Source organism: Shewanella sp. SM101 (assembly GCF_025654465.1).
Lineage (GTDB): Bacteria > Pseudomonadota > Gammaproteobacteria > Enterobacterales > Shewanellaceae > Shewanella > Shewanella oncorhynchi.
Map to the genome: position 1 here is coordinate 115,343 of NZ_JAKKRH010000004.1, position 57,671 is coordinate 173,013.

Sequence of the window (57,671 nt, forward strand, 5' to 3'; positions counted from 1 at the left end):
TCAAGTCAAAACGGGCTATGTCGCCGATGCTGGCCAGATCAAGCGCATAGATGACAAAGGCATTACCCGTCACGAGTGGCACGACGGCCAGTTTATGGTCGGTGAGTATTTGCACAATGTCACTGAAGCAGCGAAACACCATATCAGTATCAATACCCACGAGCCGATTAAAGACACAGGCCTGCGCCGAACCTATCCGAACTGGATCTCCCGCGAAGGTGCCCGCGGCCAAGAGTATAATGCTTGGGGTAGCCCACCAAACAGCCCTGAACACACGGCCATGTTACCCTTTACCCGCATGCTTGCGGGTCCAATGGACTTTACCCCGGGAATTTTTGACTTAGCACCTAAGGGGTTGGATGCGCAAAACCGTGTGCAAACCACATTGACCAAACAGCTCGCCTTGTACGTTGTGCTCTATAGCCCAATCCAAATGGCAGCGGATCTGCCGCGCAATTATGAAAAGCACTTAGATGCCTTCCAATTTATCCGCGATGTGCCCACAGATTGGTATCAAAGTGTCGCGCTGGCCGGTGAAGTCGGTGACTATGTGGTCTTTGCTCGCCAAGCGAAGGATCAAGGTGATTGGTACTTAGGCGCACTCACGGATGAAACCGCACGCACGGTCACGGTCAAACTGGATTTCCTCTCCCCGAATAAACGTTATCAAGCACAAATTTACCGCGATGGCGCAAAAGCCGATTGGAAAACCAACCCCTATGATTATGTGATTGAGACTAAAGAAGTGAGCGCTAAAGATAGCCTCAACCTCGTACTTGCCAGCAGTGGCGGTACGGCAATAAGGTTCAAAGTGCTTTAGGTTTGGCTTTAAAATCAGTGCGTTAACAACGTGTTTAAACGAATGTGAAAATACAGAGTAAAAAACAGAAAGTCACCAAGGATATACCTTGTCTTTGGTGACTTTTTATCGCCAACTAACACCAGTTGATCCCAGTACAAACGTAAAAGTTGATCATGGTCGAGGCGTCTATTCAGCTAGTGCCAATTAGCTGTCAAATCGGTATAAACCGAATAAACAGGTTGTAAATGCTTCTGGCTAACCAGCAACAGCATAGACAGACCATGCCAGTCCAAGGCAAATGCGTACAACCAACACAGGTGCAAAAATGCCTCAGTTAGATTAATCTGACCTTCCTTTCTTCCTTATGGTGCTCAGCTTGCGATATCGGGCAAATTTATTAGAAATGCGCAGCTTTAAACGTTTCGAAACTGAACTCGCGCACTTAGGCTTTAGCCATTTCCAACCCTTAGCGCCACTTCGCCCTTGGGTGCAGCGCTACTTTCATTTGCGCGTTGCGACTGATTTACCGCAGAGCATTGAACAGACATTTTACCCAGACGGCGGCACTAGCCTGCATTTCTATTTCCCAACGCTAACTCAAACGCTCAGCGGCGATGAACCTCAAGTGTTATTTCATTGTGGTCAGAGCCGACATTCCCACGCCTTTTTACCAGGAATCGAGCTGATGACAGTTCGTTTTCACCCCGGCGGCGCGTTTCATTTACTCGGCATTGAACTGCAAGATATTATGTCTACTTCATCAGTGACGACTATTGATGCGACGCAATTGCAGCTAACAGGATTGGATCAACTGCTATCACAACTGGCGCAAACCAATCTGCCAGCCCAACGCGTCGCTCTACTTGAGCACTGGTTATTGCAGCTCAACCAGCGGCAATGTGATGTGGCCTTATCTCGACATAAAAGCGCTATGATTAGCTTAGTGCAGGCGAGTTTACCAAAGCTTACTCAAACTCAAGCCAGTTTAGAGGATTTCTATAGACAACTGCCCCTAAGTCGCCGCCAGTTTGAACGAAGATTTAAACAAGAAACCGGATAATCACCCGCGCAGTTACTGCAATTAAACAGAGTCAAAATCGCCCGAAACTTACTCAGCCAATCACCTAACCTCAGCCTAGTGCAGGTCGCATTCGATTGCGGATTTTACGATCAAGCCCATCTACATCAACACTTTGTACGGGTGACACAGCAAACTCCAGGACAATACAAAAAGCGTAAAATGTCGCAAATCTCCAATCCTACATAGCGCTAACAGCTTAGATTGAAGCCTCAGCTTATAGGAGGTTTTTATGTCAGAACGTATACCACGCCAGCAAATTTACCAGCTACAACCCACACTCGCTAACGCACTGCTCAGCTTAGACAAAGCAGCCGGTGACTCCCACTTTTCGCCATTACTGGTGCATTTAGTCAAGCTTAGAGCATCGCAACTCAATGGCTGCGCGTTTTGTCAGCGAATGCACGCCGAGGAAGCCAGAAGCGACGGTGAAGAACAGCTGCGTTTAGATTTACTTGCCGCTTGGCAGGAGGTCGATGGAATCTTTAATGAACGGGAACGTGCAGCGCTGCTCTGGACAGAAATCTTAACCCAAGTTGCTACTGCCCCCGTGCATGACAGTCAATATACGGCGCTTGCAGAGTATTATTCCGAGAAAGAAATTGTCGACCTCACCAGCTTAATCATTGCCATTAATGGCTGGAACCGCGTCGCGATTGCCTTCCACTTGCAACCCATCTAGCGGTAAATAAACAGGGCACCGAATCGGGTGCCCTGCTTGTTAATATCACTATGTGTAGTTCTTATCACTATACCATTTGTATAACTAACTTAATGTCAGTGCCACTATTTTAAGTGGATGATTGTCATCGAACGAAGGGAAATCCTCATGGGGATCGAGCCAAGTGTGCGTAGTGACTGTACGACCTTGTTTTTCAACGCAGCGCACTAAACTGTCAAACCATGCTTGACGCTCGACTTTCGCCACATTGTTACAGCAAACGATAGTGCCACCGACTTTGGTCGCCATTAATGCGGGCTTGAACAAACCTTGATAATCATTGACCAAATCGACAATACCAAAAGCACTCTTGGCATAACGCGGCGGATCGAGGAACACCAGATCAAACTGGGTTTGCGCCAATTTGGGATAACTCGGTAATTTTTGATTGCGGCGCCCTCCCACACTCAAGCCTGCCAATTGGCGCAATGCCGGAAACGCATCACTCTGCACAAACTCACATACATTCGACACCTGATTTAACGCCGCATTCGCTTTGCCCGTCGCTAAAGCAAAGGAAGAAAAATCAACATTCATCACCTGAGTCGCGCCGCCGATAGCTGCCGCAGTACCAATGCCGCAGGTGTAGGAAAACAAATTCAGCACAGTTTTATCTTGGCTGTGTGCCCGCACATATTCGCGGCCAATACGCATATCGAGGAATAACAGCGGATCTTGTCCTTCGTGGCGCAGTTTAGTGCTGAACTTGATGCCATTTTCCTGCATTACTCGCTCAGAACTCGCAATCTCTGTCAGTGCGGGTGATAAGGCATTCAATACACGGGAATGGCCTAAAGAACGATCGTTATACACAATAGGCAAATCGGCCTGTTGCAACAAAACAGTGCCGACATCAACCAACTCTTCGTCGGTTAAGGTTTGATGAAAACTCTGCACTAGCCAAACATCGCCGTAGCGATCGACATTCAAGCCACTGACGCCTTCGACTGTCCCATGGAACACCCGAAAACAATCGGTTTGATCCTGTTCAGCTTGTTGTAAAAAATCATGGCGTTTCGCCAGAGCCGTCGATAACAGCGTTTGAATAGACATAAAAAGCAGGACTCGCGCAGCGGAAACCTGCGTAAGGTTTCAAGAGGGAAAACGGCATAATACCAAACTAGGTCGCAGAATATCGGAAAAGTTCGCCCCGAAAACAGCATAAACACCGACTAACACCCAAATGGGCGGAACTCTATGTCCCCCAACCCGCCAAGCCTGTTATAACCAAGTACACGGAATAATTTTCAAACAAAGATGTAGGTTAAATCACTTCAAGCAACGGCTCTAACCCTGGCGCCGTTTTAGTCGGCACAAACTCTATCACCTCAAACTCAGCGACATCGGCAATGCAGAAAGGATCTTGCTGCAAAATAGCCTCTAGCGCCGCGCGACTTTTAGCCTTGGCGAGGATGACGCCACCGGTACGTGGCACTTTGCGACCCGAGGCGACAAAAGTCCCTGCGGCATAATACTGATCAAGATAAGCAATATGGGCGGCTAAATGTAACTCCACTTCTGCAATTGGCTTTTTATAGGTAAGCGAGACAACAAACATAGGGATCCTTTAATCAACTGAAAAAATTTAAGATAATCGAACGAAAAACGCTTAATCTGGCGATCATCATAAGCTAAGTACCTATCTGATCCCACCATATCTAGGCTGGCTATTATCATAGTGCAGAGTGCGCGACTTTCGAGTCAAGCTATCGGCATCCGTACTGGATATTGATTGCATGCTGACTCTGATTAAGCGCATTTAACTCGCCGTCAGTTATGCTGCGGTTGATTTTATCACTCAGTTAACATCCGCAATAACAATACCCTTTTTTCTAAAAAATAATGCAATGACTGATCATCAAGTATTCTAACAAGATTAGAGAGTTATTTGAGCATTCCAGCAAGCCTATAGCTATTGATAAACCGTCTAGATGCGTTACACCTATGTTTCCATCCAGTTACTGAGCCATGATGAATACGTATGTAAGCAGTTGTGCAAAAATCTACGCCGAGGCTACTATAAATCCGCTCGTTTCACCCTCTGCTTGTGGGGTTTGAAATCTGTGAGGTCGTTTCTGATAGGGTTATATACAAGGATTGCTATCAGGCTTAAGTTCTTTCTGCTGACTGGCTTTAGGCCACTCACTTGGGCTAACCCCTTTGAATTAAGGTGTTAGCCCAAATTTGAAATGAATTTATCGGCGAATATGCTTCTGAGGGAGGAGTATATTCGCCATTTTTTCACAGAGTACACTCTCATGGCATGCGCGAAACTACCATGAATAAGCCATAAATCTGACTCTTAGCTTTTATTGTATGCTCTTGACTGTGATGAAATAGCTCACCACATAAAAGCAAAGTACAGTGCCAATCCATTGCTAGGCAAAACAATTAAAACAATAAGCACTCAAGGCAGAACGACTGCCGGCAACAGAAAGGAAGTTCAATGTCTTCGAATCACCAGCAAGATCCCCATCAAGCCGCAGCGCCTCAGTTGCCGTATGCATTCAAGCAACAACCTGAGCTGAGTTTCTGGCAAATTTTTAATATGTGTTTCGGTTTTTTAGGCATTCAATTTGGGTTTGCCCTGCAAAATGCCAACGTCAGCCGCATTTTTCAAACCTTAGGCGCCTCTATCGATGAAATTCCCATACTGTGGATTGCCGCACCACTGACGGGTTTATTGGTTCAACCTATTATTGGTTATTTGAGTGATAACACCTGGGGACGCCTTGGCCGTCGCCGCCCCTATTTTTTGATTGGCGCGATTTTTACTACCCTTGCCATTTTTATCATGCCGCACTCGCCTACCCTGTGGATTGCCGCCGGCATGTTATGGCTCATGGATGCCTCGATCAACATCGCCATGGAGCCGTTTCGCGCCTTCGTCGGTGACAATTTACCGAAAAGCCAGCGTACCCAAGGCTATGCAATGCAAAGCTTTTTCATCGGCATTGGCGCTGTGGTCGCTTCGGCCTTACCCTATATTTTGACTCACTTTTTTGATGTTGCGAATACTGCACCAGCGGGTGAAATTGCCGATTCAGTGCGTTATGCCTTCTATTTCGGTGGCGCAGTGTTATTGCTCGCCGTCAGTTGGACTGTCGTATCGTCAAGAGAATATTCCCCTGAAGAACTAGCCGCCTTTAACGCAAAACAAGTCGATGCTGAAGATGAAACTTTAGCCCGCACTCGTACCCGCAAGGATTATCAATTTGCCTCCTTCGTATGGATGGGTCTCGGCGCCCTGCTCACCTTCGCTATTTGGGCGCAGGATTTAGACAAGCAGCTGTATATTTTGAGCTTAGGAATTTTCGCCTTTGGCCCATTACAACTGTATTGCGCGCTGCGTTTGAGCAATTCACAACCCACTGAACGCAATAAGCTCGGCATGGTATTTAGCGTGGTCGATGACTTGTTCCATATGCCCAAAGCCATGCATCAACTGGCGATCGTGCAGTTTTTCTCTTGGTTCGCACTGTTTGCCATGTGGATTTACACCACTGCCGCCGTGACGTCTTACCATTTTGGCAGCAGCGATGTGTTGTCCCAAGCTTATAACGACGGCGCAGATTGGGTCGGCGTACTATTCGCCTCCTACAATGGTTTTGCCGCCATTGCCGCGATTTTTATTCCTATGCTGGCTAAGCGTATTGGCATCAAGCTAACCCACACAGTCAATATGTTCTGTGGTGGTATAGGTTTGATTAGTTTCTTTTTTATTAAAGACCCAAGCCTGTTATGGCTGCCTATGATAGGTGTCGGTATCGCGTGGGCGTCAATTTTATCTGTGCCCTACGCCATGTTGTCGGGCATGTTACCCCCGCAAAAAATGGGCGTTTACATGGGGATTTTTAACTTCTTCATCGTCATCCCGCAGCTTCTTGCCGCCAGTGTGCTGGGTTTAGTGCTCAATGGTCTGTTCGATGGTCAACCTATTTATGCACTGATCACAGGTGGCGTCTTGATGATGTGTGCAGGCATTGCTGTATTATTTGTCGACCAAGACGTTGTCGAACAAAATAACCCAAATAATCAAAGTACAGCAATGAACCACAAGACCCACTTAATCACGAAAGCCACAGACAAATTAACGAATAAAAGTTAGCTCTTTATAGCTGCGATACACATTAGGCGATATGCAGAAATGCATGTTAAGCGCGGTGAATTCGGTCATTTGGCTAATCACAGCAGCATAAAATATCTTTATCAATTCAATCACTATAAAAACAAAACCATTATTTGGGGAGAACGAGATGGAATCGAGTCCTACGCCGCAACAGGATCTGCACACAAGCCAAAACCGTCACACACAAGCGTTAACAAGGCACAGCCGCCTAGCGCTTGCCGTCGCCGCAAGCCTATTGGGGATAATAGGGTTAGCGGCCTGTTCACCCACATCGAATTCAGCAACAACTGCCACAAGTGTGAATGCCGCGCCAAGTGTGCAGCGGGTTGCGCCCGGCGCACCGGGTAAAGCGCCCACTTGGGCATTTTCGGGTAAAACTGGTATTGGGACGTCTTACGAGCCTTACACCCAAGGTCAATACCAAGATGCTAAGCAAAATCCCATTAGCCGCGTTTGGTTCTCCCTCGCCCAAGGTATTTTGACCGAAACCATGTATGGTCTTATTCACAACGCGCAGCTCAAAGAACTGCAATTTGTGGTCACAGGTAATGGCTTTGTTGATACCGAAAAAGAGAACACCATCAGCAGCATAGAATATTTAGATACAGATGCTAATGGTCGCCCGCAATCCCTTGCCTATAGAATTATCAATAAAGATGTTGAAGGTAAGTATCAGATTGAAAAGCATATCTTTACCGATCCCGACCGCGACACTTTGATGATGCGTGTCACCTTTACCGCCTTTGAAGATGGCATTACACCGCATTTGTATGTCAATCCGCATATCGACAATGCGGGCGCCAATGATATCGGCCGCATCGACACTCATACTGACAGTCATGCCAACACTCATGCTAATAATCAGGCGCTGGTGGCCTATACCGCCGCCAAAGACAGTAGCGTAATGACGGTAAAATCCGATCTGAATTTTGTGCAGGCTACGACTGGCTTTGTCGGTGTTTCCGATGGCCTAGCCGATTTGGCCGATAACGGCAAACTCGATACGCCCTATCAAACGACCAGTGCGCAAGATAAATCGACCGTTGGCAATATCGCCTTTACCGCGAGTTACCCTACGCTCATCAAAGCCAAACCCGTCACTTTTAATCTCGCCATCGGTTTTGGTAAAGATGAAGCACAGAGTTTAGCCAATGCCGATGCCAGCTTGGCCGCAGGTTATGATGCTGTGCTCAGCCATTACAATGCAGGCTGGCACGATTACTTAAGCTCACTGCCCGCCATCGCTAACATGGCTAACAACACCACAGATAACGGCAAGCTGCTGTATACCAGCGCTATGGTCTTGAAAGCGCAGGAAGATAAAACCTATGCGGGCGCACTGATCGCTTCACTTTCTAACCCTTGGGGCGATACGGTTTCGGCAGCCGTGCCGAGCACTGGCTATAAAGCAGTATGGCCGCGCGACTTTTACCAATGCGCCATGGCATTCCTCGCCATGGGTGACACACAAACGCCCAAAGTGGCCTTCGAATACCTGAAAAAAGTGCAAGTGACCGAAAAGACGCCCGGCTTTACGGGTACGCCCGGTTGGTTCCTGCAAAAGACCCATGTGGATGGCCAAATTGAATGGGTCGGCGTGCAACTCGATCAAACTGCCATGCCTATCATGCTCGGCTGGAAACTCTGGCAAGCGGGCGTACTCACCCCTGATGAGATCAGTCACTGGTATCAAGAGATGCTCAAAGGTGCTGCGGACTTTTTGATCAGCGGCGGTGAGATCAATCTGGATTGGAATCACACCCAAATCACCCCGCCCAAAACCCAGCAAGAGCGTTGGGAAGAACAAGCGGGTTACTCCCCCTCAACAACGGCCGCAGTGATTGCCGGTCTTGTTGCCGCGAGTGACATCGCCAAAGAAGCCAAGGATATCGACTCCAGCAGCCGTTATCTTGCTGCCGCTAAAAGCTTAAGTGACAGCTTGGAAAAGCACTTAGTCACCACCCAAGGGCTATTGAAAAACAGCGCAGATGTCAGCGCGCCTTACTATTTACGTTTAAGCCCGAATGGCGAGCCAAACACTAGCGATACACTGGCGGCAAATAACGGTAAGCAAGGTTTAGATCAACGTCAGATCCTCGATGGCGGATTTTTAGAACTAGTGCGTTATGGCGTGCGCGGTGCAACTGACAAGCTCATCAATCAAAGCCTTCAACTGATTGATAATACAGAGCTTGAGCACAACCTACGCATAAAATACGTGTTTACCGCCAAAGATGGCAGCACTATCTCAGGCTTTAGACGTTATGGCAACGACGGCTACGGTGAGGATACGGTTTCTGGCAAAAACTACGCAGAATCCGGCAGCAACAGCGCCGATCAACGCGGCCGAATCTGGCCCTTCTTCACCGGCGAGCGCGGTCATTTTGAATTAGCACTCGCCCAAGCAAAAGGCGAGCTAACAGGCAATAACGCGCAGCAAACCAAGCAGCAGTTAATCAACACCTATGTGCAAGGCATGGAAACCTTTGCGAATGCGGGCATGATGTTACCCGAGCAAGCGTGGGACGGTGTCGGCGATGCCACCCGCTATCATTACCAACTCGGACAAGGCACCAACTCTGCCACACCGCTTGCTTGGACCCATGCCGAATACATCAAACTGGTGCGCTCAATGACCGATGGCCAAGTCTGGGATTATTACCCTATCGTCCCAGCGGCATTGAAATGACAAGTTGAAATAACCAATTAAAATAGCGCATTAGCTTAACGATACTTTGATAAATTGCAGGCTAGAACAGCATCCTAGATATTGTTCTAGCTTTTTATAGACGGTTTTATGATGCCTGATTTAGCTCCCGCTTTTCATAGGCTTATGCTGCGGGTAATCTTGCGGCGTGCAACCAAATTGCATTTTAAAGGCGGCACTGAAACTGCTGACGCTCAGATAACCTAGACTATGGGCCACCATAGTCGTGCTCTCCCCTTGGCTTAAGCTCTCAAGCGAATTTAACAAACGAAACCTTTGTCGCCATTGTCGATAAGTGAGCCCAGTTTCAGCTTTGAATAATCGCTCAATCGTTCTCACACTCGCGCCGCCCATTTCGGCTAACTCGGTCAGTGAGTAACTCACTTTTGGACGTCGGATCAGCGTTTGGATCAAGCGGCTGAGTCTTGGATCTGAGCCTGCGGGTAAATGGGCATCCACACTGTCCAGCGTTTGGAGCTCATCGATGGCAACCAAACCCAGCCGATGCAGTTGTCCACTGTCCATAAGATGTGAACTTTCACAAAGTTTAAGCACTAATTCACGCATCAGCGCTGTCATCGTCACCATCACCACTTGCGTATCCTGTGGCCTAACGCCATAGCTAGGGTCAATATAGATATTGCGAGTATGGGTCAGCACGGGCCGATTGGCATCTATGATAAACGCCACATCACTGGGGGTTAACAATGTCGCTTTAAGAACATGTTTTGACATATTACCCTCTTAAAACGTCAAACTAAGTCAGCTATCTTAGTAGGCATCTTTTACGTATTCAACCCAATAGGTCGGTAAGCATGAAACGTTTTATTGGCGTTAAACAGCTAGCGTTTTTCAGTGCACTGTTGATCGCTACTTTACTTGCGCTTTTTCCGCTGAGTCAGCATCCTGCGGTGTTTTCCTACAGCGCTGGCGTAGTATTAGTGACCTTGATGTTTTGGAGCACAGGTTTCTTCCCGCCCTTTATGGCGGGGTTAATCTTTTTTGCCCTTGCCACCATTTTTAAACTCATTGAGCCGAGTATACTTTTCTCCGGATTCGGCTCAACTGCGGTGTGGTTAATCATTTCGGGGTTTGTGATCGGCAGTGCCATCACTCAGTCTGGCTTAAGTCGCAGAATGGCCAGTTTGATTGCCCCCATACTGACCTCAAGTTATCCACGCTTGATTGCGGGTTTGGTCTTTAGTGCCGTGCTGCTTGGCTTTGTGATGCCCTCATCCGTTGGCCGTGCAGTGGTCATGGTGCCAATTGGTATGGCGTTAGCTGAGCAAGTCGGTTTTGCTCGTGGTAGCCATGGGCGGATAGGCATTGCGACCGCCTTGGCACTGGCGTGTAACATGCCCAGTTTTGCCGTGTTGCCCGCGAATATTCCCAACATGATATTAGCGGGTTCCAGTGAGAATCTATTCAATATCCACTTTGGTTATACTGAGTATCTCTTATTGCATTTTCCAATCCTTGGTTTACTCAAATCGATATTGATTGTGGCGCTAGTTATCTTCCTATTTCCTGCAAAAATTGATAAAAATCAGCCTGAACGCGTTATTGAAAAAGAAGCTTATAACCTTGGTATTCAAAAGAAAGTTGCACTGTTACTGGCGATTACTTTGCTCTTTTGGGTGACTGACTCGCTGCACGGCATCAACCCCGCTTGGGTAGGATTAACAACGGCTATCTTGTTATTGCTCCCAAAATGGGGAGTGCTTGAGCCTAAGAGTTTTAATAGTTCAGTGGATTTGTCGACCGTCATTTTTGTCGCGGCGGCCTTAGGTCTGGGAGCATTGGTCAATCATTCCGGGCTCGGCACTGCGCTAGGTCAACTGTTCAGTGAATGGTTACCCTTGCAGCAAGGGGCATCGTTCCTGAATTTTATGTCGTTATCGTTAATCGCGACGCTAACAGGATTAGTGGCAACGGTTCCAGGCGTGCCGACTGTGTTATCCCCCATGGCGGCAGACTTTGCCAATGCAACTGGCTTCTCCACCCCTGCGGTATTAATGACGCAGGTGATCGGGTTTTCAACCGTGATTTTTCCTTATCAGGTGGCTCCTTTGATTTTGGCGATGCAATTATCCCAAGAGCCATTAACTAAACTACTTCGCATCACCTTACCTCTAGCGGCAATAACTCTAGTTGCACTCATGCCACTGGATTATTTATGGTGGCTATGGCTCGGTTGGATTAACTAAATTGCGTTAACTAAAGCGGGTTAACTAAAGTGCGTTAACTGAATTAAATGGACGAAACGCTCACCCTTGGCGATATTCAAGCCGTCAAGGGTGCTTTAGAGCAGCCATCATCAATTGCTCAGCACTCGACAGCACTTGGGTCGATAACATAACTCTCCCCACATAAATTCTTTCGATAAGCTTCGTAGTTAGACTATACTGTTTATATGTACAGTGTATTGTGATTTATTATGATGCTTCTAGGCCGCTTCGCCAAACATACCCAATATCAGCTCTCGTTATTTAGCTCCTTGATTGCCGCAGGATTTCCGTCACCGGCCCAAGACTATGTAGAACAAACATTAGATCTCAATGAGTTATGCATCAAACACCCTGCCGCCACGTTTTTTGTCAAAGTCCAAGGGGATTCGATGATCGAAGCGGGGATTTTCTCCGGTGATATTTTGGTGGTAGATCGCTCACTACAGCCAGCCCACGGTGATACCGTTGTCGCAGCGGTGAACGGTGAGTTTACCGTAAAGCAATTACAGCTACGCCCTGTGGTGCAATTGCTACCACGTAATGCCTTATTCTCCCCGATTGCCATCAATGATGAGTCTGAGTTAAACATCTTTGGGGTGGTGACCAACGTGGTAAAAAAGCTCAAATGACGCCCTCATTATTTGCCCTCGTCGATTGCAATAATTTTTATGCCTCCTGTGAGCGGATGTTTAGGCCAGATTTGATTGGTAGGCCGATTGTGGTGTTATCCAACAACGATGGCTGCGTCGTCGCCCGCTCGGCAGAGGCAAAACACCTTGGCATCAAGATGGCGGTGCCTGTGTATCAAATCGCAAACCAACTCCGCCAGCATCAGGTTGCGGTATTCTCCTCTAACTATGCCCTCTACGCCGACATATCAAATAGAGTCATGACCACCTTAGAGCAAATGGTACCGAAAGTAGAAGTGTATAGTATTGATGAAGCGTTTTTAGACCTTTCTCGTCTCGATAAATGCACTGATATTCATCAGCTTGCACTTGATATTTATCACCGAATACCGCAGTGGATTGGGATCAGCGTTTGCGTCGGCATTGGACCGACAAAAACCCTGGCTAAACTGGCAAACCATGCCGCGAAACGCTATCCCGCGACGCGGGGCGTGGTTGACTTGCGCGACCGTGAACGCCAACGACGACTGATGGCGCTTATCCCTGTCGACGAAGTCTGGGGAATAGGCCGTAGGCTTACAAAACGCTTGAACATCATGGGCATAAATACCGCGTTGCAATTGGCGGATGCGCATCCAAAGCTTATCCGCGACACCTTTTCGGTCACCGTTGAGCGCACGGTACGCGAACTTAACGGCATTGCCTGTGATGACATACAAGAGGTCGCCGCCACTAAGCAACAAATTATCAGCTCCCGATCCTTTGGCAGTCGTATTGATAATTTAGAAGCGATGCAACAGGCGATCAATGAGTACACTTTTAGGGCCTGTGAAAAACTACGTTCCGAGCGCCAATACGCTAAAGCGATGTCAGTATTTGTGCGTACTAGCCCTTTTAGCGATGCAACTCCCCAGTACAGCAAATCGCTGTCGGGCAGTTTAGTTCGCCCCAGCAATGATACACGGGATTTTGTCACCCTTGGCCAAAGCCTACTGCAACGCATTTGGCGTGAAGGTCATGCCTATGCAAAAGCAGGGGTTATGTTAGGGGATTTTTTTGGTGCAGGCGTGTTTCAGCTCGGATTATTCGATGACGTCACACCTAGGCCTAAAAGCAAGGAGTTGATGCAATTACTCGATAAAGTGAACCACAGCGGTCATGGAAAAATTTGGTTTGCAGGACAAGGTATTGACCCGACTTGGGGAATGAAGCGTGAGCAGCTTTCCCCACGTTACACCACCCAATGGGCACAATTGCCCATAGTGAAATAATCAGCAAATCCAGTGGCTAAATGACCGCCTGCGAATTACAGACCCCACCTAACTCTAAACTAACTCTAAACTCCATATAGCACTAAAACCCATCTAGATCTAAAAAACATATAGCGCTAAGCCCGTCGGGCGTTAACGCTAAAACGGTATTAACATATACCAAGCTTTGTCTCATTCCGCCTTAACACTCTTCATCGCTGAGATCTTCAAAGTACCAGTAGCCTAGATTCACCCACTCGGTAAGCTGCGTGAGTAAGTCAGCATGGGCTAACCAAGGCGCTAAGGCAGCTTTATCCAACTGATTGCTATCACATAGTAGTGGGATCACTGCAGCCAATTCGGCTGAAAGTTGATACTTATCACCATTAATATAGACAACGCCCTGTGCCACATTAATATCAAAATACAAACAGCGCAGTCCGCCGAGGCGAATAAGCGGCTGCTCATCAAACCAAGCCAGCACTTCGTCTTGAGTGATGTCCAATGGCTCATCGGGTAAATCTAAGGCGCATTTTGACTGAGTTAAATAGCGACCCGAAAACTCGCTCACCAGTTCATCGGTCAACATATTGGTCAGTTGGGTACGTAACCGCCCTAAATCGCCATTATCGACACAACCACTGCGGGTGGTCAGCTCGCGGTCTGGATCTTTAATCTGCTGTGCGCCTAAATCCTGTTCAGACAAATGATCGGCCAAAGCACTTATCATATCTTTGGCGGAAGCTGTGCGATAACCCACTGAAAAACTTAACGACTGTTCTAAGGTTATGCCATCATGGGGAAATCCGGGGGGAATATAAAGGATGTCGCCGGGCAACAACTCAGTATCGATAATCGGCTCAAAGGCTTCGGTGTGCAGCAAAGCGGGATGGGCGGCAAACTCTTTGTGCGGCCCCAGATCGCCCACGCGCCAACGGCGACGTCCCGAACCTTGGCAAATAAACACATCATACAGATCGATATGCGGCCCCACGCCACCACCTGGCGTCGCAAAACTCACCATCACATCATCTAAACGCCAGCGCGGAATAAAATCAAAACATTGGATCAAGGCTTCCGCATCGGGCACCCAGTTATTCAAGGCTTGCACGATCAGAGTCCAATCCCGTTCACCGAGATGATCGTATGAATCGAAGGGGCCAAATTCCGCCTGCCATTGGCCAGCTTGTTGGTACACCCTTCGAGATTCCACCAGCTCATCCATGGCTAAGCCCGCTAATTCTTCGGGCGAGACGAAATCTTGAAAATGTTTGAATCCTTGGCGGATAACCAAAGGTTTTTTCTGCCAATATTCTGCTAAAAATTGCGCGGGCGTTAAGCCGTTTATATCGAGTTGCATGGGTTACTCACAAAGCAAACTGTTATTCATAGCAGCAAATGCTAACAGGAAGCGAAACCAAGAAAGCTCGACCGGATCAACAAAGCATTAAGTCTTTCGTCAGCGCCAATGGGATAGTGAATTTACTAACGTATTGAATTACAATCGGCTTATCTAAAAGCGTTGCGCTGTCAAAGAAGGCAATGCTGACACATCATTTATAGAGTCCATGTAAGATCTATGCCTACATCAGCTGCTAACACTTTAGTCGTGCTCGACTTTGAAACCACGGGGCTATCGCCCAATCAAGGGGACCGCGCGATTGAAATCGGGGCAGTGCTGATTGAGGACGGCGTGATCACTCAAAGATTTTCTGAGTTAATGAACCCTGGATTTAGAATAAGTCGCTTTATTGAGGACTACACAGGGATCAGCAATCAAATGCTCAGGGACGCGGCGCCCTGCAATGAAGTGATGGCGCGTTTTGCCGACTTTATTGCCGATCACAACTTAGTCGCCCACAATGCGGCATTTGATCAGCGCTTTTTAGACGCGGAGTTTGCCCAAATTCGCCATCGTTATCTTGGGCAATTTGGCTGTTCCTTGCTGGTGGCGAGACGTTTGTATCAAGCGGCACCCAATCATCAGTTAGGGACTTTAGTGCGCTATAAACAGTTGCCAACCGATGGCACTTTTCACCGCGCCTTAGCCGATGCCGAAATGACTGGCCATTTGTGGCTGGCAATGCTGGCAGACCTTCAGCAAGAGTTCGGCGTCAATGCCCCCACCTTCGAGTTACTGCAAAAAATCGCTAAGAAAACCAAAGCAGACGTACCAAAATTTTTGCGTCAATACGCAGGCAAGTGATCTAAAAACAACGCCGCTAAATGATAGTAAAAAGCCGATATATCCTAGGATTATCGGCTTTGTTCCATCAGCTTAGTTTCAACAGCTTAGTTTCAACAGGTAAAATTAACGATTAAATCGGTTGCCGACAAAAACATTATGCTAGCGATAACGGCTTAAGCGGCGCGCTATCAATGCCGCAGGAGCTGCGAACAACTAAGGTCGTCGGAATAAGCTGCGCACTCACCTCTTGTCCGCGGATAAGTTTGAGTACACTGTCGACTAAAATTTCACCGGCTAATTGAGTGTTCTGCTTAATGGTCGTTAATGGCGGATTGGCAAAACTCGCCACAGGAATATCATCATATCCCACCACTGCAACTTGTTCTGGGACTGAAATCCCCTTCTCTTTCAACGCACGAATAGCACCAATGGCAATCAGATCGCTAGCAGCAAAAATAGCATCAAACTGTGCGCCTTTGGCCATCAATGCCATAGCTGCATCGTAACCAGCACTTTCAGTGCTAATTGCCGACACTTGCTTAGTGCGATCAACGGGAATATTCGCCGTTTGCAGCGCTTTCACATGGCCTAAATATCTGTCCCTAAACTCGGGGCTGTGGCTCGAGGCATCGCCTAAAAAGGCAAAAGCTTTACGACCAAGGGAAATCAAGTGCTCTGTGGCAATCAAGCCACCTTGATGATTATCACAACCAATGGAAAGTACTGACTTATTGTTATGCTCAGCACCCCAGATCACAAAGTGAGTATTCTGCGCGAGCAATCGCTCCAGCTTTTGCTCGTAGTCCATGTAGTCACCGTAACCAAGCAGAATAATGCCGTCAGCTTTATTACTGTCTTCATAATCGGCGTGCCAGTCGCTGGACAATTGCTGAAAAGAAACCAATAAATCATAACCTTGCTGCGCCGTTGCTCGGGTAATGGAGCCAAGCATAGACAGGAAAAAAGGATTGATTAACGAGTCATCGTTGGTGGGGTCTTCACACAATAACAGCGCTAAGGTATGGCTATTTTGGGTGCGAAGATTACTGGCATTTTTATCGACCTTATAATTCAGCTCTTTGGCAATAGTTTGAATACGTTGGCGAGTTTCTAAATTGACTAACGGGCTGTTTCTAAGGGCACGGGAAACCGTTGACTGGGATACGCCAGCACGATAAGCAATATCAATCGAGGTCGCTTTCGATGCCATAAAGAGGATTTAACCTTAGTTATTATTTTGCGTCGATACTAAAACAGTTCCACCCACTTGTATAGACGAATGCGTTAACATCCGTCTTACATTAGAGACTCTGCTTAAATGCCGAGCTGATCGAGCAAATCATCGGCTTCATTATCAATGGCACGAGTCGCAATGGCGGGTTTATCGGCCATCTTAACCCAAGGCGAAACATTCGAATTTGAGTCGTTATTTCCCCCAATTGAACTGTGCTGCTCTAACAGACTATCGGGATCGAATTCTTCATCGTAGACAAATTCATCTAAGCGAATGAATTCGGTTTTGTCCATGGCAAACTCGAGGTAAAAAATATGGTTATTTTCAGTCCTAAACGACACTCTACGGGCAACCGCATCGTCTAAGTTAGCGTCGATTGATATGGTTAACTCTTTATTAATCGTCAACATTTTTGGTTGGCTTTGGCTGATGGATGTTTGTAATTCTTTAGAAATTTTATTAATAAAATCCCCTAGAATTTGGTTCATCAGTTCGCCCATCACATTACTCACTTCATCTGACGTATGTGAAAACGCGAGCTCAGACTCAGGCATGCCCATGTTCAGCATGTAGCGACGGTAGATTTCAATCGCCGCCGAAGCTGAAAAGTTGATCACCACTAGGCCTGAAAAACCACCGTCGAAAATCGAGAAACAACCGAGATCAGGTTTAAGACGAGTACGCGCAATACTTTGTACCATACCCGCATGGGTAACATTGCTGGCACTGGTGCTAGAAAGGACGTGAGCGACTGAGTGGCATAACTTCAGTAAAATATCATCCGACGTTACGATAGTATTTGTGGTCATAATCGATTCTCAAACTGAATAATGAATTAATCTTGCGCGTAAAAGCGTAAAAAATCAAAATTAAAACAATTGATTAGCCTAATATAGCAAGATGGCAAATTTAACATAACGCTAACTTATTGATATTTAATAGATCAGATAAAACCTTCAACATGAAACGACTTATAAAACGGCATAACTTAATAAGAACATGCCCCATAATGCAACAGATTAAAGTTCCCTATCACTATTCCCTGCTTTAGATCAAAGAAACTCATATTTTATAACGGCTTTTGCTTAATTTATGTCACAGACGATTCAATTGAGATTGATTCGCAGGTATATTGATGCACAATAATAAGCCCTTAAGGAATCCAAATGATCACGTTTTTGCGCCGGTTTACCATTTTGCAACGCTTAATGATGATGCTCCTTATGGCCGCGATAGGGACTGTGTGTTTTGCCAGTTTTTCAATTAAAGAGCAGTACAGCAATTTAATTGAGCAGAAATGGTTGCAGATAGATGGTCAGCTCGCCAGCATGTTAAGCGTGATAGATGTGCACCGTCAGGATGCGCTCAAAGGTAAATTTAGCGAAGCAGAAGCTAAACAAATCGCCGCGGATTTAATCAATCAAACTCGCTATTCCGGTTCCGGCTACTTCATTGTTATTGATGATAATAATCAAATCCTCGCTCACGGGGATAGCGCAAATCTTATTGGCACCTCAGCATTAACCTTCAAGTTACCTAATGGCACAAATCCCTTAGCCACTATGCTGCCATTAGCGCGTGCTAAATCGAAAACGACCCTCGAATACCCTATCGCCGATCCTATGACACGTGCCATCGAAGATAAGCTCGCAGAAGCCCGTTACTACCCACAATGGGGTTGGACAGTCATAACAGGCGCTTATCTTAGCGATGTCAAAGCGAGCTTAAAGTCAGTCATTATCGACTATCTAATTATCATGTTTTTGATTTCAGTGCCGATTTTTGCCTTCTTCCTTGTGCTTAACCATTCCATCACCTCACCATTAAATGATGCTATTGATGCCCTTGAAGATATTGCCCAAGGCGAAGGCGACTTAAGTCAGCGCATTAATGCTCAAGGTAAAGATGAGATTGCCCATCTCGCCCGCGCCTTCAACATGTTCGCCCAAAAAATTGGCGACATGGTCGGCCATTTACAACCTTTAGGCCAAGCATTAGATAAAGATGCAAAACAGCTTTTGATTGCAGTTGAAGAGTCCAATCAGAGTGCTGAACATATCCACAGAGAAACTGGCAGCGTCGCCACAGCCGTCAATCAAATGCTGTCGACCACCCATGAAATGGCGAGCAACACCCAGCAAGCGGCCGATGCGGCGAACAGCGTAAAAGAACAAGCGCAGCAAAGCCAAGTCGTGATCGACAACACCGTCAGCAATACAGAAAAACTGGTGGCAGAATTAAAAGCCTCTGAAGTCATCACCCAAAAGCTGGGCGTCGCCTCACAGCAAATCGGTAGCATTCTCGATGTGATCCGCAGCATTGCCGAGCAGACCAACTTGCTCGCACTCAATGCCGCCATTGAAGCTGCTCGAGCTGGGACCCACGGCCGTGGTTTTGCCGTAGTTGCCGATGAAGTCCGCGCCCTTGCTACTCGCACCCAAGACTCGACCAATGAGATCCAAAAAATCATTAGCGAGATCCAATCCGGTGTTGGCTCAGTGATGAAGAGCAACAATCAAACTCAACTGCAATCCGATGAGCTACAGGCCCAAGCCCACGAAGCGGGTAAAGCCATGGCGGCGATTCTGCAATTGATTGCCCATATCAGTGACATGAACACACAATTAGCCAGCGCCACTGAAGAGCAATCACTGGTGACCGAAGAAATTAATCGAAATATTTGTAATATTTCGGAATTAACCGAAGTCTCAGTAAAAGCTAACGAAAGTAATAGCCATGCAGCTCAGTCACTGCAAGACATTAGCCAAGACATGTCCCGCACCTTAGGCCAGTTTAAAATCTAACTAAAGTGTATGAGAACGGCATGACTTGTCGATTGGGGCGCCATAGGGCGCCCTTTTCTTTGGGTAAACCGTCTGGTAACACTTGTGAACCGCTATCTCACCAACAATGAATTTCAACGAAAAAATCCCATTAACCACAAATTCTCTGTCACGCTAACGTTTGATATGCGGTATGCTTTAGCCTTAAAAATCCAACCGAGACACTGCCATGCGAATGACCTTAGCCGTTCACCCTGAACAGTACACAATTCATAGCTTTAGCCCGAATGCCGTATTGCCCAGTGAGGTTTTTGCACAGGACATGTATTTCATTGGTAAGACCCAAGAAGGTTTATCTTTAGTCGTTTCCAGTGAAATGGAACTCGACAGCCTAGGGCAAGAACCGGGCTGGTGTTGCTTTGAAGTACTCGGGCCACTGGGATTTTCGATGACAGGCATTTTATCTAAAGTGTCTGGCACCTTAGCGGACGAACAAATCAGTATTTTTGCGATTTCGACCTTTGATACCGATTACATTTTAGTAAAAAATAATCGCCTCAAAAGTGCCATCGCCGCCTTGAAAAAACAGGGCTATCACATCATAGAATCGAAAGACGAAATGTAATACCCCTTTAAATATGAGTTCATCTACTATGTACGAAAAAACAGTCACCATTACCGCCAAACATGGCATTCACACCCGTCCAGCAGCCTTACTGGTTAAAGAAGCCAAAACCTTTGACTGTGATGTCATGGTCGAGTGTAATGGTAAGCAAGCCAGTGCTAAGAGTCTGTTTAAGCTACAAACCTTAGGCTTATATTCTGGCGTCACGGTAAGAGTGTTTGCCGAAGGTGAACAGGCTCAGGCCGCGGTTGAGAAAGTCTCTGAGCTGCTCATTACCCTAAGCTAGGCCTTTTCTTACGCTAAAATGCGTTTATCTGCAGGTTTAACCGACACGCAAAAAACTCGTCTCGACCGTCTTGACATGCTAATGCTTTACATACAAACGCTTTACAAGCTTAGCGTCACTCAACTAGACTCGCTATCGCTAACGGACACTCAGTTCAGTGGTTAATTTAGGAAGGGATATGTCAATAACGGGGATTATAGTGTCATCGGGAATTGCCTTTGGACAGGCACTTCACCTGCTCCACACCGAACATCACCTCGATTATCGCCCTATTCCCCTGTCTAAAATCCCTCAACAACAGGGTAAATTTGCCAAAGCCTTGCAAGAACTACAGGCACAACTGACCCACAGCCAAGCTGCACTCGATAGTGACTCCGAAAATTATCAGTTGATCGAAGCCGACTTATTGTTATTAGAAGACGATGAATTAATCGAGCAAGTGAACGATGCTATTCGCACCTTACAATTGTCGGCAAGTGTGGCGGTTGAACGTATTTTTGCCCATCAGGCCAATGAATTACAATCCTTAGATGACCCCTATTTAGCCAATAGAGCCCAAGATGTGCGCTGTTTAGGCCAAAGAGTCGTCGCGGCGATAAACGGCCATTTAGCTCAAGGACTCGAAAAACTCGATAGACCCACTATCTTATTAGCGCAGGATTTGACCCCCGCCGAATTTGCCTTACTGCCACGGGAAAACCTCTGCGGTATTGTACTGAAAACGGGCGGTTTAACGAGCCATACGGCCATTTTAGCCAGAGCAGCCGGTATTCCTGCCATCTTAAGTTGTCAGTTCGACGCAGACTCTATTCCCAACGGTACGCCCTTAGTGCTCGATGCGCTCGCGGGTGAACTTTGTGTCAATCCCAATCCAGACCAACAGGCAAGACTCACAGTCACCTTTCACCATGAACAAGCAAGGCGCGCAGCACTTCAAACTTACAAGGATGTCCCAGCGCAAACCCAAGACGGTCATACCGTGGGACTCATGGCAAACGTGGGTAATCTCAACGACATCACCCATGTCAGCGATGTCGGCGCCGATGGAATAGGTTTGTTTCGCACCGAATTTATGTTGATGAACGTCGCCACCCTGCCCGATGAAAAAGCCCAATACAGCTTATATTGCGATGCATTGCACGCCCTAGGCGGTAAAACCTTTACCATCCGTACCTTAGATATAGGTGCAGACAAAGAACTACCCTGTTTATGCCAAGAAATTAAAGATAATCCCGCCTTGGGTCTTCGCGGCATTCGCTACACCTTGGCGCACCCAGAATTATTTAAAACCCAATTGAGGGCCATTTTGCGTGCCGCTAACCATGGCCCGATCCGTTTGATGTTCCCTATGGTCAATCAAGTCGAAGAATTGGACGAGGTGTTTGCACTTATTGCCCAGTGCCAAGATGCCTTGGAAGAAGAAGAGAAAGGCTATGGCGAACTTAGCTACGGTATCGTTGTCGAAACCCCTGCTGCGGTATTCAACCTCAACGCTATGCTGCCAAGACTCGATTTTGTCAGCATTGGTACCAACGATTTAACCCAATATGCGATGGCTGCCGATAGAACCAATCCGCAGCTTACCCGTGACTATCCGTCCCTTTCGCCTGCCATTTTAGCCTTAATTAACATGACAATAACCCAAGCTAAGGCCGCTAATGTTAAAGTTTCTCTGTGCGGTGAACTCGCCAGTTCACCGCAAATTGCGCCACTGTTAATCGGCATGGGGTTGGACGAACTCAGTGTTAACTTAAGCTCACTCTTAGAAGTGAAAGCAGCTATTTGCCAAGGCAGCATCACACAATTTTCGGCATTAGCTCACACAGCATTACAACAAGATAGAATTGCAAGCTTACAGCAGTGTATAACAAGCTATAAATAGATACATTTATTCGTTATGCTGCGTTACAGAACAAAAACAATGACAAAAACAAGCAAAAGAGGCTCTAGATTATGGGATTTTTAAGCCGAATAAGGCGCTTGGTATCGGGCCAGACTCAATTAGCTGGCGGTATCATGGTATATGCACCCGTTTCCGGGGATATTGTCGCCATTGAAAAAGTCCCCGACGTGGTTTTTGCTGAAAAGATTGTCGGTGATGGCATCGCTATCGCTCCCAAAGGCGAATTAATTCTGGCGCCTATCGACGGCACCATAGGTAAAATTTTTGAGACAAATCATGCATTCAGTATTGAGTCTCCCCAAGGTTTAGAGCTATTTGTTCACTTTGGTGTAGGTACAGTCGAGCTGAGAGGCAAAGGGTTTAAACGTTTGGCCCAGGAAGGTCAAGAAGTGAAAGTCGGCGATCCGATCCTGTCATTCGATATTGATTATCTAAAAGATCAAGTCGACAGCCTACTCACTCCTGTCGTGCTGGCGAACATGGAAGATGTCAAATACCTCGACAAAGCCCAAGGCAGTGTCACCGCAGGCAAAGACGTGATCTTTACGGTACAGCTCTAATTTAACCATTTCGAATAAATCGTTTATCGATTGTTTTCTGAATAATAAAAGGCTGACTCACCATCATGAGCCAGCCTTTTAAGTTTTGAAAACCAAGCCTATACACGGTATTTGAATTCGCCAAGCTGCACCGATACACAGGCTTGAGAGAATCTATTTCGACCATTCTCACGCTAAGCATCACGTTCCCTGCGAATAACGGCTACAGGACTCTAGTAAACTAATCTACTTTGAACATGGCAAAATCGGGGCGCGGCAATTTATCTAAAATACTGTACAGATAAATCACCAATACCGAGAGTAAAGCGCCTGTCAAAAACAGCCACTGACCGCCAAAATGATCCAATATGATGCCACCTCCAAGGGGCGCGAGCGCAAATCCTAAGTCATAGAATGAAGCGGCCCCAAAGTAAGCGCCACGAAGATGATCAGGGGCTAAGCGGTCGATATGCACATTCATAGTGGGGAACAAAATAGTCTCGGCGACACTCATCACCACAATCGCACCAATCCAGCCCCAAAATAGATCCAGTGGATTAAACGCCAGCCAGATTTGTGAGCCGATCAGTAATAGCAATCCGATTTGAATCCGTTTGACGAGCGGAAAACGGGCCATGAGTTTCAATAGCAAAAATTGGGTGGAGATAATCACCATAGCATTGGTGAAAATCATGCCAGAAATTAACGTCAGCAAATCAGGCGCACCTGCGCGAGTAAGATATTGGATCAACGAACTGTCCATTTGGGCATAAATGAACATACACAAAATATTGGCAAAAATTAAACATTGCAGCAATTTATCTTGCAATAGAATGGCGATAATTTGCTTACGGCTCACGACTGCCGCTTTTTTCGTGCTTGCCTCTGCATCAGTCGATAAGCTATTCACACCACGATTAACACCATCACTTGTCATGTCATTTACAAAGTCACTTTCACTGCCACTCGTATCGCCACTTAAATTGTCACTCGATAAGGCGCCAGCCGCCATAGCAGGTTCCTGACGGGTTTGATGGTTAAATCCCCAATATAACAAGGCCAACAATACGGCAAAGGCCACTGCAGTAAGGTAGAAACTGGATTGCTTGCCCGTAAGACCAAGCCATACCCCCAACATAGGGCCAACGGCGCAGCCAACGTTGACGATAAAATACAGCGACTGCATCGCCAATTCGCGTGTCTTAGGATCGGCAATAATGTCGCCAATAGCGGCGGATGTCAGCGGTCGCCACAGTGAAGTGGCCATAGAGCACAGGGTCATCACGACCACATACCCCTCGACAGAATTTGCTTCAGCCAATAACGAAAACGAGATGATATAGAGGATGCCCGTCAGGTACATCAGCTTATGACGACCGATTCTGTCGGACAATGAGCTACCAACAAAGCTCGTAAATACCGAAATAATCGCGGCGCTGGACAAGACCATGCCGACCTCTGTGGCACTTAGCGCAAATTTCTCATATAAAATAACGGCTAAGAATGGCCACACCATGTAATAACTGCCACGGGTGATAAAAGACCCAAACAAAAATATCCACATCAAGCGCGGAAATTGCTTAAATCGCTGCAATGAAACATCGCTGTGCATCTTAATCCTTTAAAAGCGCATTGACCTCAATGCTTAAATCAAACTGATTTTAATGGAAAAACAATATATACAAGGCACTTAAGTTAAACAAGTGTTAAAAAGTTAAACCAAAGCAAGTCACCAGCGATTATTATCTCTAGAAAATTAACGTTTTATTAATCACCAGATATCGGCAACACATCCCACTTGTGACATGCGACGCACAATGCCACAATGCCAGCAAAATCAATGCTTGCAAGCCAAGCGTCCATCCACACTGGAGCATCATTTTGACCCTCTACGGTATTAAGAATTGCGATACAGTGCGTAAAGCACGTAAATGGATTGAAAATCATCAACTTCCAGTTCATTTCCATGATTTTAGAGATGACGGCCTACGTCAAGAAGACCTCGAATTCTGGTGTAAAACCTCAGGCTGGGAAACCGTATTCAATAAGCGCAGCACAAGCTTTCGTGCCCTCAGTGACGCAGATAAAACCAATATCGATCAAGCCAAAGCCATTCAACTTATGCTGGCGCAACCGACACTGATCAAACGCCCCGTCTTGGTCGTCGGTGAACAAGTGCTGATTGGCTTTGATGAAGCCGCCTATAAAAGAGTATTCTCAGTATGATGCCAGCAGACAATTATCCCGTTACAGAACTAACAAAAGCGCTGATCGCCCGCCCTTCGGTAACACCGCTTGATGAAGGCTGCCAAACCTTAATGGCTGAAAGACTCAGCGCCATCGGCTTTAATATCGAACCTATGGTATTTGAAGACACCACCAATATGTGGGCTCGCCGTGGTAATGAAGGCCCCGTTTTTTGTTTTGCGGGTCACACAGACGTTGTGCCGACAGGCGATGTGAGCCGCTGGCACACGCCGCCTTTTGTGCCCACCATCATTGATGGCTACTTATATGGCCGAGGCGCAGCGGACATGAAAGGCTCACTGGCGGCTATGATCATTGCCACCGAGCGGTTTGTGGCTAAACATCCCGATCATCATGGCTCTATCGCCTTTTTGATCACCAGCGATGAAGAAGGTCCATTCATCAACGGCACGACGCGAGTCATTGATACCTTAGAAGCGCGCAACGAGAAGATCACTTGGGCATTAGTCGGCGAACCCTCATCAACCCTAAAGCTGGGCGATGTGGTCAAAAATGGTCGCCGCGGCAGTTTAACCGGCAACTTAACCGTGAAAGGCATTCAAGGTCACGTGGCCTATCCACACCTTGCCGATAATCCAATCCACAAAGCCGCGCCTTTCTTAGCCGAGCTAAGTCAAATGCACTGGGATATTGGCAATGAGTTCTTTCCGCCCACCAGCTTCCAAATCGCCAATATTAATGGCGGCACAGGTGCATCAAATGTGATCCCTGGCGCACTGGAAGTGATGTTTAACTTCCGTTACTCCACCGAAGTGACCGCCGAAATCTTGATTGAGCGAGTTGAAACTCTACTGAAAGCCTATGAGCTAGATTACGATATCAGCTGGATTTTCAATGGCCTACCATTTTTAACCGGTGATGGCCCGTTATTAGATGCAACCCGTATCGCGATCCGCCAAGTCACAGGTTATGAAACCGATCCACAAACCACAGGCGGCACGTCAGACGGTCGCTTTATCGCGCCAACGGGCGCCAAAGTGTTAGAGCTTGGCCCTGTCAACGCCACCATTCATAAAGTGAATGAATGCGTTAAAGTGGATGACCTTGAGCAGTTAGCTCTGTGTTATGAAGTCATTTTGGAACAATTACTGTGTTAGCACATCTGAAGATCCGTCCCGAAACCGCAAAGCTTTACGGCTTAAGCTCCCCTGAATTGGTGGATTATTTAAGCCCGTATCACCTTGGTTATCATAGCTTTGGGTTAGAGGAGAACACAGCTATCGCCTTTAAGTCTATGGCGGCAAAAGCTGAAGATGCGGGCATAAAACTCGCGATTTGCTCGGCACATCGTCCCTTTGAACGGCAACTGGCAATTTGGAATGCCAAGGCTAGCGGTAAACGCGCGGTATTGGATGCCAATGAGTTACCGGTCAATATTCAGGGCTTAAGTGACGATGCCATAGTTGACTTGATTTTGCTCTGGTCGGCGTTGCCCGGCGCTTCACGCCACCATTGGGGTACCGATCTCGATGTGTTCGATGCGGCTCAAATTGATGTTAAAGCCCTGCGCCTTGTTGAAGCTGAATATGTTCAGGGTGGTCCCTGCGCTAAATTACATGCTTGGCTGGTAGAAAATGCCCATGATTTTGGCTTTTACTTCCCGTTTCAGCAGGGACAAAGTGCGGTAAGTCCTGAGCCTTGGCACATCAGCTATTTCCCTGTAGCACAGTTATTGTTGCCACAATTCGATCGTGCCGAACTGGCAATCCTGTTAGAAAACAGTGATATGTTGCTAAAAGATGCAGTACTCGCCCGATTAGACAATCTAATAGATGAATACGTGCTGCGTATCGCTCAGCCCTAATCACGAAATACTCGCCAAGATCAGTCAACACAGGTTAAGCATAGCGCTATATCGTCAAAATTGGCGCCAAAATGCGGTTTAACACAATGATATATTTGATAAAGTAGGTTTTATGGATTTTTCTTCACACCGTCAGCAGCTTGTTATTGCCGATCGAAAATTAAGTTACCTTGATGTCGGCTCAGGCCCTGTATTGTTGTTTGGGCACAGTTATTTATGGGATAGCGCTATGTGGGCGCCTCAAATTGCCACCTTAAGCGCCCAGTATCGCTGCATAGTGCCTGAACTTTGGGGCCATGGTCAGTCAGATTTACTGCCCAATAACTGCAAAACGCTACTCGATATTGCCGATCAAATGCTTGAGCTAATGGATGCTCTTGAGATAACTCACTTTAGTGTTGTCGGACAATCTGTCGGTGCTATGTGGGGCGCAGAATTGGTACTGAAAGCACCAACAAGAGTTAAAACCCTCGTTATGCTCAACAGTTTTATCGGTTTCGAACCCGAAGTCACCCGTGCGAAATATGATGGCATGCTGGATATGATTACCGCCGCTAAGGCGATCCCTGCGCCGCTGATCAGTGCAATTTCACCTTTATTCTTCGCCAATGATGCCGCGAATAACACTCCCGAACTGGTTACGGGCTTTGAACAGTCCCTTACCAGTATCACAGCGGAGCAAATCCCCACGATAGTTAAACTTGGACAAATGATTTTTGGTCGTCGCGATACCATGGAATACGCCGAGCAATTGACGCTACCCTGCCTCATCATGGCTGGCGTGGAAGATAAGGCCCGCAGCGTATTGGAAAGTTACCTGATGAGTGATGCCATTGACGGCAGCCAACTTGTGCATATTCCTGCGGCAGGACACATATCAACTCTCGAACAAGCGGAATTTATTAACCAACATTTAGCCGATTTTCTGGCTAAACATTATTAATCAATCGCTAAATCTACGCTTCAAGGTGCGAAAACTCGCATCTTGAAGATGAGTATTTCTACTTAGCACATGTTACTAAGATATGCTTATATCAATATTGCTCACCCATACTTAATTCCTATTTTATGGATAAATACATTAGGCTTTACTTTATTAAAGTCTGTTATTGAGCACGCCTCGTTTCATTAAACTCATCTGTGAAACCTCTATTAACAAGTAAAGACCTTGTTTTTGTTCCAAGCGGCTTAAAAAATGTTGCACAAAGGTGAAATCTACTAATTATCAACTACCTTTATACTGTATTCCCTCAACAAGGTATTCTGCCATGAGAAAAAGTACAGTTGCCCTCTGCGTATTCAGCACACTTTATATACCGTCTCTTTATGCCGATGTTCAAATAAATGGATTTGCCTCTATTGTCGCGGGCTCGAGTCTAAGTGACGATAAAAGCTATTATGGTTACGATAAAGAACTCGATTTTAATAATGATTCCAAAGTTGCCTTACAATTTACCGCCGATCTTGGTAGTGGCTTAAGAGCGACTGCACAAGTGCTATCCAGAGGCAGTAACGATTATAGCGCTGAATTCGAATGGGCTTATATCTCCTATGACATCAGCGACAAACTTATGCTTATGGCAGGTCGCCAACGTTTTAATCTCTATAAATACTCCGATTATATTGATGTAGGCTATGCCTATCATTGGATCACTCCGCCCCGCGGAGTTTATTCACTGCCATTTAATTCAGGTGAAGGTGTAGGCTTAGTTTATGCCGATTTATGGGGAGATACCGAAGTAGGTTTGACCTATAAATACATTACCACTTCAGTTTCTGACTACTCGCCTACGGGTTCATCAACGCCTCCTGCGCCCTTCTCCGCCGAGGGCCACATAATGAACTTTAACTTTGTAACCTATGGGTTTGAGTACGGTTTAAATATTGGCATAGTTACCGATTTCTCCTACGAATTACCCGCACTGCTTGGCTTAGGCAATGCAATTTCTCAAACCGGACTCTTTACTCAGCAAGTGGTTGATGATCTTTTACCAATTAATGACAGCGCGTTACTCATTGGCGCTAACGTTAAATATGATGCTGAAAAATGGTTTATTTTGGCCGAATACACACGAATTGATGTCGATCCCAGTAGCTTTAATATTCAAGATTCAGCCTTTGTTTCCGGCGGGATCCGCTATCACGATTTCACCTTCCACTTAACCTACGGTATTGATAAAGGTGAGCCCCAATACGATGCCTATGACGCTATGTTACCTGTTTACAATGGTCTGCCACCGGCAAACCAAGCTGCACTCGCACCGCTTGTTTTTGGTACACAAGCGGCGCTTGAAGCACAACAGGAAGACAGCGCCTACTACATCATAGGTACCCGCTGGGATTTCCATCCTTCTGCCGCACTGAAACTAGAGTACACCAACTACAGTAATGACAAACCGTCCTCCGATGAACAGTTGCTGAGTATGGCAATAGACTTAGTTTTTTAAGGAGTTAAGCATGAAACTATTAATAAGTTCTCGGTTGATGATAAAAACCTTAGTCGCCAGTGCGCTTCTATTTGGCAGTGCCTGTGTTCAAGCCGAAATTGCCGTCGTGGTGCACCCTTCTAATACGTCAGAAATTAGCGCTGCGGATATTTCACGGATCTATTTAGGCAAACTCAAGTCTTTCCCCAGTGGTGGCACTGTCGTCGCACTCGATCAACCTGAAGGCACGCCCGCACGTGATGCTTTTGTTAAACAGATCCTTAATAAAACCGAGAGTCAGTTAAAAGCCTATTGGTCAAAACTGGTCTTTTCAGGCCAAGGTCAACCGCCCAAAGTCGTCGACTCCAGCGCTGAAATGCTCGCATTGATTGCCGCCAATCCCAATATGATCGGATTTGTTGACGTCAGCGAAGTAAACGACAGCGTGAAAGTGATCAGTAAGTTCTAACCCATACGGCATCATCCTTGTCCGCCTTAATCTGTGGCGGACAAGGTTTCCACTCAGCATTAGCGCGATATAAACAAACACACTATCAAATGGTGCTTGCCCCCTCAGAGAGGGCTTATCCATTTGCAGTACTGTTAAGAAAAAATAATCTCGATTTTTCAATATCCTGATTCAAACCTTAATTGGATAGACCAGCAGAGCCAAATTTGCTGGTATACTCTTGCTAAAAATGTGCTGCTTGCATGAATTAGAGCATGAGAAGACATTTTATATGTCAATAAAACAATAGGTTAAAATGAAACTACTCAAACCTTTATTCGACAATAACCGCCGCTGGGCCGGACGTATACGCCAAGAAAATCCTGATTTTTTTGAACAATTAGCGAAACAGCAACATCCTGAATACCTGTGGATTGGCTGCTCAGATAGTCGCGTACCCTCAAACCAAATCATTGATCTTATGCCCGGTGAAGTCTTTGTTCACCGTAATATCGCCAACATGGTGATCCATACCGATCTTAACTGCTTATCTGTACTGCAATACGCCGTCGATGTGCTCAAGGTGAAGCATATTATGGTGGTGGGTCACTACGGCTGTGGTGGTGTGCGCGCGGCCATGGGTCAGCAACGCTTAGGACTCATCGATAACTGGCTCGGGCATTTACGTGATATCTATCGTATTTATCAGGAAGAATTACAACAGATGGACGAAGCCAAACGTTTTGATCGCCTGTGCGAGCTAAACGTGATTGAGCAGGTTGCTAATGTGACCAGTTCAACCATAGTGCAAGAAGCTTGGGATCGCGGCCAAGAAGTGGCGGTACACGGCTGGATTTACGGCATTGATAACGGTTTACTGACAGATTTAGATGTCACGGTTGACCGTGAACATGGTTTAGCCAATCCACGCTAACAGCCTGAATATAGGCTTTCAACCCTTAGCTGAGTGTCATCTATGCTCAGATAAAACCTGCCCCTGTGCAGGTTTTTCTTTTTCCATGACAATTTTCAGCAATAAAACATCGCAAGGGTCTATTACGCCAGTTATAATCCGCCAGTTAATTGCAGGCGACCTATGCGCCACAAATTCTAAGGAGATACCTTCCATGCCCGGTTTTGAATTATTTGGTCCTGAAGAGAAGCAGGAAGTCGCTGACGTTATGGAAAACGGTTTTACCTTCCGTTACAACTTCGACCATATGCGTAATGATCGCTGGAAGACGCGCGATATGGAGCAACTACTGTGCGAGAAGATGAACGTGAAGCATGCTCACCTTTTATCAAGCGGTACTGCTGCGCTGCAAACGGCCATGATGGCTGCAGGCATTGGTGCTGGCGATGAAGTTATCGTGCCACCTTTTACCTTTGTAGCCTCAGTTGAAGCAATTTTTATGGCAGGCGCTATTCCGATTTTTGCCGAAATCGATGAGACATTGTGTTTATCTCCAGAAGGTATCGAAGCCGCGATTACCCCACGCACTAAAGCCATCAACTTAGTGCACATGTGCGGTTCTATGGCGAAGATGGACGAGATCAAAGCCGTCTGTAAAAAACATAACTTACTGATTTTAGAAGATGCTTGCCAAGCCATCGGTGGTAGCTACAAGGGCCAAGCCCTAGGTACTATCGGGGATGTGGGTTGTTACTCATTCGATTCAGTCAAAACCATCACCTGTGGTGAAGGTGGCGCTGTGATCACTAACAACACAGAAATCTACAACAATGCGCACATGTTCTCAGATCACGGCCATGACCATATTGGTAAAGACCGCGGTGCAGAGTCACACCCTATCATTGGCTTGAACTTCCGTATTTCGGAAATGAATGCCGCCTTAGGATTAGCGCAGTTACGTAAACTCGATACCATTATCGATATTCAACGTAAAAACAAAAAGACCATTAAAGATGCAATGGCCGCTATCCCAGAAGTCACCTTCCGCCAGATCCCAGATCCAGAAGGCGACTCGGCTGGCTTCTTAACCTTTATGTTGCCAACCGAAGCGCGCACGCAAGAAATCAGCAAAAAACTGGCTGAAAACGGCGTTGATGGCTGCTTCTACTGGTATGTAAACAACTGGCATTATTTGAAAAACTGGAAACACATTCAGGAGCTTAAGGCATCTGCTGCGTTGCCAATCACATTAATCGCCGACAGACCTGACTATACTCAAGTTTCTGTGCCTAAATCCGATGCCATTATGAGCCGCACGATTTCTATGCTCATCAAGTTGTCTTGGACCGATGCTCAGATCGCCGAGCGTATCGAAAACATCAAGAAAGCATTTGCCCAATAATTCTACGGGAGTTTGTTGCAATGAGTTTTAAGAATTTTAAAGTAGTTGAAAAAATGATCTTCGGCCGTGGCTCATTCGTCCAACTGGATGAAGTGTTAGCTGCTGAACGTAAAACCGCCGACGACTTCGTGGTGTTTTTAGTCGATGACGTGCATCAAGGCAAAGCCCTTGAGGGCCGCATTCCAGCTAAAGCACAAGACATGGTGATTTGGGTTAACGTTGATGAAGAGCCAAGCACAATTCAAATCGATGCCCTGACTGAACAAGTTCAAGCTTTCAATAGCAAACTGCCAGTGAGCGTCGTCGGTTTAGGTGGCGGTTCAACCATGGACGTGGCTAAAGCAGTATCGCTGATGCTGACAAACCCAGGTGGCTCTGCTATGTATCAAGGTTGGGACTTAATCAAGAACCCAGCGATACACCACATTGGTATCCCAACGATTTCTGGTACTGGTGCAGAAGCGTCACGCACCGCCGTATTATGTGGTCCAGTACGTAAGCTAGGCCTGAACTCAGATTACACAGTATTCGATCAAATCATCATGGATTCTGAGTTAATCGAAGGCGTGGAAACGGACCAATGGTTCTACACAGGTATGGATTGCTATATCCACTGTGTTGAATCGTTACAAGGTACCTTCTTAAACGAGTTCTCTAAATCCTACGCTGAAAAAGCGATGGATTTATGTCGCCAAGTGTACTTAGACGACCACGTAGAAAAAGACGACAAGCTAATGATGGCGTCTTTCATGGGCGGCATGAGCATAGCTTATAGCCAAGTGGGTGCCTGTCATGCGGTTTCTTACGGTCTGTCCTATATCCTGGGTTACCACCACGGTATCGGCAACTGTATCGCCTTTGATGTGTTAGAAGAATTCTATCCAGAAGGCGTTGAAGAGTTCCGTCTGATGATGAAGAAACATAACATCACGCTGCCGAAGAACATCTGTAAAGATCTGCCAGACGAAACCATAGCGAAAATGGTTGCCGTGACTAAGAGCATGGGTCCACTATGGGCTAACGTTTACGGCGCGGGTTGGGAAGAGAAAGTCACAGATGAAATGTTGACAGCCCTGTTCCGTCGCATCTAAGCTCTAACACATGTTAAAAGGGCTCAATTGTGAGCCCTTTTGTCTATATGCATTGTATATCTACACTGTATATCTTTGATAAAAGTAGGATAATTTGATGAATGTGACTCTGTTAATCCCGGCTCGTTACGGTTCAAGCCGCTTCCCGGGCAAACCCTTAGCCCCGATTAACGGCAAGCCAATGATCCAACACGTGTATGAACGCGCGTCGTTAGCCAAAGGCCTCACCAATATTTACGTCGCTACCGATGATGATCGCATTAAAGCGGCCGTTGAAGGTTTTGGCGGCAAAGTAGTCATGACCAGCCCAGATGCAGCCTCGGGTACAGATCGTATCAATGATGCAATAAACCAACTGGGACTAAAAGATGACGACTTAGTGATCAACCTACAGGGCGATCAACCTCTTATTGACCCAACCTCTATCGAGCAAGTCATCAGCCTCTTCGAGCGTCACCCTGGTGAGTTTGAAATGGCAACCTTAGGCTTTGAAATCGTCAATAAAGCCGAGCTTGGCGATCCTATGCATGTGAAGATGGTGTTCGATAACAACAACTACGCCTTGTATTTCTCTCGTTCGCGTATTCCTTTTGGCCGCGATACTCAAGATTACCCCGTTTATAAGCACTTAGGTGTGTATGCTTATACACGCAAATTCGTACAGGCCTTCGCCGCCCTACCATTAGGTCGCCTAGAAGATCTGGAAAAACTCGAGCAATTACGTGCATTAGAGTACGGCCATAAAATCAAAATCGCCATTAGCGCCTTTGATTCTATTGAAGTTGATACGCCAGAAGACATTCGTAAATGTGAGCAACGTTTAGCGGTTGATTAATCGCCCGTTAGGTGTGCGCGAGTCAATTCGAAACAGGAGCTGAGTATGTCGACCTTAGAAGTCTGGATCATTATTATTTTGATCGTCGGTGTCATCGCCAGCAATCTTGCTGCGTTGAAGTACAGTGCTAAGTTCAAACTGCCGCAGTTCGGTCAACATGGTAAAGATAAGCAGATAAAGTCAAGTACTGCGAAGCCTTCGGCAGCAGACAATGATGCCGATGCGGCTTCAAACAAGCCAGGTTCTGCGGACTCAGAACCCAATAAAGCAGATCAAAGCAAAACTGAACCACCTAGGGGCTAAGCTCAATGGCGGCTTTTAAAGAGTGAGTCTAAAGATGGCTCTTGAACACGCCTTTTAAAGACTGTGCTATAAACACTGAGCAATGACGTTCGCAAACATAGAAAAGGCGCCACAGGCGCCTTTTTTGTCTCTCAAATAACAAGCTAGCCAATGCTACTCATCAGCCTTAGGCTTTTTTCGCTGATGTGCGACTCAATGGCTGCTCCTCAAGGTGCGCCACTAAAAAGACTAAAAAGCGAAACAGGGATTTAATCTTAAGATCATAATTTTTATCGGGCTCTGCCGCGACTAACTTCTGCAGTGATTTGATTCTAGCGTAAGCATTCTCGACTAAAGCGTCGTTCTCTTTACCGACATACTTAGCAAACTCGGCAAATTCACCAATAAATTTCAGTGTCACTTTACGGTGATTTAACGCAGTGAGTGCTGCGCCCTCTTTCAGTTTTGCCTCAAAAATACTGCATTCTAAACCGCTGGCGATCGCGCTTTGCGATAAACCGCTGCTTAACGCATCGGCCAGAAAACCCAAATTGGCTTTTAATTCAAAGGCAATCGCCTGCTTACTGGCGCTCGATTGCTGCCAGCGACTGCGTTCCTTATCAAAAATATCGTATAGCTCTTTCCAAATGCTCATGCGCTTTGCCTACCTTGCACTGAATCGCTCCCTTCGTATATAGCACTCGACTTTTTTGAAATGCTAGCGTTTTTAATACTAACGTTTTTAATACTAGCGACTGAAAGTTATCATAAATTTAAGGTTTTCTGCATAGCGCTATGATAAATAATGGTTTAAAAATGAGTTAAAGCACATTCACACTAAACACACTAAAACTAAAATCGGCATAAAAAAATGGCCCGAACGAGTCGGGCCAGAGTGCAAGCCATATTCACTGTGAGAGCCATGTGAAAGCGGCCTGAGTGAGAAACAAGCTCATGACTAACTCACGACGAACTCACTCACGACCCATCTAATGGCATATAAAGTTAAAGCGCTTGCGATTTTTTCGCGTTATTTTTCTCGGCGGCGAGTCGACGCTGCGCTTCTTTTTTCTCACGGCGCGCTTCAATCACTTGATTCACATCGCTACCGATATGCGCTTCATTACGGGCTTTAGCCAGATTCACTTGACGTTCACGCTCAACGAAACGTTTACGCTGCTCGTCAGAAATTTTATCGATACAATGTGGGCAACTGACACCTTGCACATAGGCAGGACTCTGTTTTTCAGCTTCGGTGATTGGCATACGACAAGCATTACATTGATCGTATTGGCCTTTCTTCAAGTCATGATTTACCGCAACGCGGTTATCAAATACAAAGCACTCGCCTTCCCACAGGCTTTCTTCCGCTTTGACTTCTTCAAGGTATTTAAGAATACCACCTTCGAGATGATAGACCTCGTCAAAGCCTTGCTCTTTTAAATAAGCAGTTGATTTCTCACAGCGAATACCGCCAGTACAGAACATGGCGACCTTCTTATGTTTAGCAGGATCAAGATTCTGCTTCACATATTCAGGGAATTCTCTGAAGGTTTCAGTCACAGGATTAATGGCATTTTTGAAAGTGCCGATTTGCACTTCATAGTCGTTACGGGTGTCGACTAAAATCACGTCCGGATCAGAAATCAGCGCATTCCAATCTTGAGGCTTCACATAGGTGCCAACCACTTTAAGTGGGTCAATACCTTCAACGCCCATAGTCACGATTTCGTTTTTCAGTTTGACTTTAGTGCGGTAGAACGGCATTTCATCGTCAAATGATAACTTGTGAACGATATTATCTAGGCCATTTTGGCTATTAAGCCACACTAATAACGCTTCAATAGCTTCTTGAGTGCCAGCAACTGTGCCATTGATCCCTTCACTTGCGAGGAGCAGAGTGCCTTTGATCTCGGCCTGTTCCATCATAGCAAGCAATGGCGCTCGGATAGATTCAAAATGCGGTAACGACACGAATTTATATAACGCACATACGACAACTTTAGCCATAACACCCTCTTTGCTGGCTGGAACTTAATTTCCAGTGCATAAACAAATCAATCATCTGCAGCCTTGCTGCAGATCCCAAAAATAGCGCGGAATTCTACCTGAGTCACAGCAAGATAAACACAGATAAAATACAGGGTCTTTAATTCTTTACGCACAGTGGTGAGAAAAATCATTCTATGATGGCAAATTAAACAGAAATCCCAGTATGAAAGCGTTACCATCTGCGCCCTTTGAATATTGCATGATTGGCACGCAACATTTGCATTGGCATACTCGCGTCGTCAATAAACATGCTGACGTCAGCTTTAGTCGCATCAACTTCCATCGCAATAGCGCCGTACAGTAGAGGAAATCCGAATGACGCTAGCCGTCTTATACACCTTCCGCCGTTGCCCCTATGCTATGCGAGCACGTTTGGGACTCTTATTAGCCCAATGCAATGTTGAAGTCCGTGAAATCACCCTTAAAGCCAAACCACCACAAATGCTAGCTGCCTCACCTAAGGGGACTGTGCCGGTATTAGTACTAGCAAACGGTGAGGTGATTGCCGAAAGTCTTGAGATCATGCGCTGGGCACTCACGCAAGCAGACCCCTTAGATCTATTGTGTCAGCAAAATCCTGCTATTGAAGATAAAATGGCACAGCTTATCACACAAAATGATCAACAATTTAAACCATGGCTTGACCGCTATAAATATGCCGACCGTTACCCTGAGCAAACGCAAGCTTATTATTATCAGCAGGCGAGTCATTTCCTCCTGCAACTTGAAACATGCTTAGGGCAACACCCCTTTTTAGTCGCCGATACACCTCGCCTTGCCGACTACGCAATCGTACCTTTTGTACGCCAATTTGCCGCAGTGGATCTTAAACGTGCACTTAGTGATGATTTTCCGCGAGTCGCCGCTTGGCTAAATCGACTTATTTCGAGTGAAATATTTATTCGTGCGATGGAAAAATATGTGATCTGGGACGCTAGCCATTCTCCAATTTGCTTGTTAGGAGACGTGTAAGCCAATAAGATTTAAAGATTATTTTTATTTTATGTTATAGCCATCGGTAAAATATTCGAGTAAGGTATTTGCCACTAGGTAACTAATTTAGCTAATCGAAGCTAGACAATCTTCTCAAGAAAAGTAACCACGCCTAAAGACTCAAGGACGTGAATGATAGAACACAAGGATAAGACAGTTGGAAAATATGGATATTAATATCGTTATTATGCTTGGGGGCCTGGTGCTATTGCATTGTCTATTTGCCCTTCGGGCTTTCAAGAGTAAAGTGGATCTCAGCACCAACAAAAAGTGCTTATGGTGCCTACTGAGTCTGATACTCGGCCCTATGGGTTATTATGGTTTTCACGGTTTTATTCCCCTAGATAGAATTCTCAAAGACTAAATGGTAAAACTGAATACCTTCAAAAAGCTAGTCATCCAATTGATTTACTTATCAAATTAAGAAAAAAATAGCGCAACCTTAAGCTGCGCTATTTTTACGACCCAGTTTAATCAAACAAGGCATGACAGTTAACTACAAATGACTGTGCAACAATACCGAGTCATCAGGAACTTTTTGGATCACAGGCGCTTGCCCTTCAGCCAAGGCTTGTTTATAGCTTTGATTCATTTTAAGGGCGAGATACAAATCTGGTCGGATCAAAATGCCGCCTTCCCCTGTCTGCATACCCGCTTGCTCAAACCAACTCAGCATCTGCCGTTTACGTCCCGCAAGCACTAAACGAACGCCACGTTTTTTAAGCAGTTGATGCAAATCAGCCAACATGGCCATCACACTTAAATCCAAATGGGTAAAACAAGGCACTGCATCAATAATGATGCAATCGACCGGCTCAGATTCCCGAATAAACTTTTCCAGTAAACGGCGCTTAAAATACGTCGCATTAAAGTAAGTTAACGGCGAATTAAAGCGATATATAAATACTCCTGGAACCGATTTAGCTTTACCCGATTCATCGACACTGCGGATAACGCCCTTATGATCTAAACCAAGCACTTGATCCGTAGGCCGCATCACAGTAGCGAGGAACTGGAATAAACCCAGTAATACAGCCAAGGTTATCCCAGGGATAACCCCAATAAACAACACAGAGAACAAGGTGATACAGGCAAGTAGAAAAGCAGACCTATCCCGCACTCGCAGATTCCACAGTGACTTTAAATCGATAAGCGAGATAGAGGCAATTACCAGCACCACACCTAAGGCGGCACTGGGGATAAACTTCAAAGGCGCAGTGAAAAATAGCGCCACAACACCAATCAATACCGCCGCAATGATAGACACTAACTGGCTCTTACCACCATTGGCATCATTAACCGCAGTGCGGGAATCCGCGCCGCTCACCGCAAAACCTTGAGATATGGCAGACGCTATATTGGCTATTCCTAACGCCCTGAACTCTTTATCGGCATCTATATCGTAACCGTTTTTTGCCGCAAAGCTTCGAGCCGTCAACATCATGCTCACAAAGCTCACCATGGCTAAGTTAAGCGCTGGTACCACAAGCTCACGGGCGATACCTAAATCAAATACAGGCGCTTGAAATGAAGGTAATCCTGAGGTCACTTCTCCGACGACGCTAATATCAAAGCTCGTAAGGTTAAACACCCAAACAAGGAAAGCCGCCATCGCCATTGCGCACATAGAAGCAGGCCATTGGGGGCGAAACCGTTTCACTAAGGCATAAGTCGCTAGCGTCACAATCCCCATAGTCAATGTCGGCCAATGGGTTTTGGATAAGTAAGAAGGCGCACCGCTGAGGCGCTCAATTAAATAGCGCTCATCGAAGGTAAAACCGAATATTTTTGAAAACTGTCCCACGATAATGGTAATTGCAACGCCATTAAGCAGCCCCATCAAAATCGGTTTTGATAGAAAATCGGCGAGAACCCCCAGCCTAAAGCGACTCGCAATCAAGCACCAAAAGCCTGTCATGGCCGTCATGGTCATCACTAACTGCCAGTGCTTCATACTATCCCCTGCAGCTAGGGGCGTGACAACCGCGGCGATAACAGCACAAGTCGCCGCATCTGGACCCACGATTAATTGTTTTGAGGTGCCAAATAGTGCGTATACCAACATTGGTAATACGCAGGAATACAAACCCACGGCAGCATTCACACCTGTGAGCTGGGCATAAGCAATCGCTACGGGTAATGCCACAGCGGCAACGGATAAGCCTGCGCGCACATCATCCCTAAGCCATTGCTTTTCATATTGTAATAATTGCGCCAATCCCGGCATAAACGAAATCAAACTAGGGAACTTCACTCGGCAACCTCCATATACACACTATCAAGATAAGCAACAAGTATAACTGAGACTGAAAATGTTCAGCTAAAAGGTCATTACCTAAAAAGCCATCAATAGTATGTTGGTTATGGCATAAAGCCAATCATTACGCGAGTGTCTTCCTCAGAATATTTATAGGCTTAGGCACTTAATTCAAGCCAAGCTAGCGTAATATCATAGGTAATGACACTAAGAGCAAGCTGCCCATAAACCAATTAAAATGGCGCTTACGTCTATCGGTATTGAGTTTCTTACTGATCGCTGCACCGACAAATACCCAAGTAAATGATGCAGGAAATCCCACTATGTTGAACATCAATACGCCAAGAAACGCACTCAACCAAAAGCCATCGCCACTTAATGTAAAAGCGCTACACAGGGTAATCGTCGACATCCAAGATTTAGGATTAATCCATTGAAATAATGCAGCTTCAATGAGCCTCATAGGTTTTCGTCCATCATCCAAATGCGTGCTCTGCACTGGCGACGTCACTAATTTGTATGCGAGATACAGCAAATACGCCAAAGCGAAATATTTCAATACTTGGTGCAATACCGGTAATGCTTCAAACAAGGTACCGAGGCCGAATAATACCGCAAGATGTAAAGAGGTCGAACCCAAGCGGATCCCTGCAATATGTGGCACGGTACGCAGCACACCAAAATGCGCTCCAGAGCTAGCTAAGAGAATATTGTTCGGTCCGGGAGTCATTGTCATAGTCGCGCAAAACAGCGCGGTCGAGGCCATTAAAGTCCATAATTGTGGATCATAAAGTAGTGCAGTATTCATATTCGCCTTAAATTGTATGCATACATTTATTGACATAAAAAGATGCAATAAATAATATACGGAGAATATTAGAGATCAATGGATTTATTGTCATGGGTACAATCTGGACGCCAGACCTAACGACTTTTTCAGGCCCGAAATATCAGCGCTTAGTCAGTGCCATAGAACAAGGCATTTTGCAGAAGGTGTTAACCCAAGGCAGTAAACTGCCACCGCAGCGCCGTTTAGCCGATGCCTTAGGCATCACTATTGGCACTGTGACCCGCGCCTATGCATTGGCGGAACAAAGAGGTTACGTCGAAGCACGAGTGGGAGATGGCACCTATGTCAACGCCTCCCCTGTACCTGAAATGGGTAACGTACAATTGAATATGGCGACCTGTCAGCAGCCACTCACAGATCAAATCAGCACCCTAAGCGATTGCCTCAGCCAATTAGCGAAAGACCCCACTAAATTGAGTCAGTTACTCGGTTATCGCGCCAGTCCATTAGATCAACACCAACAAGTGTTCCACCAATGGTTAAACCAACGCGGCATACAGCAAACGCCCGAGCAACTGGTCTTTACCCATGGCGGCCAGCAAGCCATTTTTGCCTGTTTGAGCGCATTTTTATCAACAGGCGATGTACTGTTACACGAGCAATACAGTTATCCAGGCGTGAGAATTTGTGCTAAACAGCTTGGTGTCACTAGCGTTGGAGTGCCCCTTACCCACGAAGGATTAGATCTGCCGCGCTTTGAAGCCCTATTACAGATCCACAACCCTAAATTAGTCTATCTCACGCTGAATAATCAAAACCCCACTTGCATTCAGTACAGTGAATCACAGCGGCAGAAAATCCTTGAATTATCAGAGCAATATCAATTCTATATCATTGAAGATGACGTGAATTATTGTTTACCTGAAGAATGGCATTCGCCCCTGTGGCAATTAGCAAAACAGCTGGCGATACCACGGGTGATTTATATTTCCAGCCTGTCCAAATTGTTTTCTGGCGGCTTAAGGCAAGGTTTTATTCTGGTTCCTGACGCCCTTATCGCCCAAGTGCGACTCGCTATTCATAGCCAATGCTGGATGGTGTCGCCGCTGAATATTGAAATAGCCTGTCAGTTGATAAAGAAAGGTCATATCACTGCAGAACGAGATACGCTTGTACGTCAACGCCAAAGTCACTGTATCACTATGGGCGAACGGCTGGGATTAACCCAAACTTGGCGAGGGTTAAACGGTTGGATACAACTGCCAGAAGATATCAAAGCCCATCACCTCGTTACCGCACTGGCCGCAAAAGGCATATTAGTCCGTAATGGTGATGACTTTAATTGCCATGACAATTTTATCCGCTTGAGCCTTGGTGGCGCCGAAAACGACAATCAATTTCAGCATGCAATTGAGTGTATCGAAGCAACGATTCACTCCCTCGTACAAAATGCCTATTCCGTAGTGTAAAGGCGCTTAAAGGACCATTAAGCTCAGCCAATTTTTATGCGCCATTTAAGATGAAGTTAATTCACACAAAATGGCGAATTTTGTAGAAAAGTGAATAAAAAAAGCGCCAGTAGCATGCATGCTACTGGCGCTGATGTTACTAACAAGCTTGATGAACTATCGGTGAGCCATTAGCTATAACTTACTAGTGCACCACTATTTAATCTTAAGTTGGTAAACACTCGTGGTGCCACTAACTTCATTGCCTATGATTAACAAAGGATTACCGTTAGGGCTTTTATCGGCACTGACAAATTTCATCCCTTCTGGCCCTAAATCACCCGCCAATGTTGCATCACCTTTAACTGCACCTGTAGCGGTATCGACAACGAAGTCAGCTTCAAAATCACGGTTCACAACATAGTCGACAAAATGCACATCAAAAGGATTAGTCACGTCATAGATCATAAAGCCAGAGGTACGTTCTAAACCAACAAAGGCATATAGTCGTTGACCAATTTGGCCTAGGGCTAAAGCTTCTGGCTCTGGCCCCTTGTCATCGCTGCGACTATCACCTTTATTTTCTTCGTTGTTATTGTTGAACTTATCCCCCAGTAGTGCGGCGGTAATACGTTCAAAATCACTGCCACTGTCAAACACTTGCTGACCATCAGCATTCCAAATCGAGAAGGAACGAGCACCAAAGCTCACGACTTTGTCGTAGTCGCCATCCTTATCATCGTCCCCCATGCTCTTCGTTACCTTAAGACGCGCTAATTGGGTTTTATCTTTCGCGTTGGCAAATTGCGGATGATTCGAGTCGAGCACTAAATCCCCTGCGCGGGCTTCTTCCGAAAAAGCCGCATAGTCACGGGAGTCACCTTCATTCGCAGTCACAATAAAGTCAGTGTTATTCCAACGGTAGCTAGCAAGGGTATCGGGTTGATACATGCCGTACACCCCAGTGTAGCTTTGCAGGTTCACAAGATTATCTTTGTCACTCACATCAATTTTATTCACACCAAGCCCGTAATCTTTGAGGCCTAGCGGTAAAATCTTCGAGACTTTCGCATTGGCGATATCAATCACGGCAATAGCATTGTTCTCTTGTAAACTGACAAATGCACGGCGGTTATCATGGCTAATGGCGATATATTCAGGTTCTAAATCCTGCGCCACACTCGCCATTGGACCATTAATTTTAATGTCAGCGGTGATTTCACTTGCATGCGCACCGCCCTGATTAAACACACTAAAATCTATGATGGTCGCAGCGGCTGCAGGCTTACCGTCAGTAATAGCAATCAGCGCAACACTGCCTTCAGGATCTAAGGTATAAGCAGGATTAGGTTCGCCTTCATTGGCCACGAGTAAGGTTTTACCGTCGTGGGTGAACACTACATTATCGGGTAAAGCACCGACTTCGACGGCGCTGATAAACTGCGGAGCATCTGTGCCGTTAAGTTGATAAAAAGCCACAAAACCATTGGCTTGGGTTTTATTGCCTGCAGCGTCACCACGCTCAATGGCAGCCGCTAACAAGTTGCCTGAAATACTCACGCTGTTAACGCTACCCATAAAGGTTTGACCCACATCCTTAGCAACATCGAGTTCTGCTAATTTGTCGAGATTATTCAATGCTAAAGGATCTGTGGCGTTTGATGCCATCGCTAATAAGCTGCCATCGATAATATCGACTTTGCCGCTAATCGCATTGACCACAAAAATACGGTTAGATGCACTGTGATATTCAACGATTTCGGCGGCACTTAAGCCATAAACGCCAGTCTGATGACGACCAATTAACTCAGCTTTTAAGCTTGCAGTTTGTGGCTGGCAAACATATTGGGTTTGCGCGACTGCAATTTCACTGTTATCCAATTGTCCATTATGGTTGGCATCTAATCCGGTATCGATACGCTGACCACCAGCGGGACAATTTGCATCACCGATAGTTAATGCGGTCACTTTAACCAGTGAATTTAAGCCGTTGTCGCCTTTATCACCTACTGCGCCATCATCACCGCTGCAAGCACCGAGTAATAAGCTCGCCATAATGGCGGCTGCAAGCGGGGGTCGTTGTGTTTTCATCGTGTCATTCCTGAATATTTTATTTTTAGTAGGGTGAAGCTAAAGCCCACTAAATTAGTCAGCATAAAAGACACCTAGATGACAAAGCAGTGACACTCAGATGACAACTAACACTTTTGAATGAAGCATATTGGAGGATAACGGCTCGAGCCGCCAAGGTTATGCCTCGATTATCGAGACTTACTACTTAGTTACAATTTAATCGGTAAAATACGGTAAAGAAATCATCGCAAAGATTGGTTTATTTGTCCTAGCGCTTTACTATGCTATTGCTTAATGCCTTACCGTGAAAATTGATCGAAGCACAATTCACTTTTCCCCAAACATCGCCAATTAGCGCAAGATGCTGGCTAAAAATGGACGGATTAGAGTGAATTGTCCTAGTACAATTTAAACCACGCCGCATAACCCTGAGAAATACGCTTTCAATTCTTTCGCCACCCGAGGTAACAGTGGACCCACAATCACAACCTTCTGCCCATAACGGCAGACGTATACCGAATTTAGCACTGCTTATTCCCATGCTAGCGGCGATTGTCGCGATCACACCATTGGCCATCGACATGTACTTACCTGCGATGTCGACATTGGCCCTTAGTTTTCATACCGATATCACAACAGTGCAACAGTCCCTGAGTATCTACTTAGCAGGTTATGCACTGGGCATGTTGTGTTTCGGTCCCTTAGCTGACCGCATTGGCCGTCGCCCTATGGTGATAATGGGGCTGAGTGGCTTTATGCTAACAAGTTTATTGATTGGTTTTGCTGGTCAAGTCGAAATCTTTCTTGGACTACGCTTTTTGCAGGCCTTTATCGGCGCAGCAGCGACTGTGGTGGTGCCGGGATACATCAAAGAAGTCTATGGCGACAATACCGCCAAAGGTATGTCTTACGTGAGTTTAATCATGATGTTAGCGCCATTACTGGCACCTAGCATTGGCAGCGTTATCTTAGAACTCGGTGATTGGCATTTAATCTTCTTCATTCAATCTGCCTATGCCGCAACCCTGTTATTACTCGTGCTGTTTGCGCTAAAAATGCCCAGCGATAAAGATATGGATACCCGCAGCCAAAAATCGTTTCTTGGTGCCTATGCGACCGTATTTTCCCGATCTGGCGTTAAGTTAAACATTGCCAGCGGCGTGTTAACGTCTTTTGCGTTTTTCTGTTATCTCACCGCATCCCCCTTCGTTTATATGGAAGTCTTTGCCTTAGATAAATCCTATTTTGCCATCTTGTTTAGCACCAACGTTGGCGCCTTGATGTTGGCCAATATCATTAATACTCGCATTGTCGGCCGCTATGGTTCGCTGCGTATGTTGCACGTATCGACCTTTTTTGGCGCTATTGCGGGAGCTGGTTTATTAACCGTCAACCTACTGGATATGAGCTATCATTTTACCGTGATCATGCTTATTCCTTTGATGGGCAGCCTAGGGGTGATGTCGGTCAACGCCGATGCGATAGTGCTGATGAAGTTCAAACAAGAAACCGGAACGGCAACGGCGGTTATTGGCACCTTAAGATTTGGCTGTGGCGCGTTAGCGGGGCCATTATTAGCGGTGTTCTATGATGGCACAGCAGTGCCCTTCTCTGCCCTCATGTTAGGCTCTATTGTGTTAGTCGGTATTTGCCAATTTAATCGTCCAAAGCATCAAATACAGCCGACGATTTAAGGATCTATTTTTAAGAAATCATGGATGCCAATGCCACATCGGCAACACATGTTTGATCGCGTGAAAACAGCGCATTGGCTTTTTGTAGCAAATAAGTAATATTTAATCGCAACAGTTAAGTATCTGCTTATCTAACGTCCCACACCAAAACGGCACTTTTAGTGCCGTTTTTGCTTTTTAAGCATCTAACAATCTGAAAAATATAAAATAAGCCCATAAATCAGCCTAGATTACTTAGCGATTCCAGCAAGTTATCCAGCCATTCAAACGTGAAATTGTTTCAAGTTGGTTATTTTTTACATTAAAGGCTTGAAATGTTGTTTTTTTTGAATATGATGAAATTCTGTTCATTGCAACAGTTGCTGCATCCTAAGGATGAATCACTTGTCTTCTACGAAGTCAGTTCAGCATTTCGGAGTCTGAATTACCCTTCAGGCTTAATTTTTAGAGCGATTACCGTCGCTGTAACAAAATACTGTTTACCGTAACGGTACTATGCAATAGGAGTTCCACATGGAGATGTTATCCGGCGCCAGCATGATAGTGCGTTCTTTGATTGATGAAGGCGTAAAACACATTTTTGGCTATCCTGGCGGTTCAGTTTTAGATATCTACGATGCCCTGCACGTTATCCCAGGTATTGAACACATACTCGTTCGCCACGAACAAGCTGCCGTACACATGGCCGATGGCTACGCCCGTGCCACGGGTAAAGTGGGTGTGGTATTAGTCACCTCAGGACCCGGTGCCACCAACGCGATTACCGGTATTGCCACCGCCTACATGGACTCTATTCCCCTCGTGGTATTATCGGGTCAAGTACCGAGCAACCTTATCGGTAATGACGCCTTCCAAGAATGCGATATGATCGGCATCTCTCGTCCAGTGGTCAAACACAGCTTTTTAGTAAAAGATCCCACTCAAATCCCTGAAACGATAAAAAAAGCCTTTTATATTGCCTCTACCGGCCGTCCTGGGCCTGTGGTCGTCGACCTGCCAAAAGATTGCTTAAACCCAGCGCTACTGCACGAATATATTTATCCCGAAAGCGTGAAAATGCGCTCATACAACCCGACAACCTCGGGGCATAAAGGACAGATCCGTCGTGGACTACAGGCACTATTAGCGGCTAAAAAGCCTGTGCTCTATGTCGGTGGCGGCGCCATTATCTCGGGTTGTGATAAGCAAATTTTACAATTAGCTGAGAGATTAAATATTCCCGTCGTCAGCACACTTATGGGACTCGGGGCTTTTCCAAGTACCCACAAAAACAGCCTAGGCATGCTAGGGATGCACGGTCGCTACGAAGCCAACATGACTATGCATAACTGCGATTTGATCTTCGGTATTGGTGTGCGCTTCGACGATAGAACCACTAATAATGTGGAAAAATATTGCCCGAATGCAACAATTTTGCACATAGATATTGATCCCTCGTCTATTTCAAAAACTATCCACGTCGACATTCCCATCGTAGGGTCGGCAGACAGTATTTTAGACAGCATGTTGACACTATTAGATGAATCGAACGAGCACAATGACAACGATGCCATCGCCACTTGGTGGAATGATATTGAGCAATGGCGCGGCCGCGATTGTCTGGCCTATGACAAAAACAGTGGTCGCATCAAACCACAGCAAGTGATTGAAACCTTGTATAAGCTAACCAATGGCGATGCCTATGTCGCCTCTGATGTTGGCCAGCATCAGATGTTTGCCGCCTTGTACTATCCGTTCGATAAGCCGCGCCGCTGGATCAACTCAGGTGGTCTAGGCACCATGGGATTTGGCCTACCCGCCGCGATGGGGGTTAAAATGGCGATGCCTGATGCCACGGTTGTCTGTGTCACGGGTGATGGTTCAATTCAGATGAACATTCAAGAGCTTTCGACCGCGCTGCAATATGATACGCCGGTTAAAATTATCAACTTAAACAATCGTTTCCTTGGTATGGTTAAACAATGGCAGGACATGATTTACTCTGGCCGTCACTCACATTCCTATATGGATTCAGTACCCGATTTTGCCAAAATTGCCGAGGCCTATGGCCATGTAGGTATGACGATCAGCGATCCCGCCGAACTTGAGTCAAAAATGGCTGAAGCGCTGGCGATGAAAGACAGATTGGTCTTTATCGACATCATGGTGGATGAAACTGAGCACGTGTACCCCATGTTGATCCGCGGTGGTGCGATGAATGAAATGTGGCTGACTAAGACGGAGAAATGCTAATGCGTCGAATTATATCTGTATTATTAGAAAACCAATCCGGCGCCCTGTCTCGTGTGGTCGGTTTGTTTTCACAGCGCGGTTATAACATTGAAAGTTTAACGGTGGCGCCAACGGACGATATCACACTGTCGCGGCTTAACATCACGGTCGTTGCCGACGAAATGGTGTTAGAGCAGATAGAGAAGCAGTTACATAAACTCATCGATGTGTTAAAAGTTTCGAATATTACCGAGTCTGCTTATATTGAACGCGAATTAGCCCTTATCAAGGTCCGCGCCCAAGGCGAGTTTAGGGAAGAAGTTAAACGGATGGCGGACATTTTCCGCGGCCAAATTGTCGATGTCACCGCCAATTTATATACCATCCAAATGGTCGGCACATCAGAGAAACTCGATGCGTTTATTAATGCGCTAGGTGAAGTGACTAAATTGGTCGAAGTCTCTCGCTCCGGTGTGGTGGGTTTGGCTCGCGGCGAAAAGGCCATGAAAGCGTAACTTTCTCACGGAAATCTCGCGGACATTTTTTGCGTGAACACAAAAACATCAAGGGGAGCATTATGCTCCCCTTGTTTTTAGGTGGTTACCACAGTGTCAATTATGACTGGCTGTCTAGCAAGCGCGATGAAGTGATCTCGATTTTGCGTGGTTTCAACGCTTCAGGGATTTCACGCACTAAATCAATATTAAGTAAGCCATTTTCTAAACTTGCGCCGAGCACAGTGACATAGTCTGCCAGTTGGAAAGTGCGCTCAAAACCGCGTTCCGCTATGCCTTGGTACAAGTATTTACGCTCGGTTTGGCTTTCAGCTTTGTTGCCTTTCACCAGTAATTTCTCACCTTCACTGCTGATCTCAAGTTCATTCATTGAGAATCCGGCCACGGCCATAGTAATGCGATAGCGATTTTCGCCTAATAATTCAATGTTATATGGGGGATAGCCAGTATTGCCATTATTAGCGGCGGCATGTTCTGCCAGCTGAGCTAAACGGTCAAAACCAATGGCACTACGGTACAGGGGAGCTAGATCATAATTACGCATATTCATATCCTTGTCTTAAGCAATATGGAGAATGGGCGGACGGTTTTCACGATGAAAACGCTTGTAGAGTCTGCCAAGTTAAATTTCTGCCCTTACGGCACAGAATTCACACTAGGATCCTCATAGAGCGATCCTGAAATAGATATAAGGACGGAAGGGAAAATTTCAAGCAAGAAAATTTAAAAAATGCGCAGAATTTAACAAGACCAATAAAAAAGGAGCCTAGGGCTCCTTTTTCAGTCTTAGCATCGAATTAACGAGTGCGTGGACACAGTTCTTCAGCACTGAAGAAGTAAGCAATTTCACGAGCAGCAGATTCAACGGCGTCAGAGCCATGAGCTGCGTTTTCGTCGATGCTTTCTGCGAAATCGGCACGGATAGTACCTGGAGCCGCTTGAGCTGGGTTAGTTGCACCTAAAATTTCACGGTGAGCTAAAACAGCGTTTTCGCCTTCTAATACTTGGACCATGATTGGACCAGAAGTCATGAATGCAACCAGAGCACCGAAGAAACCGCGCTCGCTATGCTCAGCATAGAAACCTTCGGCTTGTTCTTTAGTCAGGTGAAGCATTTTAGCTGCAACGATCTTAAGACCAGCAGTTTCAAAACGATTGTAGATAGCACCGATGTGGTTTTTTGCAACAGCATCTGGCTTGATAATAGAAAATGTGCGTTCGATCGCCATAATAACTAGCTTCCTTTGTCAGCAAGTTTAAAAAATTCGCGCGGATTATACGAAATTTAAAAGCTAAATCCTATCTTTATAGCAAATTAGTCTGAGATATTGCGCACATTCGCTTTATTCGTAATCAGCTTGATCACGCAAAATACCCCGCTAGGAGGATAAATCCTTAGCAGGGTTCATTAACTCATTAAAAAATGGGATTATTTTTTGTTTTTTGCCCAAATACCAGCCCATGCAATTAAAGCGACTAAAATGACTGCGGGAGCAAGATCTAACAAGTGATGGAATAAACCAACACCGCCATGACCTGGATGAGCCCAAGCCATTGAAGGGACAAGCATACATAACAATACAAGCAAAAGTTTCATGTGAACATCCTTGCAGTTGCGATAATAAAGTTAAGCCATATAAATGCCTTAACCAATATACAACAAATTACGATATCCACTGAAAATGAACTTGACTGTGATCAAACTCTCGCCAAATATTCTCTGCGCCACTGCAAATACGTGAGATAAATCACCTTAGTTAATCTTCTGAAGGACAAGATGCCTCACATAAAAAGCCGGACTACAACTGTGCTCACTACTTTTCATCAATCCAACACTGCTGAATTGCTTCCAGTATTTTTTCATTGCAATGCTTAGGATCATCAGCAAAATCATTCAAAGCTAACACCCACTCATACAGTTGGGTGAAATGCAGTTGAGTAGGATTAACCTCTGGGTGTGCTTCGAGTAATTCCAACGCAATATCTAACGAATCTATCCAAGTTAATGTCATCGTTTTCCCCTATTCGGTTCGCTTGAATGGGTAAGCTAGTGCTTAACGCCGTTACCCATAAGGAGGTGAATCAAGTGTTGATATTCCGTAGTCAATACTCGACACCAAGGGTGCTAACCCTGTGCTTGCGTCACCTTTTTTACTTTAATCGCATTTTTTTCAACAAAATCAATAATAGCACCCGCCACATCTTTCGTGGTGGCGCCTTCAATCCCCTCAAGCCCTGGTGAGGAGTTCACTTCCATGATCACTGGACCGTGGTTTGAGCGTAACAAATCAACCCCTGCCACATTCAATCCCATCGTCTTCGCCGCACGAATAGCTACAGAGCGCTCTTCAGGAGTCAGTTTGACTAAACTCGCCGTGCCACCACGGTGCAAATTAGAGCGAAACTCACCGGGCATAGCTTGACGTTTCATGGCGGCAATCACTTTATCGCCGAGCACAAAACAGCGAATGTCTGCGCCGTTGGCTTCTTTGATATATTCCTGCACCATGATGTTGGCTTTAAGGCCCATAAAGGCTTCAATCACACTCTCAGCCGCTTTGCGGGTCTCGGCTAATACCACGCCAATGCCTTGGGTGCCTTCGAGTAATTTAATCACCAGAGGCGCGCCACCCACCATATCAATTAAGTCTGGAATATCACTCGGTTTATTGGCAAAACCGGTAATAGGCAAACCAATACCGCGGCGTGACATCAGCTGCATAGAACGCAATTTGTCCCGTGAGCGGGAAATTCCAACTGAATCATTTAAGGCATAGACGCCCATCATCTCAAATTGGCGCAACACCGCCGAACCATAAAAGGTAATCGACGCCCCAATACGGGGGATCACGGCATCAAATCCAGGTAACTCTCGCCCGCCAATGTGGATACTCGATTGCCGCATGTTGATATTCATATAACATTCAAGGGGATTGATTACGTGTACTTCATGACCACGTAATTGAGCCGCTTCAACGAGTCGCTTCGTTGAATATAACTCTGGCCCTTGCGATAAAATCGCTATTCTCATTTGGTCTCCGGCAACCATTAATTTTGAGCGCATAATACGCCTGCGCAAGGATAAATCAAACAACTAGAGGCATAGACAAGATTAGTTGCACAAATGCTCAACGCCAAAAGCAAAAAACCAGTCACGTGGACTGGTTTTAATCATTATCGAAGCAATATTAATTGCCTTCGCTAACCATGTTAACCGTGTATTTAGGGATCTCAATCACCATGTCAGTGTCGACCACTTTAGCCTGACAAGATAGACGGCTTTCGGGCTCGAGTCCCCATGCTTTGTCTAACATGTCATCTTCTAGCTCATCACTTGGCTCAAGATCATTAAAGCCTTCACGCACGATACAGTGACACGTCGTGCAAGCACAGGACTTTTCACAGGCATGCTCGATATTGATGCCATTACGCAGCGCAACATCGAGAATGGTCTCACCAACATTCGCCTCAAGCACAGCGCCATCAGGGCACAACTCGGCATGGGGAAGAAAGACTAATTGGGGCATTACATCACCTATATGTTGTCGATCGACTGGCCTTTAAATGCCACTCGAATAGAATTATCCATACGTCTGGCAGCAAAATCTTGGGTTTGCTCATCCAGTTTTTCAATCGCGAGTTTAATCGCATCGGCATCATCGCCCGTAGCCACTTGGGCCACATTGGCCATAGTAGCATCAATCTGCCCACGCTCATCGGCATTCAGCAAATCGCCATCCTTCGCTAACGCTGCATGTAAAGACTCGAGTACCCTCGCCGCCTCCACTTGCTGCTCAGCCAGCATACGACGACCGATATCGTCTTTAGCATACTTCATCGAATCTTTCAGCATAGTGGCAATTTCAGTATCCGATAAACCAAAAGACGGCTTAACTTGAATACTAGACTGCACGCCGGTGGATTTCTCCATCGCCGTCACGCTAAGTAAACCATCAGCATCTACTTGGAATGTCACCCGAATGTGCGCAGCGCCTGCAGCTAACGGCGGAATACCCTTTAAGGTAAAACGCGCCAGTGAGCGGCAATCGGCAACGAGCTCACGCTCGCCCTGCACCACATGGAATGCCATGGCCGTTTGACCATCTTTAAAGGTGGTAAATTCCTGCGCCCGTGCAACCGGAATCGTGGTATTACGCGATACCACTTTTTCCACTAAGCCGCCCATGGTCTCTATGCCTAATGACAAAGGGATCACATCGAGCAATAACAAATCCGATTCGGGTTTGTTACCCACTAAAATGTCGGCTTGAATGGCCGCACCAATGGCGACAACACGATCAGGATCGATAGACGTCAGGGGTGGTTTACCGAAGAAAGCTTCGACCTGTTCACGCACTAATGGCACGCGCGTTGAACCGCCAACCATCACAGTTTCAAGCACTTCATCCGTCGTCACGCCCGCATCACGCAGGGTACGGCGACAGCTGGCAATCGTCTTTTTCACCAATGCCGTAATCATGGCATCAAATTCAGCTTTAGTAACGATTTGCGTCAGTTCAGTACCATCGGCAAGGATCACTTTTGCTTCAGTTTCTGCAGCATCCGTTAAGGCTTCTTTGACTCGACGCGATTCAATCAACAGTTGACGGCTTAATTGTGAGTCGATGTCGCTAAGCTGCCACACTTGTTGCATATGTGCTTGCAGTAAATGATCGAAATCATCGCCACCAAGCGCTGAGTCACCACCGGTGGCTAACACTTCGAATACACCGCGATTCAAGCGCAAAATAGAAATATCAAAAGTGCCGCCACCTAAATCATAGATGGCAATCACGCCCTCTTGCTTAGAATCTAAGCCATAGGCAATCGCAGCAGCCGTCGGTTCATTCAACAAACGTAGCACTTTAACACCCAGCAAAGCTGCGGCATCTTTTGTGCCTTGGCGCTGAGCATCGTCGAAATACGCAGGCACAGTGATCACCACACCTTGCAGTTCGCCGCCTAAGGTTTTTTCAGCGCGGGCGATCAGCGGGCGTAAAATCTCCGCAGACACTTGCACGGGATTCACTTGGCCTTGGGGAGTCACAAATAAAGGTAAACCGTTTTCGCTTTCGGCAAACTCGTAGGGCAATAATTGCTCGCCAGCTTGAATATCCGCTAGGCTGCGGCCCATAAAACGCTTTACCGAAACGATCGTGTTTTGCGGATCCTGCGCCGAACTCAACGCCGCAAGTGCGCCGACTTCGACTGAATCTTGGGTATAACGCACGATAGAAGGTAATGAATGCTGTCCAAGTTCGTCCGGCAGGGTTGCCGTCTCTCCACTTCGAACGGCCGCCACCAAAGAATTGGTCGTACCTAAATCGATGCCAACGGCAAGTCTATGTTGGTGCGGCGCGGCACTTTGACCGGGCTCAGCTATCTGCAAAAGGGCCATATATATCCAACTTAGTAATGCCAACTCAAGCGTACTTGAGTCAGCAAAGTAACATAAACACGGAAAATCAATCTAACAGAGCGTCTTCGACTCTGGTCAACTCGTCGTGTAATTTTGCCATAAATTTGAGTTTGCGAACTTGATCTGCCGCTAACAATGCATCTTCAGCCTGCTCACTGGTTAACAGTTGAGTCAATTGCTGAGTGAGTTGCGCGCGGTACTGCGCAAACGATTGATATAGCTCGTCAATACTCGCTTGAGGATCGGCACTATCGCGTATATCTTCTAACGCCTCGCGCCATTCCATTTGCTGCATCAAGAAGCCAGTATCTTTCACTGTCGTGGTTTCATGGCTTAATTCAATACCACGCAGCGATAACATATGCTCGGCGCGGCGAATGGGATCTTTTAAGGTTTGAAAACCATCATTGACTTGCGCCGTGCGCTGCACCGACAGCAATTTTTGCTGATCAGTATCATTGGCAAATTTATCGGGATGAACCGCCCGTTGCAGTTCGCGATAGCGTTCTGCAAGTAAGGCGGTATCAATATCGAAGGCAGGGGAAAATTTAAACAGCTCGAAATAATTCATGCGTCAACTTTAGCGGTTAAACAGTGAAACTCTCACCACAACCACACTCACCTTTTGCGTTAGGATTATTAAATTGGAAGCCTTCATTCAGCCCTTCTTTAACAAAATCCAGCTCGATCCCTTGAAGATAGATAAGGCTCTTGGCATCTATGATGATTTTCACATCTTCGATATCAAACACTTCATCGTCATCATTTAAAGAATCAACGAACTCAAGTACATAAGCCATACCAGAACAGCCTGATGTTCTTAAGCCGAGACGCAGGCCTACACCTTTGCCTCGGTTGACTAAGAAAGATCTGACACGATCGGCTGCCGCTGGGGTCATTGTAATCGCCATCTTAACTCCAGATGTTACTTAGCTTGTTTCGATTTGTACTCGTCGATAGCAGCTTTAATGGCATCTTCAGCCAAAATTGAACAGTGGATCTTCACTGGTGGCAATGCCAATTCTTCAGCGATATCCGTGTTTTTGATCGCCGCAGCTTGTTCGATAGTCTTGCCTTTAACCCACTCAGTTACCAGTGAGCTAGACGCAATCGCGCTACCACAACCGTAGGTTTTGAACTTAGCGTCTTGAATGATGCCATCAGCACCAATTTTCAACTGAAGTTTCATCACGTCACCGCAAGCAGGCGCGCCTACCATACCGGTCACGACCGAAGGATCGTTTTTATCAAAAGAACCAACGTTACGTGGATTCTCATAATGATCTATCACTTTTTCACTGTAAGCCATGGTACTGCTCCAAAATTATCTATTGTAAAGGTCAGAATTAATGATGTGCCCACTGAACTTGGTTCAGGTCGATCCCATCTTTAAACATTTCCCACAAAGGAGACATTTCTCTTAATTTATCAATAGATTGAGTAATAACTTCGATAGCGTGATCGATTTCTTCTTCGGTTGTGAAACGGCCGATTGAGAAACGAATTGAGCTATGTGCCATTTCATCATTTAAGCCAAGTGCACGTAATACGTAGCTAGGCTCTAGGCTGGCTGAGGTACAAGCCGAACCCGATGAAACCGCTAAATCTTTCAGTGCCATCATTAACGACTCACCTTCAACATAGTTGAAGCTGACGTTGAGGCTACCGCTAACACGGTCAATCGCATCACCATTGATATAGGTTTCTTCAATGTACTTGATGCCATTCCATAATTTGTCACGTAATGCACCGATACGAGCGTCATCAGAGGCCATTTCCGCTTTTGCGATTGCAGCAGCTTCACCTAAACCTACGATTTGATGCGTTGGTAACGTACCGCTACGCATACCACGCTCATGACCACCACCGTGCATTTGCGCTTCTAGGCGAATGCGAGGCTTACGACGAACATATAGTGCGCCGATACCTTTAGGGCCATACATTTTGTGGCCAGAAATCGAGATCAAATCCACTTTAGTGGCTTGCACATCGATAGGTACTTTGCCTGCACTTTGCGCCGCATCCATGTGGAAAATGATGCCTTTTGAACGGCATAGTTCACCGATTGCATCGATATCGTGGATAACACCGATTTCGTTGTTCACGTGCATGATGCTGACAAGGATAGTGTCGTCACGCATTGCCGCTTCTAAACGTTCCATCGGAATGATGCCGTTTGCAGCAGGCTCTAAATAAGTCACTTCGAAACCTTCACGCTCTAATTGGCGACAAGTATCGAGAACCGCTTTATGTTCAGTCTTACTGGTGATGATGTGCTTGCCTTTCTTGTGATAGAAATGAGCAACACCTTTTATCGCTAAGTTGTTCGATTCCGTCGCGCCAGAGGTAAACACAATTTCGCGGTGATCGGCGTTAATTAACTCGGCAACTTGGTTGCGAGCAATATCCACCGCTTCTTCGGCTTGCCAGCCGTAGCGGTGTGAACGTGAGGCCGGATTACCAAAGATGCCGTCCATTGTCATGCATTGGAACATCTTTTCCGCGACTCTAGGATCAACAGGCGTGGTGGCGGCATAATCTAAATAGATAGGAAGCTTCATAACACACTCCGTACTGAGCAGTCTCTGGTAGAGGCTACATACAACGTACAAAAATTATTTTTATATATAACAAAGTGCCGCTATAAACTGACTCTTTGTTCCTTTTGCATAGTGTCTTGCTTAAGTGAGATAAATTGCACATCTCGCTTCTGCATCAAGCCGGCAAGACTGATACCATCTAAAAAATCGGAAATTTGTTTGCTTAAATCGCCCCAAAGTGAATGGGTTAAACAGCGAGTTCCACTCTGACAATTGCCAAGTCCTTGGCAACGAGTCGCATCGACAGACTCGTCTACAGCATGGACAACCATGCCGACTGAAATATCATTGGCTTCTAGACCTAAGCGATAACCACCGCCCGGTCCACGTACACTGGCAACTAAACCGTGTTTTCTTAGCTTAGCGAAGAGTTGTTCCAGATAGGAAAGCGAAATCCCTTGTCTTTCAGAGATATCCGCTAAGGGAACTGGTCCCGATGCTGAGTGGATTGCCACATCTAGCATAGCGGTTACTGCATAACGACCTTTTGATGTAAGTTTCATAACTACCATAGCTCCCGAACAGGTATGCATTATTTCAACATACCCGAGTAATTCAGTCAAGTATTAAAACCTACTAAAACACTCAAGTATATGAGTGTGCACATAACCAATACCCTTTCATCTTGGTGGGGTATTTAACCTTTTTCTAGGCTAAGATTCAATGCTAAAGCGCCAATTAATCGACATCTAGCACGATATAAACGCAGGATAAAAGTGATCTCGGTACTATGGTGCGCTCAAACTCAGGTTTGATCACAATATGCGCCTTTACAACAGGATGAGCTAAAGTAAAACGCTAAACGAGACCCTTGTGAGGGTCAGCCCTTAAGCAAGTTAGACCGCTAAGTTAAACCATTTCGTTAAAACTTAGATACTCGGATCAAACTCATCTAATGCACTATGGCGTTTTTCCGCCGCCGCTTTTTCTGCATCATTAAACTCGCCCATATCAAGCTCTGGCAGCTTTTCAGTGCAGACATTGCCACCCAGCCCTTGAATGGCTTGACACAACTCTTGAACTTTCGAGTCCATCAAATGCATGTGAT

The 57,671-nt window shown here is 46.0% G+C and carries 56 protein-coding genes and 1 pseudogene (2 of these 57 running past the window's edge); 32 read left to right on the forward strand and 25 right to left on the reverse strand.

The window, feature by feature from the left end; all coding sequences use genetic code 11:
- The 3 genes and pseudogenes from L5M38_RS03525 to L5M38_RS03535 form a co-directional block, all read left to right on the forward strand.
- A protein-coding gene (locus tag L5M38_RS03525; protein ID WP_263178375.1) for a glycoside hydrolase family 97 protein crosses the window boundary here: on the forward strand, positions 1-820 show its final stretch. The gene continues 1,343 nt to the left of window position 1, outside the view; 820 of the gene's 2,163 nt are visible here — the last part of the coding sequence; the start codon falls outside the window, past its left edge; its stop codon occupies positions 818-820.
- Positions 821-1,166: 346 nt separating this feature from the next.
- Positions 1,167-2,069 (forward strand): annotated as a pseudogene (locus L5M38_RS03530) (helix-turn-helix domain-containing protein).
- A gap of 43 nt (positions 2,070-2,112) precedes the next feature.
- Positions 2,113-2,562 carry a carboxymuconolactone decarboxylase family protein gene (locus L5M38_RS03535; RefSeq protein ID WP_263167297.1) on the forward strand — a complete coding sequence of 150 codons (450 nt, stop codon included), beginning with the start codon at positions 2,113-2,115 and terminating at the stop codon, positions 2,560-2,562.
- A gap of 84 nt (positions 2,563-2,646) precedes the next feature.
- On the opposite strand, the gene L5M38_RS03540 is transcribed toward L5M38_RS03535, so the two are convergent.
- A complete protein-coding gene (locus L5M38_RS03540; RefSeq protein ID WP_219250858.1) occupies positions 2,647-3,654 on the reverse strand; it encodes a class I SAM-dependent rRNA methyltransferase in 1,008 nt (335 codons plus the stop codon).
- Positions 3,655-3,865: 211 nt separating this feature from the next.
- Positions 3,866-4,159, reverse strand: coding sequence for a YciI family protein (locus L5M38_RS03545; protein ID WP_263178376.1), 294 nt, complete (start codon positions 4,157-4,159; stop codon positions 3,866-3,868).
- A gap of 888 nt (positions 4,160-5,047) precedes the next feature.
- Here L5M38_RS03545 and L5M38_RS03550 point away from each other — a divergent pair.
- The gene (locus tag L5M38_RS03550) at positions 5,048-6,709 is read left to right on the forward strand and encodes an MFS transporter (protein ID WP_263178377.1); all 1,662 of its coding nucleotides are present in this window, start codon (positions 5,048-5,050) and stop codon (positions 6,707-6,709) included.
- Positions 6,710-6,857: 148 nt separating this feature from the next.
- A complete protein-coding gene (locus L5M38_RS03555) occupies positions 6,858-9,419 on the forward strand; it encodes a glycoside hydrolase family 15 protein (protein ID WP_263178378.1) in 2,562 nt (853 codons plus the stop codon).
- Positions 9,420-9,539: 120 nt separating this feature from the next.
- On the opposite strand, the gene L5M38_RS03560 is transcribed toward L5M38_RS03555, so the two are convergent.
- A complete protein-coding gene (locus tag L5M38_RS03560) occupies positions 9,540-10,172 on the reverse strand; it encodes a helix-turn-helix transcriptional regulator (protein WP_263178379.1) in 633 nt (210 codons plus the stop codon).
- Between the two features lie 80 nt (positions 10,173-10,252).
- Between L5M38_RS03560 and L5M38_RS03565 the strand changes: the two genes are divergently transcribed.
- The 3 genes from L5M38_RS03565 (at position 10,253) to umuC (ending at position 13,565) form a co-directional block, all read left to right on the forward strand.
- Positions 10,253-11,644 carry an SLC13 family permease gene (locus L5M38_RS03565; protein WP_263178380.1) on the forward strand — a complete coding sequence of 464 codons (1,392 nt, stop codon included), beginning with the start codon at positions 10,253-10,255 and terminating at the stop codon, positions 11,642-11,644.
- Between the two features lie 230 nt (positions 11,645-11,874).
- Positions 11,875-12,294 carry a translesion error-prone DNA polymerase V autoproteolytic subunit gene (umuD, locus tag L5M38_RS03570; protein WP_212601839.1) on the forward strand — a complete coding sequence of 140 codons (420 nt, stop codon included), beginning with the start codon at positions 11,875-11,877 and terminating at the stop codon, positions 12,292-12,294.
- The gene (umuC, locus tag L5M38_RS03575; protein ID WP_263167288.1) at positions 12,291-13,565 is read left to right on the forward strand and encodes a translesion error-prone DNA polymerase V subunit UmuC; all 1,275 of its coding nucleotides are present in this window, start codon (positions 12,291-12,293) and stop codon (positions 13,563-13,565) included. Before umuD ends, umuC begins: the two co-directional genes overlap by 4 nt.
- Positions 13,566-13,746: 181 nt before the next feature.
- Here the strand turns inward: umuC and L5M38_RS03580 are convergent, their stop codons facing one another.
- Positions 13,747-14,904 carry a cupin domain-containing protein gene (locus L5M38_RS03580; protein WP_263178382.1) on the reverse strand — a complete coding sequence of 386 codons (1,158 nt, stop codon included), beginning with the start codon at positions 14,902-14,904 and terminating at the stop codon, positions 13,747-13,749.
- 219 nt (positions 14,905-15,123) lie between these two features.
- Between L5M38_RS03580 and L5M38_RS03585 the strand changes: the two genes are divergently transcribed.
- Positions 15,124-15,750 carry a PolC-type DNA polymerase III gene (locus tag L5M38_RS03585; protein WP_115334511.1) on the forward strand — a complete coding sequence of 209 codons (627 nt, stop codon included), beginning with the start codon at positions 15,124-15,126 and terminating at the stop codon, positions 15,748-15,750.
- Between the two features lie 136 nt (positions 15,751-15,886).
- Here L5M38_RS03585 and L5M38_RS03590 read toward each other — a convergent pair whose 3' ends face one another.
- Positions 15,887-16,942 carry a LacI family DNA-binding transcriptional regulator gene (locus tag L5M38_RS03590; RefSeq protein WP_263167283.1) on the reverse strand — a complete coding sequence of 352 codons (1,056 nt, stop codon included), beginning with the start codon at positions 16,940-16,942 and terminating at the stop codon, positions 15,887-15,889.
- Between the two features lie 104 nt (positions 16,943-17,046).
- Positions 17,047-17,775, reverse strand: a complete 729-nt coding sequence (locus L5M38_RS03595; RefSeq protein WP_028760052.1) for a DUF3334 family protein — start codon at positions 17,773-17,775, stop codon at positions 17,047-17,049.
- 357 nt (positions 17,776-18,132) lie between these two features.
- On the opposite strand from L5M38_RS03595, the gene L5M38_RS03600 reads away from it, so the two are divergent.
- From L5M38_RS03600 to crr, 5 genes are all read left to right on the forward strand, one after another.
- Entirely contained in the window at positions 18,133-19,770 is a 1,638-nt protein-coding gene (locus L5M38_RS03600; RefSeq protein ID WP_028760053.1) for a methyl-accepting chemotaxis protein, read from the forward strand.
- A 208-nt stretch (positions 19,771-19,978) separates the two neighbouring features.
- A complete protein-coding gene (locus tag L5M38_RS03605) occupies positions 19,979-20,374 on the forward strand; it encodes an ACT domain-containing protein (RefSeq protein ID WP_263178383.1) in 396 nt (131 codons plus the stop codon).
- A gap of 28 nt (positions 20,375-20,402) precedes the next feature.
- A complete protein-coding gene (locus tag L5M38_RS03610) occupies positions 20,403-20,660 on the forward strand; it encodes an HPr family phosphocarrier protein (RefSeq protein ID WP_028760055.1) in 258 nt (85 codons plus the stop codon).
- 178 nt (positions 20,661-20,838) lie between these two features.
- Entirely contained in the window at positions 20,839-22,542 is a 1,704-nt protein-coding gene (gene ptsP / locus L5M38_RS03615; protein WP_263178385.1) for a phosphoenolpyruvate--protein phosphotransferase, read from the forward strand.
- A gap of 71 nt (positions 22,543-22,613) precedes the next feature.
- Positions 22,614-23,123, forward strand: a complete 510-nt coding sequence (crr, locus tag L5M38_RS03620; protein WP_006081821.1) for a PTS glucose transporter subunit IIA — start codon at positions 22,614-22,616, stop codon at positions 23,121-23,123.
- A 220-nt stretch (positions 23,124-23,343) separates the two neighbouring features.
- Here crr and L5M38_RS03625 read toward each other — a convergent pair whose 3' ends face one another.
- Positions 23,344-24,714 (reverse strand): MFS transporter, encoded by a 1,371-nt coding sequence (locus L5M38_RS03625; RefSeq protein ID WP_263178387.1) that lies wholly within the window; start codon positions 24,712-24,714, stop codon positions 23,344-23,346.
- Between the two features lie 269 nt (positions 24,715-24,983).
- Between L5M38_RS03625 and L5M38_RS03630 the strand changes: the two genes are divergently transcribed.
- From L5M38_RS03630 to L5M38_RS03680, 11 genes are all read left to right on the forward strand, one after another.
- Complete coding sequence (locus L5M38_RS03630; RefSeq protein WP_263178389.1) at positions 24,984-25,328, forward strand: ArsC family reductase; 345 nt, start codon at positions 24,984-24,986, stop codon at positions 25,326-25,328.
- Positions 25,328-26,467 carry a succinyl-diaminopimelate desuccinylase gene (gene dapE / locus L5M38_RS03635; protein ID WP_263178415.1) on the forward strand — a complete coding sequence of 380 codons (1,140 nt, stop codon included), beginning with the start codon at positions 25,328-25,330 and terminating at the stop codon, positions 26,465-26,467. Before L5M38_RS03630 ends, dapE begins: the two co-directional genes overlap by 1 nt.
- A complete protein-coding gene (locus L5M38_RS03640) occupies positions 26,461-27,174 on the forward strand; it encodes a M15 family metallopeptidase (protein ID WP_219233650.1) in 714 nt (237 codons plus the stop codon). Before dapE ends, L5M38_RS03640 begins: the two co-directional genes overlap by 7 nt.
- Positions 27,175-27,286: 112 nt before the next feature.
- Positions 27,287-28,117, forward strand: coding sequence for an alpha/beta fold hydrolase (locus tag L5M38_RS03645; RefSeq protein WP_263178392.1), 831 nt, complete (start codon positions 27,287-27,289; stop codon positions 28,115-28,117).
- Positions 28,118-28,442: 325 nt separating this feature from the next.
- Positions 28,443-29,621 carry a porin gene (locus L5M38_RS03650; RefSeq protein ID WP_263178393.1) on the forward strand — a complete coding sequence of 393 codons (1,179 nt, stop codon included), beginning with the start codon at positions 28,443-28,445 and terminating at the stop codon, positions 29,619-29,621.
- Between the two features lie 10 nt (positions 29,622-29,631).
- Positions 29,632-30,069, forward strand: a complete 438-nt coding sequence (locus tag L5M38_RS03655; RefSeq protein ID WP_105252606.1) for a phosphate ABC transporter substrate-binding protein — start codon at positions 29,632-29,634, stop codon at positions 30,067-30,069.
- A gap of 295 nt (positions 30,070-30,364) precedes the next feature.
- Entirely contained in the window at positions 30,365-30,982 is a 618-nt protein-coding gene (gene can, locus L5M38_RS03660) for a carbonate dehydratase (RefSeq protein ID WP_028760064.1), read from the forward strand.
- 193 nt (positions 30,983-31,175) lie between these two features.
- Positions 31,176-32,363, forward strand: coding sequence for an 8-amino-3,8-dideoxy-alpha-D-manno-octulosonate transaminase KdnA (gene kdnA / locus L5M38_RS03665; RefSeq protein WP_028760065.1), 1,188 nt, complete (start codon positions 31,176-31,178; stop codon positions 32,361-32,363).
- Between the two features lie 20 nt (positions 32,364-32,383).
- Complete coding sequence (kdnB, locus tag L5M38_RS03670) at positions 32,384-33,454, forward strand: 3-deoxy-alpha-D-manno-octulosonate 8-oxidase KdnB (RefSeq protein WP_263138716.1); 1,071 nt, start codon at positions 32,384-32,386, stop codon at positions 33,452-33,454.
- A 97-nt stretch (positions 33,455-33,551) separates the two neighbouring features.
- A complete protein-coding gene (gene kdsB, locus L5M38_RS03675; RefSeq protein WP_263178394.1) occupies positions 33,552-34,289 on the forward strand; it encodes an 8-amino-3,8-dideoxy-manno-octulosonate cytidylyltransferase KdsB in 738 nt (245 codons plus the stop codon).
- Between the two features lie 45 nt (positions 34,290-34,334).
- Positions 34,335-34,592 carry a DUF2897 family protein gene (locus L5M38_RS03680; protein WP_105252608.1) on the forward strand — a complete coding sequence of 86 codons (258 nt, stop codon included), beginning with the start codon at positions 34,335-34,337 and terminating at the stop codon, positions 34,590-34,592.
- 166 nt (positions 34,593-34,758) lie between these two features.
- On the opposite strand, the gene L5M38_RS03685 is transcribed toward L5M38_RS03680, so the two are convergent.
- Positions 34,759-35,226 (reverse strand): hypothetical protein, encoded by a 468-nt coding sequence (locus L5M38_RS03685; protein ID WP_263178396.1) that lies wholly within the window; start codon positions 35,224-35,226, stop codon positions 34,759-34,761.
- Positions 35,227-35,576: 350 nt separating this feature from the next.
- Complete coding sequence (locus L5M38_RS03690; RefSeq protein WP_028760070.1) at positions 35,577-36,581, reverse strand: rhodanese-related sulfurtransferase; 1,005 nt, start codon at positions 36,579-36,581, stop codon at positions 35,577-35,579.
- Between the two features lie 205 nt (positions 36,582-36,786).
- Between L5M38_RS03690 and L5M38_RS03695 the strand changes: the two genes are divergently transcribed.
- The 3 genes from L5M38_RS03695 to L5M38_RS03705 all read left to right on the forward strand — a co-directional run bounded on the left by L5M38_RS03695 (position 36,787) and on the right by L5M38_RS03705 (position 37,980).
- Positions 36,787-36,927, forward strand: coding sequence for a hypothetical protein (locus L5M38_RS03695; protein ID WP_263178397.1), 141 nt, complete (start codon positions 36,787-36,789; stop codon positions 36,925-36,927).
- An 11-nt stretch (positions 36,928-36,938) separates the two neighbouring features.
- A complete protein-coding gene (locus L5M38_RS03700) occupies positions 36,939-37,595 on the forward strand; it encodes a glutathione S-transferase (RefSeq protein ID WP_263178398.1) in 657 nt (218 codons plus the stop codon).
- A gap of 187 nt (positions 37,596-37,782) precedes the next feature.
- A complete protein-coding gene (locus L5M38_RS03705; protein ID WP_028760072.1) occupies positions 37,783-37,980 on the forward strand; it encodes a hypothetical protein in 198 nt (65 codons plus the stop codon).
- A gap of 132 nt (positions 37,981-38,112) precedes the next feature.
- Here L5M38_RS03705 and L5M38_RS03710 read toward each other — a convergent pair whose 3' ends face one another.
- Both L5M38_RS03710 and L5M38_RS03715 read right to left on the reverse strand, forming a co-directional pair.
- The gene (locus L5M38_RS03710) at positions 38,113-39,870 is read right to left on the reverse strand and encodes a SulP family inorganic anion transporter (protein WP_105252613.1); all 1,758 of its coding nucleotides are present in this window, start codon (positions 39,868-39,870) and stop codon (positions 38,113-38,115) included.
- A gap of 184 nt (positions 39,871-40,054) precedes the next feature.
- Positions 40,055-40,681, reverse strand: a complete 627-nt coding sequence (locus L5M38_RS03715; protein WP_263178400.1) for a LysE family translocator — start codon at positions 40,679-40,681, stop codon at positions 40,055-40,057.
- A gap of 92 nt (positions 40,682-40,773) precedes the next feature.
- Here L5M38_RS03715 and L5M38_RS03720 point away from each other — a divergent pair, with 92 nt between their 5' ends.
- Complete coding sequence (locus L5M38_RS03720; protein ID WP_263178401.1) at positions 40,774-42,132, forward strand: PLP-dependent aminotransferase family protein; 1,359 nt, start codon at positions 40,774-40,776, stop codon at positions 42,130-42,132.
- A 195-nt stretch (positions 42,133-42,327) separates the two neighbouring features.
- Here L5M38_RS03720 and L5M38_RS03725 read toward each other — a convergent pair whose 3' ends face one another.
- Positions 42,328-44,202, reverse strand: coding sequence for a choice-of-anchor I family protein (locus tag L5M38_RS03725; RefSeq protein ID WP_263178403.1), 1,875 nt, complete (start codon positions 44,200-44,202; stop codon positions 42,328-42,330).
- 452 nt (positions 44,203-44,654) lie between these two features.
- Between L5M38_RS03725 and L5M38_RS03730 the strand changes: the two genes are divergently transcribed.
- From L5M38_RS03730 to ilvN, 3 genes are all read left to right on the forward strand, one after another.
- Positions 44,655-45,878 carry a multidrug effflux MFS transporter gene (locus L5M38_RS03730; protein ID WP_263178405.1) on the forward strand — a complete coding sequence of 408 codons (1,224 nt, stop codon included), beginning with the start codon at positions 44,655-44,657 and terminating at the stop codon, positions 45,876-45,878.
- A 513-nt stretch (positions 45,879-46,391) separates the two neighbouring features.
- Complete coding sequence (locus L5M38_RS03735; RefSeq protein ID WP_263178407.1) at positions 46,392-48,110, forward strand: acetolactate synthase 3 large subunit; 1,719 nt, start codon at positions 46,392-46,394, stop codon at positions 48,108-48,110.
- Entirely contained in the window at positions 48,110-48,604 is a 495-nt protein-coding gene (gene ilvN / locus L5M38_RS03740) for an acetolactate synthase small subunit (RefSeq protein WP_173244657.1), read from the forward strand. Before L5M38_RS03735 ends, ilvN begins: the two co-directional genes overlap by 1 nt.
- A 100-nt stretch (positions 48,605-48,704) precedes the next feature.
- On the opposite strand, the gene L5M38_RS03745 is transcribed toward ilvN, so the two are convergent.
- The 13 genes from L5M38_RS03745 to cysE form a co-directional block, all read right to left on the reverse strand.
- Positions 48,705-49,148: an Hsp20 family protein gene (locus L5M38_RS03745; protein ID WP_028759822.1), complete on the reverse strand. Its 444-nt coding sequence runs from the start codon at positions 49,146-49,148 to the stop codon at positions 48,705-48,707.
- 253 nt (positions 49,149-49,401) lie between these two features.
- Positions 49,402-49,833, reverse strand: a complete 432-nt coding sequence (gene ndk / locus L5M38_RS03750; RefSeq protein WP_011789197.1) for a nucleoside-diphosphate kinase — start codon at positions 49,831-49,833, stop codon at positions 49,402-49,404.
- Positions 49,834-50,033: 200 nt separating this feature from the next.
- Positions 50,034-50,201, reverse strand: a complete 168-nt coding sequence (locus L5M38_RS03755) for a hypothetical protein (RefSeq protein WP_081729028.1) — start codon at positions 50,199-50,201, stop codon at positions 50,034-50,036.
- A 217-nt stretch (positions 50,202-50,418) separates the two neighbouring features.
- The gene (iscX, locus tag L5M38_RS03760; RefSeq protein ID WP_028759821.1) at positions 50,419-50,616 is read right to left on the reverse strand and encodes a Fe-S cluster assembly protein IscX; all 198 of its coding nucleotides are present in this window, start codon (positions 50,614-50,616) and stop codon (positions 50,419-50,421) included.
- A gap of 113 nt (positions 50,617-50,729) precedes the next feature.
- Positions 50,730-51,635: a 30S ribosomal protein S6--L-glutamate ligase gene (gene rimK, locus L5M38_RS03765; protein WP_263167252.1), complete on the reverse strand. Its 906-nt coding sequence runs from the start codon at positions 51,633-51,635 to the stop codon at positions 50,730-50,732.
- 157 nt (positions 51,636-51,792) lie between these two features.
- Positions 51,793-52,131, reverse strand: coding sequence for an ISC system 2Fe-2S type ferredoxin (gene fdx, locus L5M38_RS03770; RefSeq protein WP_006081852.1), 339 nt, complete (start codon positions 52,129-52,131; stop codon positions 51,793-51,795).
- A gap of 8 nt (positions 52,132-52,139) precedes the next feature.
- Positions 52,140-54,002: a Fe-S protein assembly chaperone HscA gene (gene hscA, locus L5M38_RS03775; protein WP_263167251.1), complete on the reverse strand. Its 1,863-nt coding sequence runs from the start codon at positions 54,000-54,002 to the stop codon at positions 52,140-52,142.
- A gap of 67 nt (positions 54,003-54,069) precedes the next feature.
- Positions 54,070-54,594, reverse strand: coding sequence for a co-chaperone HscB (gene hscB, locus L5M38_RS03780; protein ID WP_113940596.1), 525 nt, complete (start codon positions 54,592-54,594; stop codon positions 54,070-54,072).
- A 16-nt stretch (positions 54,595-54,610) separates the two neighbouring features.
- On the reverse strand, positions 54,611-54,934 hold the full coding sequence (gene iscA, locus L5M38_RS03785) for an iron-sulfur cluster assembly protein IscA (RefSeq protein WP_006081855.1): 324 nt from the start codon (positions 54,932-54,934) through the stop codon (positions 54,611-54,613).
- A gap of 14 nt (positions 54,935-54,948) precedes the next feature.
- The gene (gene iscU, locus L5M38_RS03790) at positions 54,949-55,332 is read right to left on the reverse strand and encodes a Fe-S cluster assembly scaffold IscU (RefSeq protein ID WP_006081856.1); all 384 of its coding nucleotides are present in this window, start codon (positions 55,330-55,332) and stop codon (positions 54,949-54,951) included.
- A 37-nt stretch (positions 55,333-55,369) separates the two neighbouring features.
- A complete protein-coding gene (locus L5M38_RS03795) occupies positions 55,370-56,584 on the reverse strand; it encodes an IscS subfamily cysteine desulfurase (RefSeq protein WP_263178408.1) in 1,215 nt (404 codons plus the stop codon).
- Between the two features lie 80 nt (positions 56,585-56,664).
- On the reverse strand, positions 56,665-57,126 hold the full coding sequence (iscR, locus tag L5M38_RS03800) for a Fe-S cluster assembly transcriptional regulator IscR (protein WP_006081858.1): 462 nt from the start codon (positions 57,124-57,126) through the stop codon (positions 56,665-56,667).
- Positions 57,127-57,492: 366 nt separating this feature from the next.
- A protein-coding gene (cysE, locus tag L5M38_RS03805; protein WP_028759817.1) for a serine O-acetyltransferase crosses the window boundary here: on the reverse strand, positions 57,493-57,671 show its end. It continues 643 nt past the right edge of the window; 179 of the gene's 822 nt are visible here — the last part of the coding sequence; the start codon falls outside the window, past its right edge — the gene reads right to left on this strand; it ends in the stop codon at positions 57,493-57,495.

Bases quoted from the DNA above. Each gene is read 5' to 3' on its own strand.
- L5M38_RS03745 (WP_028759822.1), bottom strand. From the start codon at position 49,148: ATGCGTAATTATGATCTAGCTCCCCTGTACCGTAGTGCCATTGGTTTT.
- L5M38_RS03625 (WP_263178387.1), bottom strand. From the start codon at position 24,714: ATGCACAGCGATGTTTCATTGCAGCGATTTAAGCAATTTCCGCGCTTG.
- fdx (WP_006081852.1), bottom strand. From the start codon at position 52,131: ATGCCCCAATTAGTCTTTCTTCCCCATGCCGAGTTGTGCCCTGATGGC.
- L5M38_RS03645 (WP_263178392.1), top strand. From the start codon at position 27,287: ATGGATTTTTCTTCACACCGTCAGCAGCTTGTTATTGCCGATCGAAAA.
- L5M38_RS03725 (WP_263178403.1), bottom strand. From the start codon at position 44,202: ATGAAAACACAACGACCCCCGCTTGCAGCCGCCATTATGGCGAGCTTA.
- iscX (WP_028759821.1), bottom strand. From the start codon at position 50,616: ATGACATTAACTTGGATAGATTCGTTAGATATTGCGTTGGAATTACTC.
- L5M38_RS03680 (WP_105252608.1), top strand. From the start codon at position 34,335: ATGTCGACCTTAGAAGTCTGGATCATTATTATTTTGATCGTCGGTGTC.
- L5M38_RS03610 (WP_028760055.1), top strand. From the start codon at position 20,403: ATGTACGAAAAAACAGTCACCATTACCGCCAAACATGGCATTCACACC.
- dapE (WP_263178415.1), top strand. From the start codon at position 25,328: ATGCCAGCAGACAATTATCCCGTTACAGAACTAACAAAAGCGCTGATC.
- L5M38_RS03590 (WP_263167283.1), bottom strand. From the start codon at position 16,942: ATGGCATCGAAAGCGACCTCGATTGATATTGCTTATCGTGCTGGCGTA.
- L5M38_RS03755 (WP_081729028.1), bottom strand. From the start codon at position 50,201: ATGAAACTTTTGCTTGTATTGTTATGTATGCTTGTCCCTTCAATGGCT.
- hscA (WP_263167251.1), bottom strand. From the start codon at position 54,002: ATGGCCCTTTTGCAGATAGCTGAGCCCGGTCAAAGTGCCGCGCCGCAC.
- L5M38_RS03600 (WP_028760053.1), top strand. From the start codon at position 18,133: ATGATCACGTTTTTGCGCCGGTTTACCATTTTGCAACGCTTAATGATG.
- L5M38_RS03565 (WP_263178380.1), top strand. From the start codon at position 10,253: ATGAAACGTTTTATTGGCGTTAAACAGCTAGCGTTTTTCAGTGCACTG.
- L5M38_RS03605 (WP_263178383.1), top strand. From the start codon at position 19,979: ATGCGAATGACCTTAGCCGTTCACCCTGAACAGTACACAATTCATAGC.
- L5M38_RS03580 (WP_263178382.1), bottom strand. From the start codon at position 14,904: ATGCAACTCGATATAAACGGCTTAACGCCCGCGCAATTTTTAGCAGAA.
- L5M38_RS03685 (WP_263178396.1), bottom strand. From the start codon at position 35,226: ATGAGCATTTGGAAAGAGCTATACGATATTTTTGATAAGGAACGCAGT.
- ptsP (WP_263178385.1), top strand. From the start codon at position 20,839: ATGTCAATAACGGGGATTATAGTGTCATCGGGAATTGCCTTTGGACAG.
- kdnA (WP_028760065.1), top strand. From the start codon at position 31,176: ATGCCCGGTTTTGAATTATTTGGTCCTGAAGAGAAGCAGGAAGTCGCT.
- L5M38_RS03550 (WP_263178377.1), top strand. From the start codon at position 5,048: ATGTCTTCGAATCACCAGCAAGATCCCCATCAAGCCGCAGCGCCTCAG.
- can (WP_028760064.1), top strand. From the start codon at position 30,365: ATGAAACTACTCAAACCTTTATTCGACAATAACCGCCGCTGGGCCGGA.
- L5M38_RS03560 (WP_263178379.1), bottom strand. From the start codon at position 10,172: ATGTCAAAACATGTTCTTAAAGCGACATTGTTAACCCCCAGTGATGTG.
- iscA (WP_006081855.1), bottom strand. From the start codon at position 54,934: ATGGCGATTACAATGACCCCAGCGGCAGCCGATCGTGTCAGATCTTTC.
- L5M38_RS03595 (WP_028760052.1), bottom strand. From the start codon at position 17,775: ATGACCACAAATACTATCGTAACGTCGGATGATATTTTACTGAAGTTA.
- L5M38_RS03700 (WP_263178398.1), top strand. From the start codon at position 36,939: ATGACGCTAGCCGTCTTATACACCTTCCGCCGTTGCCCCTATGCTATG.
- L5M38_RS03655 (WP_105252606.1), top strand. From the start codon at position 29,632: ATGAAACTATTAATAAGTTCTCGGTTGATGATAAAAACCTTAGTCGCC.
- umuC (WP_263167288.1), top strand. From the start codon at position 12,291: ATGACGCCCTCATTATTTGCCCTCGTCGATTGCAATAATTTTTATGCC.
- ndk (WP_011789197.1), bottom strand. From the start codon at position 49,833: ATGGCGATCGAACGCACATTTTCTATTATCAAGCCAGATGCTGTTGCA.
- crr (WP_006081821.1), top strand. From the start codon at position 22,614: ATGGGATTTTTAAGCCGAATAAGGCGCTTGGTATCGGGCCAGACTCAA.
- L5M38_RS03715 (WP_263178400.1), bottom strand. From the start codon at position 40,681: ATGAATACTGCACTACTTTATGATCCACAATTATGGACTTTAATGGCC.
- iscR (WP_006081858.1), bottom strand. From the start codon at position 57,126: ATGAAACTTACATCAAAAGGTCGTTATGCAGTAACCGCTATGCTAGAT.
- L5M38_RS03690 (WP_028760070.1), bottom strand. From the start codon at position 36,581: ATGGCTAAAGTTGTCGTATGTGCGTTATATAAATTCGTGTCGTTACCG.
- iscU (WP_006081856.1), bottom strand. From the start codon at position 55,332: ATGGCTTACAGTGAAAAAGTGATAGATCATTATGAGAATCCACGTAAC.
- L5M38_RS03705 (WP_028760072.1), top strand. From the start codon at position 37,783: ATGGATATTAATATCGTTATTATGCTTGGGGGCCTGGTGCTATTGCAT.
- kdsB (WP_263178394.1), top strand. From the start codon at position 33,552: ATGAATGTGACTCTGTTAATCCCGGCTCGTTACGGTTCAAGCCGCTTC.
- L5M38_RS03545 (WP_263178376.1), bottom strand. From the start codon at position 4,159: ATGTTTGTTGTCTCGCTTACCTATAAAAAGCCAATTGCAGAAGTGGAG.
- L5M38_RS03795 (WP_263178408.1), bottom strand. From the start codon at position 56,584: ATGAAGCTTCCTATCTATTTAGATTATGCCGCCACCACGCCTGTTGAT.
- hscB (WP_113940596.1), bottom strand. From the start codon at position 54,594: ATGAATTATTTCGAGCTGTTTAAATTTTCCCCTGCCTTCGATATTGAT.
- umuD (WP_212601839.1), top strand. From the start codon at position 11,875: ATGATGCTTCTAGGCCGCTTCGCCAAACATACCCAATATCAGCTCTCG.
- L5M38_RS03555 (WP_263178378.1), top strand. From the start codon at position 6,858: ATGGAATCGAGTCCTACGCCGCAACAGGATCTGCACACAAGCCAAAAC.
- L5M38_RS03695 (WP_263178397.1), top strand. From the start codon at position 36,787: ATGAAAGCGTTACCATCTGCGCCCTTTGAATATTGCATGATTGGCACG.
- L5M38_RS03650 (WP_263178393.1), top strand. From the start codon at position 28,443: ATGAGAAAAAGTACAGTTGCCCTCTGCGTATTCAGCACACTTTATATA.
- L5M38_RS03735 (WP_263178407.1), top strand. From the start codon at position 46,392: ATGGAGATGTTATCCGGCGCCAGCATGATAGTGCGTTCTTTGATTGAT.
- L5M38_RS03585 (WP_115334511.1), top strand. From the start codon at position 15,124: ATGCCTACATCAGCTGCTAACACTTTAGTCGTGCTCGACTTTGAAACC.
- rimK (WP_263167252.1), bottom strand. From the start codon at position 51,635: ATGAGAATAGCGATTTTATCGCAAGGGCCAGAGTTATATTCAACGAAG.
- L5M38_RS03540 (WP_219250858.1), bottom strand. From the start codon at position 3,654: ATGTCTATTCAAACGCTGTTATCGACGGCTCTGGCGAAACGCCATGAT.
- kdnB (WP_263138716.1), top strand. From the start codon at position 32,384: ATGAGTTTTAAGAATTTTAAAGTAGTTGAAAAAATGATCTTCGGCCGT.
- L5M38_RS03535 (WP_263167297.1), top strand. From the start codon at position 2,113: ATGTCAGAACGTATACCACGCCAGCAAATTTACCAGCTACAACCCACA.
- L5M38_RS03720 (WP_263178401.1), top strand. From the start codon at position 40,774: ATGGGTACAATCTGGACGCCAGACCTAACGACTTTTTCAGGCCCGAAA.
- ilvN (WP_173244657.1), top strand. From the start codon at position 48,110: ATGCGTCGAATTATATCTGTATTATTAGAAAACCAATCCGGCGCCCTG.